47 protein-coding genes and 2 riboswitches (2 of these 49 cut by a window edge) are annotated in these 57,671 nt (G+C 61.3%); of the genes, 25 read left to right on the forward strand and 22 right to left on the reverse strand.

Annotation, left to right across the window (positions count from 1 at the left end; translation table 11 throughout):
- The 3 genes from moaB to DKW65_RS01065 all read left to right on the forward strand — a co-directional run.
- Positions 1-271, forward strand: partial view of a molybdenum cofactor biosynthesis protein B gene (gene moaB, locus DKW65_RS01055; RefSeq protein ID WP_111655509.1) — the 3' portion only. Its footprint begins 245 nt before the window's first position; only the last 271 of its 516 coding nucleotides appear in the window; its start codon lies beyond the left edge, outside the window; it ends in the stop codon at positions 269-271.
- Positions 268-1,470, forward strand: a complete 1,203-nt coding sequence (locus tag DKW65_RS01060; protein ID WP_111655510.1) for a molybdopterin molybdotransferase MoeA — start codon at positions 268-270, stop codon at positions 1,468-1,470. Before moaB ends, DKW65_RS01060 begins: the two co-directional genes overlap by 4 nt.
- 157 nt (positions 1,471-1,627) lie before the next feature.
- Entirely contained in the window at positions 1,628-3,226 is a 1,599-nt protein-coding gene (locus tag DKW65_RS01065) for an isocitrate lyase (RefSeq protein WP_111655511.1), read from the forward strand.
- Positions 3,227-3,293: 67 nt separating this feature from the next.
- Here DKW65_RS01065 and DKW65_RS01070 read toward each other — a convergent pair whose 3' ends face one another.
- Positions 3,294-3,626 carry a DUF2834 domain-containing protein gene (locus DKW65_RS01070; RefSeq protein WP_111655512.1) on the reverse strand — a complete coding sequence of 111 codons (333 nt, stop codon included), beginning with the start codon at positions 3,624-3,626 and terminating at the stop codon, positions 3,294-3,296.
- Positions 3,627-3,694: 68 nt separating this feature from the next.
- Between DKW65_RS01070 and DKW65_RS01075 the strand changes: the two genes are divergently transcribed.
- Entirely contained in the window at positions 3,695-4,483 is a 789-nt protein-coding gene (locus DKW65_RS01075) for an SDR family oxidoreductase (RefSeq protein ID WP_111655513.1), read from the forward strand.
- 8 nt (positions 4,484-4,491) lie between these two features.
- Here DKW65_RS01075 and DKW65_RS01080 read toward each other — a convergent pair whose 3' ends face one another.
- Complete coding sequence (locus DKW65_RS01080) at positions 4,492-5,055, reverse strand: gamma-glutamylcyclotransferase (RefSeq protein ID WP_111655514.1); 564 nt, start codon at positions 5,053-5,055, stop codon at positions 4,492-4,494.
- On the reverse strand, positions 5,036-6,361 hold the full coding sequence (locus tag DKW65_RS01085) for an amidohydrolase family protein (protein WP_111655515.1): 1,326 nt from the start codon (positions 6,359-6,361) through the stop codon (positions 5,036-5,038). Before DKW65_RS01085 ends, DKW65_RS01080 begins: the two co-directional genes overlap by 20 nt.
- Before the next feature lie 121 nt (positions 6,362-6,482).
- On the opposite strand from DKW65_RS01085, the gene cobU reads away from it, so the two are divergent.
- The gene (gene cobU / locus DKW65_RS01090) at positions 6,483-7,004 is read left to right on the forward strand and encodes a bifunctional adenosylcobinamide kinase/adenosylcobinamide-phosphate guanylyltransferase (RefSeq protein ID WP_111655516.1); all 522 of its coding nucleotides are present in this window, start codon (positions 6,483-6,485) and stop codon (positions 7,002-7,004) included.
- Between the two features lie 19 nt (positions 7,005-7,023).
- Here cobU and DKW65_RS01095 read toward each other — a convergent pair whose 3' ends face one another.
- Positions 7,024-7,782, reverse strand: coding sequence for an adenosylcobinamide-GDP ribazoletransferase (locus tag DKW65_RS01095; RefSeq protein WP_111655517.1), 759 nt, complete (start codon positions 7,780-7,782; stop codon positions 7,024-7,026).
- Complete coding sequence (locus DKW65_RS01100; protein ID WP_245932363.1) at positions 7,782-8,402, reverse strand: histidine phosphatase family protein; 621 nt, start codon at positions 8,400-8,402, stop codon at positions 7,782-7,784. The genes DKW65_RS01095 and DKW65_RS01100 overlap by 1 nt, the downstream gene beginning before the upstream one ends.
- Positions 8,403-8,598: 196 nt before the next feature.
- Between DKW65_RS01100 and DKW65_RS01105 the strand changes: the two genes are divergently transcribed.
- Positions 8,599-9,705, forward strand: coding sequence for a helix-turn-helix domain-containing protein (locus DKW65_RS01105; RefSeq protein ID WP_111655519.1), 1,107 nt, complete (start codon positions 8,599-8,601; stop codon positions 9,703-9,705).
- A 200-nt stretch (positions 9,706-9,905) separates the two neighbouring features.
- The gene (locus DKW65_RS15775; protein WP_162925634.1) at positions 9,906-10,052 is read left to right on the forward strand and encodes a hypothetical protein; all 147 of its coding nucleotides are present in this window, start codon (positions 9,906-9,908) and stop codon (positions 10,050-10,052) included.
- A gap of 74 nt (positions 10,053-10,126) precedes the next feature.
- Here DKW65_RS15775 and cobT read toward each other — a convergent pair whose 3' ends face one another.
- Genes cobT through DKW65_RS01120 form a run of 3 tightly spaced genes read right to left on the reverse strand, consistent with a single transcriptional unit; the run spans position 10,127 to position 14,405 of the window.
- On the reverse strand, positions 10,127-11,161 hold the full coding sequence (gene cobT, locus DKW65_RS01110; protein WP_111655520.1) for a nicotinate-nucleotide--dimethylbenzimidazole phosphoribosyltransferase: 1,035 nt from the start codon (positions 11,159-11,161) through the stop codon (positions 10,127-10,129).
- Positions 11,158-12,408, reverse strand: coding sequence for an NHL repeat-containing protein (locus tag DKW65_RS01115; protein ID WP_111655521.1), 1,251 nt, complete (start codon positions 12,406-12,408; stop codon positions 11,158-11,160). The genes cobT and DKW65_RS01115 overlap by 4 nt, the downstream gene beginning before the upstream one ends.
- Before the next feature lie 20 nt (positions 12,409-12,428).
- Positions 12,429-14,405, reverse strand: a complete 1,977-nt coding sequence (locus tag DKW65_RS01120) for a TonB-dependent receptor (RefSeq protein ID WP_162925635.1) — start codon at positions 14,403-14,405, stop codon at positions 12,429-12,431.
- Between the two features lie 110 nt (positions 14,406-14,515).
- Positions 14,516-14,750, reverse strand: a riboswitch (cobalamin riboswitch).
- 122 nt (positions 14,751-14,872) lie between these two features.
- Here DKW65_RS01120 and cbiB point away from each other — a divergent pair.
- From cbiB to DKW65_RS01155, 7 genes are all read left to right on the forward strand, one after another.
- Entirely contained in the window at positions 14,873-15,802 is a 930-nt protein-coding gene (gene cbiB / locus DKW65_RS01125) for an adenosylcobinamide-phosphate synthase CbiB (protein WP_111655523.1), read from the forward strand.
- Positions 15,799-16,818: a threonine-phosphate decarboxylase gene (locus DKW65_RS01130; protein WP_111655524.1), complete on the forward strand. Its 1,020-nt coding sequence runs from the start codon at positions 15,799-15,801 to the stop codon at positions 16,816-16,818. The genes cbiB and DKW65_RS01130 overlap by 4 nt, the downstream gene beginning before the upstream one ends.
- 32 nt (positions 16,819-16,850) lie before the next feature.
- Positions 16,851-17,067, forward strand: a riboswitch (cobalamin riboswitch).
- A gap of 165 nt (positions 17,068-17,232) precedes the next feature.
- Complete coding sequence (locus DKW65_RS01135) at positions 17,233-18,099, forward strand: cobalamin-binding protein (protein ID WP_245932364.1); 867 nt, start codon at positions 17,233-17,235, stop codon at positions 18,097-18,099.
- Positions 18,086-19,069, forward strand: a complete 984-nt coding sequence (locus DKW65_RS01140) for a FecCD family ABC transporter permease (protein WP_111655525.1) — start codon at positions 18,086-18,088, stop codon at positions 19,067-19,069. The genes DKW65_RS01135 and DKW65_RS01140 overlap by 14 nt, the downstream gene beginning before the upstream one ends.
- Positions 19,066-19,827 carry an ABC transporter ATP-binding protein gene (locus tag DKW65_RS01145; RefSeq protein ID WP_111655526.1) on the forward strand — a complete coding sequence of 254 codons (762 nt, stop codon included), beginning with the start codon at positions 19,066-19,068 and terminating at the stop codon, positions 19,825-19,827. Before DKW65_RS01140 ends, DKW65_RS01145 begins: the two co-directional genes overlap by 4 nt.
- A 21-nt stretch (positions 19,828-19,848) precedes the next feature.
- Positions 19,849-20,460 (forward strand): cob(I)yrinic acid a,c-diamide adenosyltransferase, encoded by a 612-nt coding sequence (gene cobO, locus DKW65_RS01150; RefSeq protein ID WP_111655527.1) that lies wholly within the window; start codon positions 19,849-19,851, stop codon positions 20,458-20,460.
- 7 nt (positions 20,461-20,467) lie between these two features.
- Complete coding sequence (locus tag DKW65_RS01155) at positions 20,468-22,012, forward strand: cobyric acid synthase (RefSeq protein ID WP_111655528.1); 1,545 nt, start codon at positions 20,468-20,470, stop codon at positions 22,010-22,012.
- Between the two features lie 96 nt (positions 22,013-22,108).
- Here the strand turns inward: DKW65_RS01155 and secD are convergent, their stop codons facing one another.
- Together secD and DKW65_RS01165 are read right to left on the reverse strand one after the other, a co-directional pair.
- Positions 22,109-24,589, reverse strand: coding sequence for a protein translocase subunit SecD (gene secD / locus DKW65_RS01160; protein WP_111655529.1), 2,481 nt, complete (start codon positions 24,587-24,589; stop codon positions 22,109-22,111).
- A gap of 109 nt (positions 24,590-24,698) precedes the next feature.
- Positions 24,699-25,076: a hypothetical protein gene (locus DKW65_RS01165; protein ID WP_162925636.1), complete on the reverse strand. Its 378-nt coding sequence runs from the start codon at positions 25,074-25,076 to the stop codon at positions 24,699-24,701.
- A gap of 133 nt (positions 25,077-25,209) precedes the next feature.
- Between DKW65_RS01165 and DKW65_RS01170 the strand changes: the two genes are divergently transcribed.
- From DKW65_RS01170 to DKW65_RS01185, 4 genes are all read left to right on the forward strand, one after another.
- A complete protein-coding gene (locus DKW65_RS01170) occupies positions 25,210-26,127 on the forward strand; it encodes a cation diffusion facilitator family transporter (protein ID WP_111655531.1) in 918 nt (305 codons plus the stop codon).
- Between the two features lie 158 nt (positions 26,128-26,285).
- The gene (ybiO, locus tag DKW65_RS01175; RefSeq protein ID WP_111655532.1) at positions 26,286-28,592 is read left to right on the forward strand and encodes a mechanosensitive channel protein; all 2,307 of its coding nucleotides are present in this window, start codon (positions 26,286-26,288) and stop codon (positions 28,590-28,592) included.
- Between the two features lie 12 nt (positions 28,593-28,604).
- Positions 28,605-30,257 (forward strand): L,D-transpeptidase family protein, encoded by a 1,653-nt coding sequence (locus tag DKW65_RS01180; protein ID WP_111655533.1) that lies wholly within the window; start codon positions 28,605-28,607, stop codon positions 30,255-30,257.
- A 62-nt stretch (positions 30,258-30,319) separates the two neighbouring features.
- Entirely contained in the window at positions 30,320-31,276 is a 957-nt protein-coding gene (locus tag DKW65_RS01185) for a D-Ala-D-Ala carboxypeptidase family metallohydrolase (RefSeq protein ID WP_111655534.1), read from the forward strand.
- A 10-nt stretch (positions 31,277-31,286) separates the two neighbouring features.
- On the opposite strand, the gene DKW65_RS01190 is transcribed toward DKW65_RS01185, so the two are convergent.
- Complete coding sequence (locus DKW65_RS01190; protein ID WP_111655535.1) at positions 31,287-36,131, reverse strand: NAD-glutamate dehydrogenase; 4,845 nt, start codon at positions 36,129-36,131, stop codon at positions 31,287-31,289.
- A gap of 97 nt (positions 36,132-36,228) precedes the next feature.
- On the reverse strand, positions 36,229-36,714 hold the full coding sequence (locus tag DKW65_RS01195) for an FKBP-type peptidyl-prolyl cis-trans isomerase (protein ID WP_111655536.1): 486 nt from the start codon (positions 36,712-36,714) through the stop codon (positions 36,229-36,231).
- A 157-nt stretch (positions 36,715-36,871) separates the two neighbouring features.
- Here DKW65_RS01195 and moaA point away from each other — a divergent pair, with 157 nt between their 5' ends.
- A complete protein-coding gene (moaA, locus tag DKW65_RS01200) occupies positions 36,872-37,858 on the forward strand; it encodes a GTP 3',8-cyclase MoaA (RefSeq protein WP_111655537.1) in 987 nt (328 codons plus the stop codon).
- An 8-nt stretch (positions 37,859-37,866) separates the two neighbouring features.
- Here moaA and DKW65_RS01205 read toward each other — a convergent pair whose 3' ends face one another.
- From DKW65_RS01205 to ubiD, 3 genes are all read right to left on the reverse strand, one after another.
- Positions 37,867-39,168 carry a hypothetical protein gene (locus tag DKW65_RS01205; RefSeq protein WP_111655538.1) on the reverse strand — a complete coding sequence of 434 codons (1,302 nt, stop codon included), beginning with the start codon at positions 39,166-39,168 and terminating at the stop codon, positions 37,867-37,869.
- A gap of 78 nt (positions 39,169-39,246) precedes the next feature.
- Positions 39,247-40,167, reverse strand: coding sequence for an oxidoreductase (locus tag DKW65_RS01210; RefSeq protein ID WP_111655539.1), 921 nt, complete (start codon positions 40,165-40,167; stop codon positions 39,247-39,249).
- Positions 40,168-40,182: 15 nt separating this feature from the next.
- Positions 40,183-41,664 (reverse strand): 4-hydroxy-3-polyprenylbenzoate decarboxylase, encoded by a 1,482-nt coding sequence (ubiD, locus tag DKW65_RS01215; protein WP_111655540.1) that lies wholly within the window; start codon positions 41,662-41,664, stop codon positions 40,183-40,185.
- 199 nt (positions 41,665-41,863) lie between these two features.
- Here ubiD and DKW65_RS01220 point away from each other — a divergent pair, with 199 nt between their 5' ends.
- The 3 genes from DKW65_RS01220 to DKW65_RS01230 all read left to right on the forward strand — a co-directional run bounded on the left by DKW65_RS01220 (position 41,864) and on the right by DKW65_RS01230 (position 48,055).
- On the forward strand, positions 41,864-43,903 hold the full coding sequence (locus DKW65_RS01220; RefSeq protein WP_245932365.1) for a PhoX family protein: 2,040 nt from the start codon (positions 41,864-41,866) through the stop codon (positions 43,901-43,903).
- 1,135 nt (positions 43,904-45,038) lie between these two features.
- Positions 45,039-45,773, forward strand: coding sequence for a hypothetical protein (locus DKW65_RS01225; protein ID WP_111655541.1), 735 nt, complete (start codon positions 45,039-45,041; stop codon positions 45,771-45,773).
- The gene (locus DKW65_RS01230; protein ID WP_111655542.1) at positions 45,770-48,055 is read left to right on the forward strand and encodes a DEAD/DEAH box helicase; all 2,286 of its coding nucleotides are present in this window, start codon (positions 45,770-45,772) and stop codon (positions 48,053-48,055) included. The genes DKW65_RS01225 and DKW65_RS01230 overlap by 4 nt, the downstream gene beginning before the upstream one ends.
- Before the next feature lie 223 nt (positions 48,056-48,278).
- Here the strand turns inward: DKW65_RS01230 and DKW65_RS01235 are convergent, their stop codons facing one another.
- The 5 genes from DKW65_RS01235 to DKW65_RS01255 all read right to left on the reverse strand — a co-directional run bounded on the left by DKW65_RS01235 (position 48,279) and on the right by DKW65_RS01255 (position 53,408).
- Positions 48,279-49,274, reverse strand: a complete 996-nt coding sequence (locus DKW65_RS01235) for an alpha/beta hydrolase family protein (protein ID WP_111655543.1) — start codon at positions 49,272-49,274, stop codon at positions 48,279-48,281.
- 2 nt (positions 49,275-49,276) lie between these two features.
- Positions 49,277-50,152: a hypothetical protein gene (locus tag DKW65_RS01240; RefSeq protein WP_111655544.1), complete on the reverse strand. Its 876-nt coding sequence runs from the start codon at positions 50,150-50,152 to the stop codon at positions 49,277-49,279.
- Between the two features lie 21 nt (positions 50,153-50,173).
- The gene (locus DKW65_RS01245) at positions 50,174-51,421 is read right to left on the reverse strand and encodes a saccharopine dehydrogenase family protein (protein WP_111655545.1); all 1,248 of its coding nucleotides are present in this window, start codon (positions 51,419-51,421) and stop codon (positions 50,174-50,176) included.
- 165 nt (positions 51,422-51,586) lie between these two features.
- Positions 51,587-52,222 (reverse strand): TetR/AcrR family transcriptional regulator, encoded by a 636-nt coding sequence (locus DKW65_RS01250; protein WP_162925637.1) that lies wholly within the window; start codon positions 52,220-52,222, stop codon positions 51,587-51,589.
- Positions 52,223-52,472: 250 nt separating this feature from the next.
- The gene (locus DKW65_RS01255) at positions 52,473-53,408 is read right to left on the reverse strand and encodes a GlxA family transcriptional regulator (protein ID WP_111655547.1); all 936 of its coding nucleotides are present in this window, start codon (positions 53,406-53,408) and stop codon (positions 52,473-52,475) included.
- A gap of 93 nt (positions 53,409-53,501) precedes the next feature.
- Between DKW65_RS01255 and DKW65_RS01260 the strand changes: the two genes are divergently transcribed.
- Together DKW65_RS01260 and DKW65_RS01265 are read left to right on the forward strand one after the other, a co-directional pair.
- The gene (locus tag DKW65_RS01260; protein ID WP_111655548.1) at positions 53,502-54,287 is read left to right on the forward strand and encodes an MBL fold metallo-hydrolase; all 786 of its coding nucleotides are present in this window, start codon (positions 53,502-53,504) and stop codon (positions 54,285-54,287) included.
- A 187-nt stretch (positions 54,288-54,474) separates the two neighbouring features.
- Entirely contained in the window at positions 54,475-55,032 is a 558-nt protein-coding gene (locus DKW65_RS01265; RefSeq protein ID WP_111655549.1) for a hypothetical protein, read from the forward strand.
- Between the two features lie 63 nt (positions 55,033-55,095).
- Here DKW65_RS01265 and rho read toward each other — a convergent pair whose 3' ends face one another.
- Positions 55,096-56,355 (reverse strand): transcription termination factor Rho, encoded by a 1,260-nt coding sequence (gene rho, locus DKW65_RS01270; RefSeq protein ID WP_111655550.1) that lies wholly within the window; start codon positions 56,353-56,355, stop codon positions 55,096-55,098.
- Positions 56,356-56,590: 235 nt separating this feature from the next.
- Positions 56,591-56,917 (reverse strand): thioredoxin TrxA, encoded by a 327-nt coding sequence (gene trxA / locus DKW65_RS01275; RefSeq protein WP_111655551.1) that lies wholly within the window; start codon positions 56,915-56,917, stop codon positions 56,591-56,593.
- Between the two features lie 183 nt (positions 56,918-57,100).
- On the opposite strand from trxA, the gene ppx reads away from it, so the two are divergent.
- Positions 57,101-57,671: the beginning of an exopolyphosphatase gene (gene ppx, locus DKW65_RS01280; RefSeq protein WP_281271645.1), read on the forward strand. It continues 938 nt past the right edge of the window; the window shows 571 of its 1,509 coding nt (coding positions 1-571); the start codon lies at positions 57,101-57,103; its stop codon lies off the right edge, out of view.

Raw genomic sequence — 57,671 nt, forward strand, 5'->3', positions numbered from 1 at the left:
CGGCCGTGATGTCACGCCCGAAGCGCTGGCGCCGCTGTTCGACAAGCCCATCGAGGGTTTTGGCGAGCTGTTCCGCCAGGTGTCCCTGCAAGAGATTGGCACCTCGACAATCCAGTCGCGGGCGCTGGCAGGCGTGGCCAACCGTACGGTGATCTTCTGCCTGCCGGGTTCTACCAATGCCTGTGCCACCGGCTGGGATCGCATCCTGGTCGAGCAGCTCGACAGCCGCCACCGGCCGTGCAACTTCGTTGGCCTGGTGACCCGCCGATGATGACGGTGAGCGACGCCATCGAGCGTCTGCTGGCGACGGTTCCCGCGCCGCCGGTTAGCGAGCAGGTGCCGCTGGCCATGGCCCTGCATCGGGTGCTGGCCGAAGACGTGCACAGCACCGTGGCGGTGCCCCCCAGGGACAACAGTGCGGTGGACGGCTATGCCGTGCGTTACGCAGAGCTGATGGCGACGGCGGGGCCGCTGCCGGTCAGCCAGCGCGTGCCCGCAGGCAGCCGGCCGCCGCCGCTGACGCCGGGCACCGCCGCGCGCATCTTTACCGGGGCCACAGTGCCAGAGGGCGCCGACACGGTGATCATGCAGGAAGATAGCGTGGTCGATGATGACGGCATCAGGGTGTCGTCGCCGGAGGCGATCACGGCAGGCGCCCATATCCGCCGCCGTGGCCAGGATGTGGCCCTGGGGTCGCGGGTGCTGGCCGCTGGTACGCGCCTGTCGCCACGCCATATCGGGCTGCTCGGCTCGGTGGGGCTGGCGCAGTTGCCGGTATTCCGGCGTCTGCGCGTGGCGGTCCTCAGCACCGGTGATGAACTGGTCGAACCGGGCGAGCCGACCCACGACGGGCAGATCTATAACAGCAACCGCTATCTGTTATGTGCCCTGCTCAGCCAGGCGGGCTTCGAGCCCGTGGACATGGGCCGGGTCGAGGACCGTCTGGATGTGACGCATGCTGCGCTGTGCCGTGCGGCCGACGCGGCTGACCTGGTGCTGACCACGGGCGGCGTGTCAGTGGGCGAGGAGGATCACGTGCGCGCCGCTGTCACGCTGTCGGGGACGCTGGATCTCTGGCGTGTGGCGATCAAACCGGGCAAGCCGTTCGCCCTGGGTGAGGTGGCGGGGACGCCCTTCATGGGGTTACCGGGAAATCCCAGTGCGGTGCTGGTGACCTTCATGATCATGGTGCTGCCCTGGTTGAGGGCGGCTCAGGGGGTGGCGCCGCCCTGGCATCTCGGCGAGAGCCGACTGCGGGCCGGGTTTGCCCTGGACCGGCCGGGTCGCCGGCAGGAGTATCTGCGGGTACAGGTGGAGCGGGACGCCGACGGGGAATACCTGCGGCTGCACCCCAACCAGAGCTCCGGCATGCTCAGTTCGGCCTGCTGGGCCCATGGTCTGGCCGTGGTGCCGGCGGGCGCAACGGTGGTTGAGGGTGAGCCCCTGACCTTCCTGCGCTTCGAAGATTGATGCTAACTGACTGATCTGTTGCATTATTCATTTCGTGAATGCCGAGTATATCCCATATCGATTGTATTTATGGTTTGGCCCGGGCGTAGAATGCGCGTCCCGGGTGGCCCTGCGCTGAGCGGCCACAGTTTCCAATGCCAACCGTAAGGATCGGACCATGTCATACACCAAGGACATCGAAGCCGTCGCATCTGTGGTCAAGAGCAACAAGACCTGGAGCGCGATCAATCCTGAGTCTGCTGTGCGTATGCGCCTCCAGAACCGTTTCAACACGCATCTGGACATCGCCAAGTACAACGCCAAGATCATGCGTGAAGACATGGCGGCCTACGACAAGGACTCTTCCCAGTACACCCAGTCCCTGGGCTGCTGGCACGGGTTCATTGGTCAGCAGAAGCTGATTTCCATCAAGAAGCACTTCGGCAGCACCAAGCGTCGTTACCTGTACCTGTCCGGCTGGATGGTGGCTGCGCTGCGCAGCGAGTTCGGCCCGCTGCCCGATCAGTCCATGCACGAGAAGACCACCGTTGCTGACCTGATCCGCGAGCTGTACACCTTCCTGAAGCAGGCTGATGCCTGGGAACTGAACCACCTGTTCCGTGCGCTGGACGAAGCCCGCGCCAAGGGTGACAGCAAGGAAGAAGCAGCGATCATCAACAAGATCGACAACTTCGAAACTCATGTTGTGCCGATCATTGCCGACATCGACGCTGGCTTTGGTAACGCGGAAGCGACCTACCTGATGGCCAAGCAGATGATCGAAGCCGGTGCCTGCTGTATCCAGATCGAAAACCAGGTGTCTGACGAGAAGCAGTGTGGCCACCAGGACGGTAAAGTGACCGTTCCTCACGCTGACTTCCTGGCCAAGATCAACGCGGTCCGTTACGCGTTCCTGGAGCTGGGTGTGGACGACGGCGTGATCGTTGCCCGTACCGACTCCCTGGGCGCTGGCCTGACCAAGCAGATCGCCGTGACCAACGAGCCGGGCGACCTGGGCGACCAGTACAACAGCTTCCTGGACGGCGACTACATCACCAGCGCTGACGAAATCCAGAACGGCGACGTGGTCATCAAGTCCAACGGCAAGCTGCTCAAGCCGAAGCGTCTGGCCTCTGGCCTGTTCTGCTTCAAGGAAGGCAGCGGTATCGACCGTGTGGTCCTGGATTGCATCACCAGCCTGCAGAACGGCGCTGACCTGCTGTGGATCGAAACCGAGAAGCCCCACGTCGGCCAGATCGCAGAAATGGTTAACCGCATCCGCGAAGTGGTGCCGGACGCCAAGCTGGTTTACAACAACAGCCCGTCCTTCAACTGGACCCTGAACTTCCGTCAGCAGGTGTTCGATGCATGGCAGGCTGAAGGCAAAGACGTTTCTGCCTACGACCGCGCCAAGCTGATGAGCGCTGATTACGACAACACCGATCTGGCCAAGCTGGCTGACGAGTGGACCCGTAACTTCCAGCGTGACGCGGCCCGTGAAGCAGGTATCTTCCACCACCTGATCACGCTGCCGACGTACCACACTGCAGCACTGTCCACCGACAACCTGGCCAAAGGCTACTTCGGCGACGAAGGCATGCTGGCTTACGTTGCAGGCGTTCAGCGCAAGGAAATCCGTCAGGGCATCGCGACCGTGAAGCACCAGGACATGGCCGGTTCCAACATCGGTGATGACCACAAAGAGTACTTCGCTGGTGAAGCAGCACTGAAGGCTGGCGGTAAAGACAACACCATGGGCCAGTTCGAGAACATCTGATCTCGACAACCGGTTGTGTTGACTGAAAAAGGCGGGCGAAAGCCCGCCTTTTTTTTATCCCTTTTTTTCAGCCGCGTGTTGCCGGTAACTGTCGACGTCTCAGGACGAGATACAACGGAAAGCCTACGGCAACCCCGGGCACCAGCCCCGTCAGCAGGCAAATCCAGCCATGACGAATGCCAAGCTGGCGCCGTTCGTAAAGCACCCAGATCAGCAGCACGAACCAGCAGAGAATGACATCCGTGGAATAGCCCGCCGCGAAGGGGTTCACGAAGCCCGCCAGAACAGCCCCGACAATGTCACCGCTTTCCAGCAGGGCCGGCACGATGGTCACGGCAAAGAAGACGGTGAATACGGCGGCCACCAGAATCAGTAGTCCCTCGAAGATCCGATCGGTCATTGTGTTATTCCTTTGTGGGCTGCAACCTTGCTGGCATTCCGATAAACCGCAGCAAGCAGGAGAAGCTCATGGTGGATCTGTTTTCCATCCACGGCAAGATTGCCCTGGTCACGGGCGGCACCAGCGGCATTGGCTACATGATTGCCGAGGGGCTGGTGAAACACGGCGCCACGGTCTATGTGGCATCGCGCAAGGCCGAGGCCTGCGCCGAGACCGCGAAAGCCCTGTCGGCCCATGGCACCTGCATTGGCATCGCGGCTGATCTGTCCACCGAAGCCGGCTGCCAGGCGCTGGTGGAGGCATTGAAGGCCCGCGAAGAAAAACTCCATGTGCTGGTGAACAACGCCGGTGTGACCTGGGGGGCCTCCTTCGAGGATTACCCCGGTGAGGCCTGGGACAAGATCCAGAACCTGAATGTGAAAGCCGCGTTTGTCATGACGCAGCGATGCATGCCTCTTCTGGCCGCCGCAGGCAGTGCCGATGATCCGGCGCGGGTCATCAATGTCACCTCCATCGCCGGGCAAACCACCGCCAGCATGCAGGCCTATGCCTACGGGCCGAGCAAGGCGGCACTGAATCATCTGACCCGCATTCTGGCCAATGAACTGGCCGCGCAGCACATCACGGTCAACGCCATTGCTCCGGGCGTTTTCCCCAGCAAGATGACCCGTTTCATCATGAAGGACGAGGCCGTGGCGAATGCCCAGGCGGCGCAGGTGCCGCTTCAGCGTCTGGGCGAGCCGCGTGATATGGAGGGGCTGGCGGTTTTCCTGGCGTCACCGGCGGCGGCGTATATCACGGGCAATGTGATTGCGCTGGATGGCGGTACGGCGGTAAAGCCCGCGCCGTTCATCTGAGTGGGCCGCTACCGGAGATAGCGCTCGATGGCAAACACATGCTCGTCGTCGGCGCCCAGCGTGCGCAGGGCGTCGGCCAGATTGAGCAGGTAATCGCGATTGGGGCCGCTCGGCCCCTGGGCCCGGGCAATGTGGCGGGCAATATCCTCTTCGGCGGCCGGGCCGAGAAACGCGGCGTTGTCCTCGGTGGCGATATAGACAAGGCCGTCTTCCTGATCCGGGGCGCGGTCATCGGTGAACGTCAGCGGTGTGCTGAAACGCAGGTAGCCATTTTTCTCGCGCATATCCAGATGCTCGAACACCGCCGGGGTAATCAGATACGCCATACCGACGCAGCAGGCGCCGGGTTCCCGGATCAGGGTGGCAACACGCCCCGGGGCTTCCGGCGTACCGCGATGGTCATGTGATCCCTGCCAGAAACGCCGCGACCAGTCACGGATATACGCCGGTCGGCAATCCCGGAACGGAAAATCCACCTTGAAGATCAGCGAGCCGTAGCCGAACAGCCACAGCTGCTCGCGGTCGCTGAAGTGGCCGCGCTGGCGATTGATGTCAACGGTGTTCAGCGGCATAGGGCACGTCGTCAAAGTGTTGCAGATGGCCGGCCAGCACGATGCCTGCCAGTCGGCGGAGATGCCGCACATCCTGCATCGGATCGGCGCCCAGCAGCAAGAAGTCGGCCCATTTTCCGGGGGCCAGTGTACCGAGGTGCTCGCCGACACCGGTGCAGTCGGCGGCATCACGGGTGGCGGCGATCAGCACTTCCAGTGGTGTCATGCCCGCGTCCTGCATCATCGCCATTTCCATGTGCTCGAAGTAACCCTGAAAGCGCGCCGGGGGGCCGCTGTCGGTGCCCATGGCCACGCGCACACCCGCTTCGTGCAAGGTCAACATGTTGGCCTTGGCCAGTGGCAGCGCGGCGCGGTAATAGTCGGCGGCCCGGCCGGTGAAGCGTGCCTGCATGTCTGGTGCCTGCAGCGCATCCAGCACGTCGGGGTCGGCGGCTTTCAGGAAGAAGGGGTCGTCAAAGAAATCCGGGCGCTCGGCGTACACAAACACCGACACCTCCCGGGTCAGTGTCGGGGTGATGCAGATGTCACGCTCGCGCATCAATTCAATCAGTTCGTTGTCCACCGGCGCATCGCGCACGCTGTGCGCAATCAGATGCGTGCCGGCGCGCAGCAGTCCCTTGGCGTCCTCCAGCGTGACCATGTGCGAAGCCAGTGGCCGGCCGAATTCGTTGCTGGCATCAATCACGGCGCCATACACATCGGGCGGCATCTTGTCTGCCGTGCCCAGGTGATCGTCCACGCGGATCTTGATCCAGTCCGGGTTCATGCGCATCAGTGCCTCGACCTTGCCGCGCGCGCTGGCCGCATCCGGCGGATGCAGCACGTCGCCAGCCAGGAACAGGCGCGCCATGCGTGGATCAGCGGCATTCTGCTCGTCGCGTGCCTCGAACGCCTGGGGCGGCTCGTCGCCCAGGCTGATCACCGTGGTGATGCCGTAGCGGGCATACAACTGCAACTGCGCTTCCACATTGGCGCGGCTGTGGATGGCCGGGCCGGTGTCCAGTCCGCGCGCCATGCCGACATGCCCGTGCGCATTGATCAGTCCGGGGATCAGGTAATGGCCGCTGACATCCTGCACCTTGACGTCATGGGGCAGGTCGCCGCGATGCACGGCCAGCACCTTGCCATCCCGGACGATCAGCGCGGCGTCTTCCAGGTAGCCTTCATCTTCACCGGTCCAGATGCGCGCCCCGGTCCAGGCGGTGGCGCCCGCAAACGGCGATGGCGCCGGGTTGCCGCAACCGACCAGCAGCAGGGCCATGCACAGCAGCGGCAGGCAACGACGGGTACCAGGGGGCAGAATCATGACAGTGTCCTTTGCAAACAAATGCCTCACGAGTTTTTACACTAGCCGGGCGGGAGGGGGCGGGCAAATCCGATATCATCGACACCAATGTGGTGATACTGACAAAGCGAGTAAGGCGAGCATGCAGAAAACGCTGATTCTGGGCGGTATACGCAGCGGCAAGAGTGGCCGTGCCGAGGCGCTGGCCCGCGCCCATGCGCAGGTGGTGTATGTGGCCACGGCCACCGCAGGCGACGAGGAAATGGCAGCTCGTATTGATCGGCATCGGGCCCGGCGTCCGGCGCACTGGCGCCTGGTGGAGGCGCCGCTGGCATTGGGTGCCGTGTTGCGCGAGGCCGCTGCGGCGCCCACGCCCCCCTGCCTGCTGGTGGACTGCATGAGCCTGTGGGTCAGCAACCTGTTGCATGCGGGCGAGGCCACCTTCGGGCGTGAGCGCGATGCATTCTTGCAGGCCCTGGTGGCGTACCCGGCCGATGTGGTGATTGTCAGCAACGAGACCGGCCTGGGTACCATCGGCATGGACCCGCTGACCCGTCGCTTCTGTGATGAGCTGGGATGGCTGAATCAGGCGCTGGCGGCGCGCTGCCAGCGCGTGGAGCTGGTGATGGCCGGGCTGTCGATGCCGCTCAAGGCGCCCCTCTGACACGGCGTGGCCGAGGCGATCAACTGCGGCCCAGCCACAGTGCCGCGCCCAGCAACACCAGTGTTTCTGTTATTTCCACCAGCGCACCTGCGGTGTCGCCGGTAAAGCCCCCCAGGCGCTGCTGCATCTGCTGGCGCGCCAGCAGGAACGCCAGCAGGGCGATCCCCAGCATCAGCGCGCCGACCCCGCCGCCCACCGCCACAGTACCCAGCAGTGCCACGGCAATGGCCAGGCCAACCCGTTTGCGTGGCAGCGTTTCTGCGGCGTCGTGCCCCAGACCGCCAGCACGCACGTAGGGCAGACTCAGGAAGAGCGCCGCGCAGGCGCTGCGCCCGAGTAGCGGCGCCAGCAGCAGTGGCAACAGGGCGGTCGCGGTGCCGAGCGCCAGCAATGTCGCCAGCGCCGCGCCGCGCCCCAGCAACACCAGCAGCAGCGCGCATACCCCCGCCGGACCGCAGGCCGGGTCCTTCATGATGCGCAGCGTGCGGGCGCGGTCGCCTTGTCCGCCAAGCCACGCGTCCGCGCTGTCCGCCAGGCCATCCAGATGCAATGCGCCAGTCAGCACGACCTGCAGGGTGAGCAGGGCGATGGCCGTGGGCCAGACGGGCAAGCCGTTGTGCACGGCCAGCCCGGCGAGGGCCATCAGTAACCCTCCCAGCAAGGCGCCCACCAGCGGATACGCCGACACCGCGCGACCGTGGTCTGCGGCGGTCACCGGAGTGGCCAGGCGCACGGGAATGCGGGTCAGCAGAGCCAGGGCCAGACGCAGCGATTGCATTACAGCGCGTCCGCCAGCCCGTGGCTGGTCAGGCTGACCAGGCGGCCATGGGGGGTCAGGTCCATGCGGACCCGCGTGCGGCAGGCGAACGGCACCTGGAAGCCGGCCATGGCTCGTGCCGGCGACAGGCCCAGCACCTCCGCCAGAATCATGCGAATGACACCGCCATGGGCGACGATCAGCAGGTGTTCGGCGGGCGGTGTGTCGAGCAGGGCATGCCAGGCGGCGGCCACGCGCTGATGGAACAGGCTGATGGGCTCACCGCCCGGCGGCGGGTGCCGTTCGGCGTCGGCCCAGAAGGCGGCCAGGCGGCCGCCATCCCGCGCCTCGACCTGCTCGGGGGTCAGCCCCTCCCAGTCACCGAAACTGATTTCACGCAGGGCGGGGTTCACGCTCAGCGGCAGGCCGCGCTCGTCGGCGAGTTGCCGGGCAAAGGCCTGGCAGCGCTGCAGGGGTGAACTGATCACATGCTGCCAGTGGCGGATGCCCGCCGCCGCCTGACGCATTTGCGCCCAGCCGGTCTCGCTCAAGGGATCGTCGCGCTGGCCACGGTACATGACACCGCCTTCAGGCTCACCGTGGCGAAGCAGATCAATGATGCAGGGGGCAGTGCAGGTCACGGGCGAGGGTCCATTGGCGGGCAGGAGGCACGAAGGTAGTGGCGGTGGGCGCAAAGGGCAAGTGTGGTGGGCTGGGGTCAGGTGAGGGCAGGTGAGGTCAGGGGTGACCAGAAAAGGCGCAAATTGACAAAGTGTGACATGGTTCACATAACGCCCGGTATCACGGTAAGATCGAGCGGTACGGGGGATACACGGCATGTTGAACAATAATCACAATACGGCGCCTCCGGGGTTGCCCTTTGATGTGCTGGACACGACGGCGCTTCCTGCTGAAGAGGGCTATGCCCTCTGGCGTGAGAGCCTGTCGCCGCTGTTTCATGCTCGCGCGGCCGACGAGACGGCCGACGCCTTCAACGCGCGCATCGACACCTGTGATCTGCAGCAATTGATGCTGGCCGAAAGCCTGTTTCCTGCGAGCCATTATGAGCGAGGCCTGCGTCACCGTATGGACGACGGCGCCGAGCCGTTGCTGGTGCAGTTGTACATGACGGGCGGGTATCGGGGGCACTCGGGCCATCGCGAGATGATCGTGCAGCCTGGCGATATCGGGCTGCTGGATATGGCCGATCCGATGACGACGCGCGCGGAGGCTTCCCGTGTGCTGTCGCTGGTTATTCCGCGGGAGCAGGTGCGGCGGGCTGGTGCGTTGCCGCGCGCGACCGTGCTGCGTGCCGGGTCGCCGCTGGCCGAGATTCTCGGTTGCCATCTGCTGACGGTGTGGCGGCAACTGGCGCTGGCGGGGCCGGAGGTGCTGCCCGCCATCAATGAAACACTCGTGGCCACGACCGTGGCGGCGTTTCGGGGTCTGCATCAGGACCGGGACCAGGCCATGGGGGCTCTGCCTGAGCAGGCCCGGCTGGATGCGGTGTGCGCGTATATCCTGCAGTGCCTGGGTCAGGATGACCTGACGCCGGAGCACTTGTGTCGGCGTTTCGGTTTTTCGCGGGCGGGCCTGTATCGACTGTTTGCGCCGCTGGGCGGCGTGGCCGGGTTCATCCGTGATGCGCGCCTGCGGCGTTGCTACGAAGAACTGGCGCATGCGGGCGCGCAGGGGCGTCCGAAGCGTGTCATCGACGTTGCCGTGCGCTGGGGCTTTACCAGCCAGAGTCATTTTACCCGGCTGTTCCGCCGGACCTTTGATGTGTTGCCGGGGGATCTTCTGGCGGCCCGCGATGCCGTGCCGGTGACGGCGGTGGGTGCAGATGACAGTGCGCAGGCGGCGTATCCGGTGTTGCGCCAATGGCTGGACAGGATGTGCCGGGACAGCGCAGCCACCGAGGTCCTGAGACAAACAGACCAGTAATCTGAGACGACTGGACAAGCCCGTCCGTCGGACGGGTCACAGAATGGCTTCTGTTCACGATGCGGTCTTCACACATAACAACATCGCACGTGAGCGTAGTACGACGTTGGGTAGGTGCGGCGTGGGGAAGCGTCGAACTGTCATGTTGCATGGACGGGCCGATAAGGGAAGGCCGGCGTCCGCCGTGCAGGGGGGAAACAATGCAGATCTCGCGTACGGGATGGTCCGCCATCGTCTATCGACTGCAGGTCACAGACTGGCTGTCCATGCGTTCCTGGGCGATCAGAGTCATCGGAGTGGGTGTGTTCTGTGGTGCGCTGGCGATTCTGATTGCCGACAAACTCTGAGCCGCCGATTCCGTGGCAGCCTTTCCAGTAAACAGCCTCGCCGGCATGCATGACCTGTGCATGCCGGCTTTTTTTTACCCGGGCGGCTGATCCACCCCCGCCTGATCAAAGCTGGCCATCTCGTTATGCAGCGCGCAGGCGGCGCGCATCAGCGGCACGGCCACGGCCGCGCCGCTGCCTTCTCCCAGCCGCATACCCAGATCCAGCAACGGTTCGGCGTGCAGTGCGGTCAGCACATGCGTGTGTCCGGGTTCGCCCGAACGGTGTGCGAAATGCAGCCAGTCGCGCAGCGCCGGGTCATGGCGCACCGCCGCCAGTGCGGCGACGGAAACGATAAAACCATCCACCAGCACCGGCAGGCGTCGCGCCGCGCAGCCGAGCAAGGCGCCCGCCAGGGCAGCGATTTCGAAACCGCCCAGGGACGCGAGCGCGACCAGAGGTTGCCGGGCCTGCGCGCCGTGGGTGTTGGCATGGCGCTGCAAGGCGCGCTCGATCACCCGCGTCTTGTGCGCCACTCCGTGTGTGTCGAGCCCGGTGCCCGGGCCGACCAGCCGGGTCGCTGGCGCATCGAGCAACGCGCAGGCCAGCGCGCTGGCGCTGGTGGTATTGCCGATGCCCATTTCACCGCCAATGAACAACTCGGCGCCGGCTTCGGCAGCGCGCGCTGCGACCGCATCACCCGCGGCCAGTGCCTGATCCCGTTGTGCCGGCGTCATGGCGTCGGTCCGTGCCAGATTCGCAGTGCCGGGGCCGACCCGCACATCCTGCGCAGCGGGGTGCAGGGCGCCGAGCGTGCCGGTATCGATGATCTCGAAGGTGGCGCCGAGCTGCCGCGCCAGCACACTGATCGCGGCACCGCCCCCGGCAAAGTTGGCGATCATCTGCGCGGTAACGGCCTGCGGGAAGGCAGAAACACCTTCCTCACATACACCATGATCGCCGGCAAACAGCGCGATATGCACCCGTTCAACGGAAGGCTGCTCGCGACCCTGTTGAGCCGCAAGCGTGATCGCCAGTTGCTCAAGCCGACCGAGGGAGCCGGCCGGTTTGGTCAGGCGCGCCTGGCGCGCTCGGGCGTGCTCTGCAAAGGTGGCGTCCGGTGCCGTCACGGCGTGACCTCGTCGTCGCTGTCCTCGTCGATGCCCGGTGCCTGCATGAAGCTGACGCCAATCGGATTGCCGGAGGTGTTGATGCGGCGCAGCGTCGTATCGGCATCAGGATCCATGACGTAAAGACCGGGCGCCAGAATATCATCGCGGTTGTTGTCGACGATGAGGCCGAGGCCGACCCAGAGCTGCTGTTGGGGGCTGACGGCGAGGCTGGTGACATGTTGTGCCTCAATGTTCGCCACCACATCACCGACAGTGCCGGAAACCGGGTTGAAGCGGCGCAGGGTATTGTTCATCCAGCCGCCGTAGGTCACCAGGAAGCCGGTCTCTGCGTCTATCAGGGCAACACCGGAAATAGCGCCGAGTTCAGCACTGCCTTCGACCAGGCGGGTGGCCTCGTAGGTGTCGGCGTCAATGCGATCAATGCCACTGAGATCATTGCTGCCATAATTGCCGATACTCTGCACCAGCAGACCGATATCGGGATGATGGGTGATGTGTTCCGGATTGCGGGTAAACAGCGGAATGCCCGGCAGGCCTTCTTCGCCGTGTCCGGTAACGATTTCTTCATCGGTGTTGATATCGAAGACGGCGACATAGCTGGTGTTGGCGGGATCGAAGGGGCGCGGGTTGTCGTCGGCGCCGAAACCGCCCAGGCGCTGCAGCGTGATGAACAGCCTGTCATCGACGATCACTGCGCTGGACATGCGCGGCACATCGAAGCCATCCGGCGTGTAGTGGGACAGGTCCAGCGAACCGATATGGAAATCGTCCTCATGGGTAGCCGTCGGATCGACGATCCAGGCATGGGTGCTGCCGTAGCGCAGCAAGTAGGCTTTGTCATCGCTGGCAAAGATCATCGTGTAAGGATTGCTGGAGGCTTCGTCGCCAGCTTCGAGCGCGCTGTAGCGCCAGGTGAACAGGGCCGGTTGGTCGATATCCACTTTATTGATGCGATCCGTCTGGAAACGTTCGATCAGGTAATAGTCACGCCCATGGGTGACGACGGAAATATCGGATGCGGTGCTGTGGTAGGGGCCATAGGCGCGCCCCGGAGCCTGATCCAGATCTATGAGATCAATGCCGCCTGATGAAAAATCCGACGCCGCAGTGGTGACCACCGCAACGTTGCCGTCGAAGTTGGGGCGGCGATCGCTGCTGCCGGAACTGCCGCCGCAGGCGGCCAGCAGCAGTGTCAGCAAAGGCAACAGGATCAGGCGCGAGAACAATGCATATTGATGGCGCATGGGGTGCTCCAGGTTGAGGGTTACAAGGCGATATCCAGTGTCACGAAGGCGGCACGCCCGACACCGGGAAAACGGTTGAAGTCCTGATAGCGGCGGTCGCTGATATTGCGTACCTCCAGATCCAGCCGCAGGCGTGATGTGTGTTGCCAGCGTGGCAGCCAGCCGAGTCGTGCATCCATCAGCACACGGCTGTCGGCGCGCAAGGCGTTGACCGAGTCGTAATAGAGTTCGTCGTCGTAGCGGCCCAGCCAGGTCAGTTCGAAAGCGCCGATCTGCCAGTGGCTGCCAACACGGGCGCTACGGTGATACAGGCCCGGCAGTTTCCGCCCGTCCCGGTCGGCAATATTCGGTGAGCGGCTTTCGGAATCCAGCCAGGTGCCATGGGCATCCAGAGACCAGCGGCGGGTCACCTCCAGTCGTGCTTCGGCTTCAATGCCGATCAGTCGGCCTTCGCTGTTGATATAGCGTCCCACGCCGCGGGCGTCATAGATGGTCACGATGGCGGGGGAGAGGTCGCGGTGAAAGCCCGTCAACGCGAGGTGATAACGCGTCTGTGAAAAAGTGAGGCCAAGCTCGGTGTTGAGGGCTTCTTCAGCTTCCAGGTTCGGGTTGCCGACAAAGGCGCCCTGCTGACCGAATCGTTCCACCAGGGTTGGCAGGCGTGCTTGCCGGGACACGTTGGCCTGCATGCTCCATGCCTGTGTCAGGGCATAACGACTGCCCAGGTGCCAGCCGTGATACGTGCCGGTGACTCGCTCGCGCGACACGCTGTCGTCAGTGCCCACATCATCGGCATCGTCCCGCAGCGCGGTGTGGCGCAGCACGGCCTGGGTCTGCCAGCGTGCGTCATCACTATGCCATTCGTGACTGATGGCACTGGCCAGCACGCGCCGTTCGCGCTGCCCCGAGCGCTCCGGTTGCAAACGATTGTCCTGACACTGATCGTAGTGCTGCAGATCCAGCGCGACGCTGAAAATATGCCCGCCTTGCAACCAGCTCAGCGCATTGTGCAGTCCGATCTGGTCGGTATCCGTGGCGACGTCATACGTGCCCGTGCCGACGCGCCCGGTGCGATCGGCGTAATGCTCATCGAAGTGCGCCACCAGCAGCCGATGACTGTGATGCAAACGACCGGCAAACGGCTGCTGGCCGCGATATTGCAGTTGTGCGCGCTGCTGGGTGCGGGTCAGCCGGGCGCGGTTGTTGGCCCAGTTCTGGATGCTGGGAATGCCCTGATCCTTGTCGCTCCATTGCCACAGCAGGTCGATGTGGTCGCCGTTGTCGCGGGCCAGGTTCAGGCGCGCGCTGGCGTCGTCCTGGCGCACGTCGGCATTGCGCCGCCGCGTGCGTGCCCCGTCGTTGGGGTTGAACCAGTCTGCATGGTTGTCGAAGGGAAAATCGTTATCCGCCGCCTGATGGTTCAACGACAGCCAGTAGCCCAGCCGGTGTTGCTGGCCCCCGGTAAAAAGCCCGGCCCGGCGCGTGCCGAAGCTGCCGCCACCCAGCCGCACGCGCAGCCGCTCGGCGTCGGCGGTATCCAGCGATTCCAGGGCGATGGCGCCGCCAATCCCGGCTTGCGGATAACGTGCCGGGGCCTGGCCAGCATAAATATGAATGCGCCCGATATCGTGCAGGGAAATTTGCGTGGCATCGAAACCGCCATAGAGCGGATCGTTGAGCAGCATGCCGTCCAGAAACACCGGCAACTGCCGACCACTGGCGCCGCGCAACGTCAGGGTGCTGGCGCTGCCCAGGCCGCCGCTCTCGCGCAACTGCATGCCGGGCTGGTCGCGCAGGGTGTCGGCCAGTGTGGTAATGCGATGGGCAAAGGTCTCGCGTTCGATCACGCGCACCGTGCCCGTGCTGCCGACATGATCGTCGGCCGCGTTCAGGGCGCGGGCATGCACCGGCACCGGCTCCAGCGTGGCCGGTGGCCGGGCCTGCACAGGCCATGCACAGACCACCAGCAGGGCTGGCAGCAGGCGAAGTGCGCTCATGATCATCCCCCGTGCGGGCACAGGCGTGCCCCACAGTCTGCGGTGTTGGTTCTGGCAGCTATCAGGGGGGTGGAACGAAGAAACCCCACGCAACAGCCCACCGCAGTTGCGTCGATAGCCGGTGGCAGGCCGGTATCCGGGCTCTCGGTCGAAGGGGGTTCCGGTTGAGGAAACGCCTTCGGCATGACGCCTTCCCGCGCGTTGCGCAGTGGCTGGCGTGATCAAACGCCGGTCATGCCTGTCACCGATCACCGTTGCGGGGGCAGCGCTGGTCTTGGATCAGAGATCCGCACCAGACTTCCCGTTTAACGTCCTCGCGGACGCACCTGCCACGGTCGTGAAATCTCCGCGCATCCTAGACCGGCGCGAAGAAAAGTCAACCGGATGGCATCGCGCAGACTGGTCAGCGGCAGGCACGTCACGCACACTGTCGCTCCGTTTTCTGATGGCCCCTGCCGCCCCGAGACATGTCTGACGTGATGCCCGTACTGGTGTCCCTGCCGCTTGTGATGGTCAGTGCGCTGCTCCTGGATGCGCTCCTGGGTGAGCCGCGCCGCTGGCATCCGCTGGTCGGCTTCGGGCGCCTGGCCGCTGCGCTGGAGGCGCGTTTCAATCGCGCCCCCGGCTCGGTGTTTGCCGGTATGTTCGCGGCAGGCCTGCTGGTGTTGCCCCCCGTCGTGCTGGTGTTCTGGCTGAGTCGATGGCTGGACGGCCTGATGCTGTTCGTGTTGCAGGTACTGGGGCTGTGGTGGGCACTGGGCTGGCGCAGCCTGGCCGAACATGCCCGGGCGGTGGCGCTGCCACTGGCGGCGAGCGACCTGCCGCAAGCACGACACCAGGTGGCGCGTCTGGTCAGCCGCGACACGGCGCAACTGGATGCAGAAGGTGTGGCCGCTGCGGCGACGGAATCGGTACTGGAAAATGGCGCCGATGCCGTCTTTGCCAGCCTGTTCTGGTTTGCGCTGGCCGGGTTGCCGGGCGTGGTGTTGCATCGCCTGGTGAATACGCTGGATGCCATGTGGGGCTATCGCACGCCGCGCTTTCTTTACTTCGGCCGCGCGGCGGCGCGGCTGGACGACCTGCTGGGCTGGGTGCCCGCACGTCTGGTGGCACTGACCTATGCACTGGTGGGGCATGGCCGGGGCGCGCTGCGCTGCTGGCGGCGTCAGGCCTCGCAGTGGGACAGCCCTAATGCCGGGCCGGTGATGGCGGCGGGCGCCGGTGCCTTGCAGATCCGGCTGGGCGGCCCGGCGCCTTACCATGGCGGTTGGCGCCGACGGCCCGTGCTGGGCGAAGGCGAGACGGCGTCGGCGGATTCGATTTCGGCCGCGCTGCGTTTGCTGCGGCGGGGCGTCGCGGTTTGGGTGATTGTGATGATGGGAATCGCTGCCACATGACCGATGACCTTTCCCTTGAACACGGCGGCCGCCTGCACCGCGCGGCCCTGCAATGGAACCGCCCTGCGGGCCAGTGGCTGGACCTGTCCACCGGCATCAGCCCCTGGGCGTTTCCCCTGCCGCCTGTGCCGCGCGCAGTCTGGCAGCGCTTGCCGGACCCGGACGACGGTCTGTTGCCGCAGGCGCAGCGCTGGCTGGGGGCGCCGGACCACAGTGGTTGCGTGCTGGTGCCGGGCACGCAGAGCGCTATCCAGTGCCTGCCCTGGTTGTGGCGCACGCAGTACGGCGTGGCCCGGGTGGGTGTGCCTGCCGTGGGCTATGCCGAGCACGCCCGCTGCTGGGCGGCGGCGGGGCATCAGGTGCAGCCCCTGCATCCGGGTCAGGTCGACATGGCGCTGCCAACGCTGGACGTGTTGGTCTGGCTGAACCCGAACAATCCCACCGGGGAACTCACGGGCGACGCCGTCTTGCGCCGTTGGCAGGCGTCACTGGCGCAGCGCGGAGGCTGGCTGATTCTCGACGAAGCCTTTGTGGAAGCCGCGCCGGTGGCATCGCTGGGGTCGCTGTGCGGCGCACCGGGTTTCTGGGTGCTGCGCTCCCTGGGCAAGTTCCATGGCCTGGCGGGCGTGCGCGCCGGGGTGGTGGGTGGCCCGGCAGAGGCCTGTGGGCAACTGGCGGAGCAACTGGGTCCCTGGGCGTTGAGCGGCCCGGCGCGTTTTGCGCTGAATGCAGCCGTTCGTAATTCTGATTGGCCGATTCATCAGGCCCGCAGGCTGGCGACCATGGCCCGGGCGCTGGATCGTGTCCTGCAAGCCCGGGGGCTGGCACCTCAGGGGGAGTGCGATCTGTTCCGCTACTGTCTCACCACAGCGGCCGGGCCGTTGTTCGAGGCACTGGCCCGTCAGGGGGTTCTCGTTCGGCTGCTGACGTCGCCGTCCGCACTGCGTATCGGGTTGCCCGCCGACGATGACGGGTTGCTGCGGCTGGATCGGGCGCTGGCTCAGGCTATGCGCTGAGGCTGAAGTTGGCGCTCCGCGGGCGCTGTGCTACTGTCGCCGCGCATTCAGGTGTCCCGCAAGGGAGAAACGGGAAGACCGGTGAGGCCGCAGGCCAAACCCGGCGCTGCCCCCGCAACGGTGATCGGCAACAGGTATGACAGGGCACGCTTCAGGGCCCGGCCACTGCGCAACGCGTGGGAAGGCGTCGTACCGGGGATGAAGATTCCTGCCGTCAGCCCGGAGACCGGCCTGAGTGAGATCGAAAACGCCGGAGATTGCGGTGGGCAATCACGGGGCGCCGACAGGCCTGTCCGCCGGACAGCCGTGCCTGCCGTTCCCCGCCTTGATACCCCCGCCGCAATGCCTGATACGCTGCTCTGACCCGGGTGCTGCGGAATGCCCATGTGTCTGCACTGGATGACAAGGCTGTTGATGACTGGCCTGCTGACCACCGCCTCGCTGGCGTTGGCGGATACGCCTGCGCGCTGTGTGCTGGATGATGATGGCCATCGGGTGTGTCTGAATCACCCTGCGCAGCGGGTGGTGGCCCTGTCCCCCGGGGCGACCGAGCTGGTCTACGCTGCCGGGGGTGGCGCCCGTATGGTGGCCGCAGTGAACTACAGTGACTACCCGCCGGAAGCGGCCAGGCTGCCGCAACTGGGCAGTAACCGGCGACTGGATCTGGAAGCCCTGCTGGCGCTGGACCCGGACCTGATTCTGGTGATGCCGTCCGGTAATCCGCCGGAGCAGGTGGCGACGCTCAGGCGGCTCGGCCGCACGCTGTTTATTTCCGAACCGCAGACGTTTGAAGAGGTGGCCAGTTCGCTGGAGCGGCTGTCGATCCTGCTGGGCAGTGAATCGGAAGGGCATCAGGCGGCGGCGGATTTCCGCCAGGGCATCGAGGCATTGCGCCTGCGTTACCGCGATGCCGCCCCGGTGCCGCTGTTCTACCAGGTCTGGGACGAGCCCTTGATGACGGTGAACGACAGCCATTTCATTCATCAGGTCATCGATCTGTGTCGAGGCGAGAATATCTTTGCGGCGCTGCCACGGCAGATTCCACGCATCAGTCTTGAGTCGGTGCTGCAACGCAACCCCGAAGCCATCGTGGCGGGGGGCATGGGCGAAGAAAATGCGGACTGGCTGGATCATTGGCGGGCCTGGCCGGATCTCACGGCGGTGCAGCGCGACAATCTGTTCTTTGTGGCGCCCTCGCTGATCCAGCGCCCCACGCCGCGCTTACTGTACGGCGCCCGCGATCTGTGTGCGCATCTGGATACGGCCCGTGCGCGGCGTTAATCGAACGATTTTCGTGTTTGCGCTGCTGGTGCTGGCCGCGCTGCTGGCGTTGCTGGGTGCGGTGGCGTTTGGCAGTGAGCCGATTTCCCGCCAGCAACTGATTGCGGTTTTCGGCGGCGGTGGTGAGCCGCTGCACCGGATTCTGGTGCTGGAGTTGCGTGCTCCTCGTGCGCTGGCAGCGTTTGCTGTGGGCGGCTTGCTGGCCGTGGCCGGGGCCCTGATGCAGGTGCTGTTGCGCAATCCGTTGGCGGACCCCTATGTGCTGGGTTTGTCGGGTGGCGCGGCGGTGGGGGCGCTGGGCGCGATGTTCCTGGGGCTGGGTCTGCTGCTGGTGCCGACAGCCGCTTTCGGCGGCGCGCTGATTTCGGCGCTGCTGGTATTCGGTCTGGCGCATGGTACCGGCAGCTGGACACCCACCCGTTTGCTGCTCACCGGTGTCGTGGTTGCGGCGGGCTGGGGCGCGCTGATTACCTTGATGCTGGCGTTGAGTCCGGCGGAGCGTTTGCCGGGCATGCTGTACTGGCTGATGGGCGACCTGAGCTATGCGCGCAGTCCCTGGCCTGCTGTCACGGTGTTGCTGCTCGCCTGCCTGGTGCTGTTGCCGGCGGGCCGCACGCTGAACGTATTGGCCCGTGGCCCCTTGCAGGCGGCGGCACTCGGCGTCGCGGTACGGCCGGTGGAGTGGGGCATCTACGTGCTGGCAAGCCTGCTGACGGCGGTGGCGGTGACCACGGCGGGCAGCATCGGTTTTGTCGGCTTGATCGTGCCGCATATGCTGCGTCTGGTGCTGGGTAATGATCAGCGCGTGATCCTGCCTGCGGCGGCGCTGGCGGGTGGGGTGTTGCTGACCGTAGCCGATACCGTGGCGCGCACGACGCTGGCGCCGGAGCAGTTGCCGGTGGGGGTGATTACCGCCTTGTTGGGCGTGCCGACGTTCCTGTTCCTGCTGCACAGGAGTCGCGCTTCATGATGCAGATTGCAGATCTGGTGCTGGATATTCCCGGCCGTGCCGATGGCCGCGCGCTGACCCTGGAACTGGCCGCCGGGCAGGTATGGGGGGTGCTGGGGCCCAATGGCGTCGGCAAGACCACCTTGTTGCACACGCTGGCCGGATTGCGCACGCCGCGCTCGGGTGTTGTGTGTCTGGCAGATCAGCCACTGGCCCGTTTGTCACGCCGCAAAGTGGCGCAACGGCTGGCGGTGGTATTCCAGGAACGGCAGGACGGGTTTCCGTCCACGGTGATGGAAACCGTGTTGATCGGTCGCCACCCGTTCCTGTCGCCCTGGCAGATGGAGGGCGGTGACGATCTGGCCCGGGCGCGGACGGCGCTGGAGCGCCTGGACCTGTGGCCGTTGCGCGACCGCCTGTTGTCCACCTTGTCCGGCGGCGAACGTCAGCGCGTGGCGCTGGCCATGGCGCTGACCCAGGCGCCGGAGATCTGGTTGGCGGACGAGCCGACCAATCATCTCGACCTGCATCATCAGGTCAGCGTGATGCAGATGCTGCGCGCCGAAGCGGATGCCGGTCGCGCGGTCTGCCTGTGCCTGCACGACCTGAATCTGGCGGCGCGCTGGTGCGATCATGTGCTGTTGCTTTATCCCGACGGCGAAGCCTGCTGGGGCCCGGCCAGCACCATGCTGGTGCCCCACGCGCTGGAAAAACTCTACGGCCAGCCGCTGGCCGTGGCCCACATCGACGGCGCGCCGGTTTTTGTGCCGCGCGTCTGAAGTGACTGACGAGGATTCACCATGCGAGAAGACGCCAAAGACCCGAAACGCCATGCCGAGCGCATGGCGCGCAAACAGAAAATGATGCAGGCCCGCATCAAGGAAGCCGACAAGGCCCAGGGCATCCTGCTGGTCCTCACGGGCCCGGGCAAAGGCAAAAGCAGCTCCGGCTTCGGCATGGTGGCGCGTGCCCTCGGGCACAAGATGAAAGTCGGCGTCGTGCAATTCATCAAGGGCAGCTTCAGCACCGGCGAAGAGCGTTTTTTCCGGGCCCAGGACAATGTGGATTATCACGTCATGGGTGAGGGCTACACCTGGGATACGCAGGACCGCGAGCGCGACAGCCGCAAGGCGGAAGAAGCCTGGGAGATCGTCAAGCGCATGCTTTCAGACGACAGCTACAGCCTGATTGTGCTGGATGAGTTGAATATTGCCCTGCACTACGAGTATCTGGATCTGGATCGCGTGCTGGACGATTTGCAGAACCGGCCGCCGATGCAGCATGTGGTGGTTACCGGCCGCAACGCGCCGAAGGAGCTGATCGATCTGGCCGACACGGTGACGGAAATGAAGGAAGTCAAACACGCCTTCCGCGATCAGGGCGTGCGCGCCCAGAAAGGCGTTGAACTCTAACGCCCTGATGATCCAGGGCACCACCTCCGATGCGGGCAAGAGCACGGTGGTGGCCGCCCTGTGTCGTTCGCTGGCCCGGCGCGGCGTATCGGTGGCGCCGTTCAAACCGCAGAACATGGCGCTGAACAGCGCCGTCACGGTGGACGGCGGTGAGATCGGCCGTTCCACCGCCTTGCAGGCCGAGGCCTGCGGCATTGCCGCGCACAGCGACATGAACCCGGTGCTGCTGAAGCCGCAATCCGACACCGGCGCTCAGGTGATCCTGCGCGGTCGCGTGGCCGCCGTGCTGGAAGCCGGTGCTTACCAGGACTACAAGAAAAACGCCCGCGAGGCGGTGATGGACGCCTGGCAGGCGCTGACCGCGCGCCATGATCTGGTGATTGTCGAAGGCGCAGGCAGCCCGGCGGAAATCAATCTGCGCGCCAACGACATTGCTAATATGGGCTTTGCCGAAGCGGTGGACTGCCCGGTGTGGCTGGTGGCGGATATTGATCGCGGTGGCGTGTTCGCGCATCTGGTGGGCACGCTGGCCTTGCTGTCAGTGAGCGAGCAGCGCCGTGTCAGTGGCCTGCTGATCAACCGTTTTCGGGGTGATATCCGCCTGCTGCAGAACGGCCTCGACTGGCTGACCCAGCGCACCGGCAAGCCGCTGCTGGGTGTGTTGCCTTACCTGCAAGGCCTGTTGCTGGATGCCGAGGACAGTCTCGGCGACGTGGCGGTGCCTGCCCGTGAGGGCAGCCTGCGGGTGGTGGTGCCGGTGCTGCCGCGCATCAGCAATCACACCGATCTGGATGCCCTGCGGCTGCACCCGCAGGTGGAGTTGATTCTGGTGGGCCCGGATCAGCCCGTGCCGCCCGCCGATCTGATCATCCTGCCCGGCAGCAAAAGCACCCGCGCGGACCTGGCCTGGCTGCGTGCCCAGGGCTGGCCTGCGGTCTTGCAACGGCACCTGCGTTACGGCGGTCGTGTGTTGGGCATCTGCGGCGGCTTCCAGATGCTGGGTGACACCCTCGCTGACCCGGAGGGTCTGGAAGGGCCGCCCGGCGAGAGCCCCGGGCTGGGTCTGTTGCGCCTGAGCACCCGCATGGTGCCGGGCAAGCAGTTGCGCCAGGTGCGCGGGGTGTTCGCCGACCGAACCTTCGCAGACCGGGTCATCACCGATGACGCCGCGCAGGTGGAAGGCTACGAAATCCACAACGGCGTCAGCGATGGCCCGGCCCTGGCGCGGCCCCTGTTGGCACTGCATGACGCCGCAGGCCCCCGCCCCGACGGGGCTCGCAGCGATGACGACCAGATCGCTGGCACCTATGTCCACGGCCTGTTCGACCACCCCGACGCCTGCACCGCCCTGCTGCGCTGGGCGGGTCTCGCCGACGCTACGCCCGTGGACTACCGCGCCCACCGCAACACCCAGCTCGACCGCCTGGCCGACATGCTGGACGCCCACCTGGACCCGGCCACTCTGGACCGTCTGTGCGAAGGCCGCACCTGCGGTCGCACCTGCGGCCGCACCTGCGGCCGCACCTGCGGTCGCACCTGCGGTCGCACCTGAACACCAAACAGCCGGGCGCTTCGGAAAATTGCCGGAAAGCGCCCGATTCGTCTGAAAATCGCCGCAGCACACGTAGGCCGGGTGCCATGACAAATGTCAGGGCATGTCCATCAGTGCATTGGCGGCCTCGCGGTCCTGTTTCAGGCGGTGTTTGCCCAGGCGCAGCACCAGCGGGGCGGCGATAAAGATCGACGAGCCGGTGCCCACGACAATGCCGAACAGCATCGGCAAGGCAAAGCTGGACACCGCATCGCCGCCGGCGATGGCCATGGGCAGCAAGGCCAGGAAGGTCGTGGCCGAGGTGAACAGGGTGCGTGTCAGCGTGCCGGTCAGGCAGCGGTTGATCAGTTCGCCGAGCGGCATGTCCGGGGTCTGTGCCAGTTGCTCGCGCATACGGTCGAACACCACCACCTTGTCATTCACCGAATAACCGATCAGCGCCAGCAGGGCGGCGATGGCGGTCAGGTTGAACTCGATGCCGGTGAGCGCCAGAAAGCCGAACGTCTTGGTCAGGTCCAGCGCCAGGGTGGCCATGGCGGCGGTGGCAAAGGGCGCGGCAAAACGCAGCCGCAGGTAGGCGAACATGCCGCCGCCTGCGAGCAGCACGGCCAGCAGGCTGGTTTCCAGAAACTGGCCGCTGACGCTGGGGCCGACGTTATCCACTTTCGGAAAATCAGCATCGGGCGCGACGCCGCGCAGGGCGGTCTGCACCGTGTCGATACGGCTGTTGTCGCTGCCTGCGGGCAGGCGCACGCGGTACTGCCCTGGGTCACCGAACTGTTGCAGGCTGGCCTCGGTGACACCGGCCTGCAGCAGCGCGGCGCGCAGCGGTTCGATCGTCGTATCAGCGCCCGCATTGACCTCGATGGCGGTGCCGCCCCGGAAGTCGATGCCCTGATTCAGTCCGGGCGAGAACCATAGCCCGATGGAGGCCAGTGACAACAGGATCGACAGCAACAGCCCGGCGCTGCGCACGCGCATAAAGCCCAGCGGCCTGTCCTCATGGAAGCATGTCAGCCAGCCCCGTTCCGGCAAGGCCAGTGCCGCGCCCGGGCGGCGGCGCACGGTGGCGGTCATCAGCAGGCGCGTCACGCCCACGGCGGTGAACATGGACACCAGCAGCCCGGCGCCCATGGTGACGGCAAACCCGCGAATGGGTCCGCTGCCGAACATGAACAACAGACTGACCGCGATCAGCGTGGTGACGCTGGCATCCACAATGGTGCCGAAGGCGCGATCAAAACCGGCATTGAGCGCGCTCATGGCGCGGCGGCCGCGGCGGGTTTCCTCGCGGATGCGCTCATTGATCAGGATATTGGCGTCCACCGCCATGCCGATGCTGAGAATCAGCCCGGCGATACCTGGCAGGGTCAGGGTGGCCCCGAGCAGCCCCAGCAGGCCCAGGGTCAGCAGCACATTGAGCACCAGTGCGGTGTTGGCGATCAGCCCCCAGCGACCGTAGATCACCAGCATGAAGCCCAGTACCAGCGCGGCGCCGAGCAGCCCGGTGGTGACGCCCATCTGGATGGCATCGCTGCCCAGATCCGGGCCCACGGTGCGTTCTTCCACTACCGTCAGCGGCGCGGGCAGGGCGCCGCTGCGCAGCAGCAGGGCCAGTTCGCTGGCGTCGCCGCTGGTAAAGCCGCCGCTGATCTGGCCGTGGCCACCGGTGATGGCGGTGCGGATCACCGGCGCCGTAATCACCTGGCCATCCAGTACCACGGCAAAGGCCCGGCCCACGTTGGCGCGGGTGATGTCGGCAAAGCGTTGTGCGCCCACCTTGTTCAGGTGAAAGGTGACCAGCGGCTCGCCGGTGCGGTCGTCAAAGCCGAGGCGGGCGTCCTCCAGATGTTCGCCTTTCAACAGTGCGGTGCGTTGCACCGGGTAAAGGTGCTGGCCTTGCCGGTCCGGCAATTCCTGAACCCCGGGGCCGCTCTGGTCGGCCACCAGATGAAAGGTCATGACCGCCGTGCGACCGAGCAGGCGCTTGATCTCGCCCGGGTCGGTGACGCCGGGCATCTGCACCAGCACACTGTGGCTGCCCTGGCGCGTGATCAGGGGTTCCACCACGCCGGTGTCATCCAGGCGTCGGCGCACCACTTCCAGGCTGCGTTCCACGGCGTCGCGGGTCAGGGCTTCGCGCCAGGCATAGGTGGCAACCAGCGTCAGACGTTGGCCGTCCTGCGTGACATTGAAGGCGGTGGGGCGCTGTTCGCGCGCCAGCCGCTGGGCCAGTTCCAGTGCGGCGTTCTGGTCAGCGGGCAGGCCCAGCCGCAGGCTGACGCTGCCATCCTCGTTCAGGACCGGGCGGCTGTGTCGCAGCCCGGCGTCGTCCAGGTGCTGGCCCAGGGCCAGGGCCTGTTGCAGCAGGTGTTCGCCGGCCAGGCGGTCGGTGTCCACGTCCAGCAGCAGGTGTGAGCCACCGCGCAGATCCAGACCCAGGTTGATGTGTCGTTCGGCCCAGATATCGGGCAGGGCATGACGGGCGTGTTCCGGCAGCAGCGAAGGCAATACGGCGCCGAGCCCGAGCAGGATCACCAGCCCGTAGGCGATGACCCGGGAATAGAAGGATTGCATGAGTTGTCCTGTCTGATCGTGTTGTCGGACCGGAAGGCGAGCACGCACGAGGCATCAGCCGCGCGGCGTGTGGCGTCCGGCGTCGGGCTGTCGCAAGGACAGCGGCGGATCAGATCAGAGCGGGTGGGGCGCGGGGATGGCCAGGATGCCGTTCAAGGTGACGGGCCAGCGTCGGGGCGGCAGGCAGGGGCACCGCGCCGCGTTGTGGCAGGGTGTGGCGGGCCGCAGGTGCGGTCGCTATGGCCGGGGTGTCGTCGGCCTCGTGAGGCGGTGACGTCAGAAGATGACCGGGCAGATCGCGGACCACGGCCAGCGTGGGAATGTCCACGCTGTGCTGACCTGCGGGGCCATCCAGATCCAGCGCACGCGCTGTGCCCGCCGACAGCAGGCCGGGCAGGATCAGCAGCAACCAGAGACTGCGCCAGGCACGCGGCCACGACGCCGGGGCGGCGTGCTGGCGAGGCGTATCCTGTGAAACAGGCTGCAAGGGGAGGGTCACTGTGCGAATCCGTTGGCGCCTGGTCGGGCGTGCTGGGCCATTATGCTATGCCTCTATGACGGGCACGGCAATCTGAAGTTCGGCTTGCTATCATCGCGTCGTCAACCCGGTGGAGACGCACATGAAGACCGAACGCGGAGCGCTGATGCTGTCAGCGGCGATGGCGTTGTTGCTGGGTGTGGTGGGCGTCACCGCCGCCCTGGGTTCGGGATCGCGGGCTATCCTGCTGGACGGCCTGTTCAACCTGACCTACTTCCTGGTGGCGGTGATTACGGTGCGCGTGGGGGCGCTGGCGGCCGGGCCGGACAACGAGCGCTTCCCATACGGTTATGCCTACTTCGAGTCGCTGGTGAATGCCGGCAAGGGCTTGCTGATTCTGGGCATCTCCGGTGTCGCCCTGGTGGACGCGGTGATGACGCTGCTGACCGGCGGCCGCGAGATTGCCGCCGGCCTGGCCATTGTCTACGCCTCCTTTGCGACGCTGGCCTGTTCCGCTACGGCCTGGATGATGCATCGCACACGTCGGCATGTGCGCAGCCCGCTGGTGCGTGCCGATTTTGAAAACTGGCTGGTGAACAGCCTGATTTCCGCCGCTGTGCTGGGGGCGTTCTGTCTGGTGCCGTTGTTCCGTTGGCTGGGCTGGACGTCGCTGGTGCCGTATGTGGATGCGGTGCTGGTGCTTGGTGTGGTGCTGTTGTGCCTGAGCGTACCGATCCGCATGGCGTCGCGTGCGGTCATGGAACTGCTCAATCGTACACCGCCTGCCTCACTGGCCGTGCCGGTGCGTCATGCCATCGAAGAGGCGCTGTCGAACCTGCCGGTGCAAGCCTTGTATGTGCGCATGGTGCGTCCGGGTCGCATGCTGTATGTCACGGTGCATGTGGTGTTGCCGCAGGATTATGCGGTGCACACGCTGGCAGAACTTGATGACGCTTATCGGCAGGTCTACGCGGCGGTGCGGCGGGTGCATGCCGTTACCGTGGCCGATGTGGTGTTCACGGCCGATGAAACGCTGGCGGCGCCGATGCGACTTTCATGAGCTGGTGATAATGCAGCCGTTTTTCACGCAAGCCTCACGCCGAGGCGTCTGATTTTTCGCTTTTTTTCGTTCTGTGACGAACAGAAACCGTTGCCGGGTGGTATCCCCTTCTCCCAGTTCCTATGCTGTGGCTTTGCTATGTGCTGTGGAGATTTTCTATGCCCGCTTCCCGACGCGCGTCCGCGCTGTTGACGGCGCTATCGACGCTGTTTTTCGGTGTGCTACTGCTTCTCTCTCCGGGAAGTGTGGCGCACGCTCAGGAGGATTCCGCCTATCGTGTGTTGGCCGATATTCTTGCTGATGATGCGCGACGCGCTGATCTGATTGCCGAGCTGGAGCGGCTGGCGGAGGGCGATGTGGCGTTGCCGGAGGTGGCAGTGGCCGATGTCGATATGGCGTTGGCGCCCAGCGGCCAGACGCTGGAACAGGTGTCGCTGGCGCGTCGTATTGCCAACAGCACACAGGATTTTGCTCAAGGCATTGTCAGCGAGTTCTCGGGCGGCGTCGATGCGGTGACGGCACTGGGCAGTGCGCGCGATGCGCTGAACATGCCGGAGATTGCGCGCGCCCTGGGCAATCTGGGGTTGGTGATTCTGGCCACCCTCATTCTGTTCTTCGTGTTTCGGCGCCTGGCCAGGCCCCTGTTCGGTCGAGCCAATCGCTGGGTCAAGACGAAGCCCTCACTGATGCGCCGTGGTGTCGGCATCATCGGGGCGTCTGCGCTGGATCTGATGGTGGTGCTGCTGGCCTGGATCAGTGGTTATCTGGTGGCGCTGTTTGTCATCGGTGAGCCCGGCGAGATGGATGCGCGGGAATCCCTGTTCCTGAATGCCTTCCTGTTGATCGAGGTGTTCAAGGTGGCCTTGCGGACCGTCTTTGCATCCCGTGATGACAGCCTGCGCCTGCTGCCCATTCCGGCGGAAGATGCGGCCTACTGGAACGCCTGGCTGGCGCGGTTGAGCGGCTTTATCGGTTACGGTGTGCTGCTGATCGTGCCGATGATCAACTTCAATATCTCGCCAGCGCTGGGTCGCATGGTCACGCTGGTCATCATGGGGCTGGCCTTCGTGTATGCGCTGGCCGTCATCATGCAGAATCGCGACAGCGTATCCCATGCCTTGCAGCAGCGTGCCAATCGCGCCGATATGGCGATCTCGCGAGTGGCGATCGGTATGCTGGCGCGCAGCTGGCATGTGCTGGCAATCGGCTATTTTGCCGCGCTGGGCATTGTCACCCTGCTGCGCCCGGAAACGGCGCTGCCCGCCATGCTGTCGGCCACGGTGCAGTCGCTGGCGGCGATCGGTATCGGCGTGTTCGTGTCGCTGGTGCTGACGCGGGTGATCAGTCATCAACTGGTGCTGCCGGAAGAAACCCGGCAGCGCTTCCCGATGCTGGAAACACGGCTTAATGGCTTCGTGCCGCGCGCGTTGCGCACCATGCGGTTGCTGATTATTGCGGTGGTGTCACTGGTGGTGATCAATGCCTGGGGCGTCTTCAATGTCGGGGACTGGCTGGTATCGGATGCGGGCACGCACACGGTGGGCGCGCTGATCAGTGTGTTGCTGATTGTGCTGGTGGCATCGGTGTTGTGGATCGGACTGGCCAGCTGGATCGAGCAGCGCCTCAACCCGGAAACGGGAAGCGGCGAGCCGAGTGCGCGGGAGCGCACCCTGCTGACCATCTTCCGCAATGCCGTGGCGGTGGTGCTGGTGGTTATGACAGCGATGATCATCCTGTCCGAAATCGGGATCAATATCGGGCCGCTGATTGCCGGTGCCGGGGTACTGGGTCTGGCCATCGGTTTTGGTGCCCAGAAGCTGGTGCAGGATGTGATTACCGGGGTCTTCATTCAGCTGGAAAATGCCATCAATGCGGGCGACATCGTGACCGCAGGCGGTGTCACCGGTACGGCGGAAAAGCTGACCATCCGTTCCCTGGGGATTCGCGATCTGTCCGGCACCTATCATCTGATTCCTTTCTCGTCGGTGGACACGGTCGCCAACTACATGCGTGAGTTCGCCTATCACGTCGGTGTGTACGGCGTGGCGTATCGTGAAGATACCGATGAGGTGATCGGCCTGCTGCGTGATGCCTTTGACGAGTTGGTCAGCGATGAGGAGCAGCGCGCGAAGATTCTGGGCGAGCTGGAAGTGCACGGGGTGACGGCGCTGGGGGACAGCTCCGTCGACATCCGTGTGCGCATCAAGACGTTGCCAGGTGTGCAGTGGGCGGTGGGTCGCGCCTACAATCGACTGGTGAAACGACATCTGGACGCGGCGGGTGTCGAGATTCCGTTCCCGCACATGACGTTGTACTTTGGTCAGGACAAGGATGGCAGCGCGCCGCCGGCGCCGGTGCAGATCCAGCAGCCGAAAGCGTTGCCGTCGGCGCGTGGCCAGGATTCGTCGGCGCGCAGCGAGACCAATGCGGTGGAGCGCGGCGACTACGACGATGCGGATGATTGAAGGAGAGAAAAGATGAAATCGGTGCCAGCGCTGGTCGTGCTGCTGGGGTTGTGGCTGATCCCGACCCTGGCGCCTGCGGAGGTGACCGAGCGAATCCGTCATCGCCTTGAGGTGTTGCAGGCGCCGGGTGAACTGGAAGCCGGGGGCGAGCGGCTCTATACGGCCGCGGTGCTGCAGGACTTTTATGAAGCGCGCGGTTATCGGCCGATCTGGTTTGATGAGGCCACGCCGCGTCGCGCACTGACCGGGTTGCCCGCGGCCATTGCTGCGGCTCACCACGAGGGCCTGTTGCCCGAGCACTATCACCTGGCAGCGCTGGAGTCGGTACTGGCACAGCTGGCTTCACAACCGGCGGGGCAGCGCGACAGTCGGGTGATTACCGATGCGGAGTTACTGGCCTCCGATGCTTTCCTGCTGCTGGCGAAGCATTACGCCGACGGCAAGGTGGACCCCGCGCGGGTTGATCCCGGCTGGTTCCTGGGGCGCGAGGATACGGTGCTGATCCCCGCTCTGGAGCAGGCCGCCCGTGGTGACGTGGGGACACCGGCCAGTGTGCTGGCGGACAGGCTGCCGCCACAGCCGGCCTATGCAGCCCTGCGCGAGCGGCTGGCCTTGCAGCGCAGTCTGAGCGGGGAATGGACCCGGGTGGCGGAGGGGCCGACCCTGCGCGAGGGGGAACATGCCGAGCGGGTCGAGGCACTGCGTCGGCGCTTGATCGAACTGGCGGACCTGACGGACGAGGCGGTGCCCGACCCGAGGCACTTCGACGCGCCGTTGGCGGCGGCGGTGCGCCGCTTCCAGCGTCGCCATGGCCTGGAGGCGGATGCCGTGGTCGGGGCGCGCACCCTGGAGGCGCTGAACGTGTCGCCCGAGGCGCGCATCGAGCAATTGCGGGTCAACATGGAGCGCTGGCGGTGGCTGCCTGCCGATCTGGGCAACGAACATATTCTGGTGAATATCGCGGGGTTCTTCATGACCGTGATGGCCGACGGTGAGGAGGTGATGCGCCAGCGCGTGGTGGTGGGGCGTCCCTACCGACGCACGCCGGTGTTCACCGGCCGGATGACCTATCTGGTGCTGAACCCGTCCTGGGAGGTGCCCCATTCGCTGGCGGTGCAGGATCAACTGCCGCAGATACGCCGCGACCCGAATTACCTGCATGACATGGGTTTTCAGGTGCTCAGGGGTTGGGGGGCCCAGGAGGAGCGGGTGGACCCGGCCAGCGTGGATTGGCAGGCTCTGGGGCCGCGCCAGTTCCCGTATCGGCTGCGCCAGTCGCCTGGGCCGCGCAACGCGCTGGGGCAGGCCAAGTTCATGTTTCCCAATCAACATAATGTCTACCTGCATGACACCCCGGCGCGAGGCCTGTTTGCACGCGAGGACCGGGCGGCCAGCTCCGGGTGTATTCGCGTGAGTGACCCGGTGGGGCTGGCGGAATGGCTGCTGGACGGCCCCGGGCGGCCCCAGGTGATGTCACGGGAACGAATTCGCCGGACGCTGGACCAAGGGGCTGAGACCACCGTGCGTCTGGGGCGTGCGGTGCCGGTACACCTGCTCTACTGGACAGCGTGGGTGGAAGCCGACGGGCAGGTATATTATGTCCGGGATGTTTACGACCGTGATCCGGCCGTGCGCACGGCGCTGAATGAGGCGCCGCCCCGCTGAGGGACAGCGGGGTGTGCCGGGGGGCTCACTCCCTTATTCTTCTTTCTGGAGTTCCGTGCGCCATGTGGGTGATGCGGTGCGTACTGGTGTGGTGTCTGGCCATGCCGTTCTGGGCGGTGGCGGCGTCGGAGTTCGATGCGGGCCATGCGCCTTTTTCCATCACGGTATCCGGCAAGGATATTGCCTACCGTGATTTTGCGCGGCTGGCGATGCCGGGCGAGCAGGTCACCGTCCGGGTGCCCGCGGCAGAAAGCGGGCGCGGCGGCTTTACGCTGTTGCTCGACGGTCAGCCGCAGCCTGCCCGCTCTGCCGGTATGTGGCGCTGGCGTGTGCCCGATCAGCCCGGCGTGCAACAGGTGCGGGTGCGGCGCGCTGATGGTCAGCAGGTTCAGGTGCATGTGTTTATCGTGCGGCCACTGGACGACGTCAAGGGGCAGTACCTGAACGGTTACCGGATCGGTAGCTATCCTGCATCGCCACTGCAGGGAAACCCCGTTTATCTGCCACCCCCCGGGTTTATCGAGGTGACAGAGGATATGCTGGATATCCGGTTGTCGCCGCATTTCACGCTGGGTCAGTTTCTGTGCAAGCAGCAACCGGATGTCTGGCCGAAATACATGGCGCTGCGCGAACCGCTGCTGGTCAAGCTCGAACTGTTGCTGGAGGAGGTCAACCGGCGTGGCATTCGCACGGATTCGTTCGTGGTCATGAGCGGTTTCCGCACGCCCTGGTACAACGCCAATATTGGTAACGGCGCCTACTCCCGGCATATCTGGGGTGGCGCGGCGGACATTTACATTGATACGAATGGCAGCGGGCGCATGGATGATCTGAACGGAGACGGCAAGCTGGATATGGCCGATGCGCGCGTCCTGCACGACATTGCCGAGTCCCTGTTTGCCGAACCGTTGTTCAGTCGTTTGCAGGGCGGGCTCGGTCTGTACGGCGCGCGCGCACACCGTGGCGCCTTTCTGCATGTGGATGCACGCGGCCACGAGGCGCGCTGGGCCATTCCCTGACGTACCAGGTTCAGGACAGGTTGCGCAACGTGCGCAGGGCGCGCACACCCACCGCCAGAGTCATGAAGTCGGGCTGGCCATGTGCTTGCAGTGCATCCAGCCGGCGAATGCTGAAATGAATGCTGTCACGGTGCGCGGCTTCCCAGTTGGCAAAGCGTGCCTCGGCGCTGTCGCCGGGCCGGGCCAGCACCCGCGCGGTGACTTGCCGCTGTAGCCGGTAGCTGTCTTCGCGCAGGTTGGCGCGCGCCAGGGCCTGCCATTTGTCCTGCACGCCAAGGTGAATGATCGAGGACAGCAGCCACAGCATGTTCAATCGGTCGCCCACCAGAAAATAACAGGCGGCAGCCAGATTGGTGTCGCAGCCCGCTGCCTCGGCGAGTTCGATGATGTCCGGCGCGCTGCCCAGGACCAGTGTGTTGGCCAGCGCGCGGGCGGTGTGGTCGGGCACAGCGTCCTGCACCAGGGCAGAACAGGCGTCGTCCCACTCCTCGCGGTAGGAGGGCGTGAGCACGTCCGGCAAGGTATTTTCCAGATGCCGCAACGGATCGCGGAAACGTGCCCGGGCATCATTGATCTGGCCGCCGCTGTGCGGGCTGCGCAACAGCCATTGGGTAAGATGCCGCAGCAGGCCGGTGACGCGGGTGTACAGCCGCCGTTGCAGATCGGCATCGACCTGGCTGTCCAGCGTATCAATCATATGCCAGTAGGCATCGCCGTCGCAGATCGCCCAGGCCATGGCGAAGGCCTTGACGGTGTCCGCCGGGGCAATGCCGTGATCATCCAGCAGCCGGTACACAAAGGTACTGCCCATATGATTGACGACACGGTTGGCCAACTGGGTAGAAATGATCTCGCGGCGCAAGCGGTGTGACAGCAGGCTGTCGCGAAAACGGGTGTGCATCTGCGCCGGGAAATAGTGCAGCAGGCTGTCGGCAAAACTCGGATCATCCGGAACGGGCGATGCCAGCACCGCATCGAACAATGTGATCTTGCTGTAGGCCATCAGCACGGCCAGTTCCGGGCGCGTCAACCCGGCGCCGTCCGTGCGGCGCTCCGCCAGCGTGTCGTCATCCGGCAGGTCTTCCTGCTCACGCACCAGTAATCCTTCGCGTTCCAGGGCGCGCATCAGGTGACTGTGTTCATCCAGGCGCTCGGCGGCGTCCTGCTCCTGCAGGCTCAGCGCCAGACTTTGCAGGCTGTTGTCGCGCAGCACCTGCGATGCCAGGGTATCGGTCATCTCCGCCAGTAACGGATCACGCGCACTGCGCGCCAGTTGGCCAGTCTGCATCAGGCTGTTCAGTGGAATCTTGATATTCACTTCGCGGTCGGAGCTGTGCACCCCACCGGCATTGTCGATGGCATCGGTATTGATGCAGCCACCGTTGAGGGCATATTCCACCCGGCCCGCCTGAGTGAAGCCCAGGTTGCCGCCTTCGCCCACCACCTTGCAGCGCAAGGTGCGGGCATTGACCCGCAGGGCATCATTGGCGCGATCACCCACATCCTGATGGCTTTCGTGGCTGGCTTTGACATAGGTGCCGATGCCGCCATTGAACAGCAATTCCACCGGCGCCGTCAGGATGGCGCGGATCAGTTCATTGGGCGTCAGCACGCGGGCATCAATATCCAGCGCAGCGCGTGCCTGATCGCTCAGGGTGATGCTCTTTGCGCTGCGCGGCCAGATACCACCGCCTTCGGATATCAGCGCGCTGTCATAGTCGGGCCAGCCGGATCGTGGCAGCGCAAAGAGCCGTTGCCGTTCAGCAACGCTACTGGCGGCATCCGGCGCTGGATCAATAAAGATATGCTGGTGATTGAAGGCGGCCACCAGGCGAATATGTGGCGACAACAGCATGCCATTGCCGAACACATCGCCGCCCATGTCGCCGATGCCGACCACGGTGAAATCTTCGCGCTGGATATCCTTGCCTTGCTCACGAAAATGCCGCTTCACACTTTCCCAGGCGCCGCGCGCGGTAATGCCCATCTTCTTGTGGTCGTATCCGGCGGAGCCGCCCGAGGCGAAGGCGTCGCCCAGCCAGAAGCCATACTCGGCGGCGATCTCGTTGGCGATATCCGAAAACGTGGCTGTGCCCTTGTCAGCGGCCACCACCAGATAGGGGTCGTCATCATCGTAGCGCACCACATCGGGCGGGGGCACCACGGTATCGCCGTCGCGGTTGTCGGTGATGTCCAGCAGACCGCGCAAGAACGTGCGATAGCACGCCTTGCCCTGGGCCTGCCAGGCATCCCGGTCTGATGGATCACCGCGCTTCACCACAAAGCCACCCTTGGCGCCCACCGGCACGATGATGGCGTTCTTCACCATCTGCGCTTTCACCAGGCCAAGCACTTCGGTGCGAAAATCCTCGCGCCGATCCGACCAGCGCAGGCCACCGCGGGCGACCTTGCCGCCGCGCAGGTGTATCGCTTCCATATCTGGCGAGTAGACAAAGGTTTCAAAGACCGGCCGAGGGTGTGGCAACTCGGGCAGCTTCTGCGGATCGAGCTTCAGACTGATCCAGGTGCGTGCATGGCCCTTGTCATCGGTCTGGAAAAAGTTGGTGCGCAGGGTGGCGCGCACCACATCCAGATAGCCGCGCAGCACACGGTCTGCATCCAGGGTGGCGACGTTGTCCAGCGCATCATCCAGCGCCTGCGCCAGGGCCAGGCCTTGCTGCTGGCGCTTGCTGGCGTCGCGCTGCGGATCGAAGCGCGCCTCGAACAGGCTGACGATCCGGTGGGCGTAGCCGTTGTGCTCGGACAACAGTTGCGCCATGTAATGCTGCGAATACGGCAGGCCGGTTTGCAACAGATAGCGCGTCAGCACACGCAGGCACACGATCTGGCGCCAGTTCAGCCCGGCGGCCATGACCAGTTGATGCAGACTGTCGTTCTCGCTCTCGCCATGCCAGCATTTGAGAAAGGCGGTCTCGAAGGTGTCTTTCAACGCTTCCTGGGACAGGGCGCAATCCCCCTGCACACGAACCTCGAACGCCTGTATCCATAACGTCTCGCCATCGCGGGGCGTGATGCGTGTCGGGTCCTGGCGCACGACCCGCAGGCCGAAATTCTCCAGGGTGGGTAACACATCAGACAGGGCAATCGGCTGTTGCCAGCTATACAGCTTGAGGGCGGTGGGGCAGGCGCGTCCCGCCGCTCCCTGGTCCACCAGCAGCCGAGGCAGGATCGGTGTGTCGGCACTGATGCGCGCCAGATAGTGAATGTCTGTGGCGGCTTCGGTGATGTCCGTGTGGCTGCTGTAGGCCAGCGGAAAGGCATCAATAAAACGGTTGGCCAACAGGCGGCCGCCTGCGCCGGGTTGTTGCAGCAGTTGATCCCGCAGCCGGTCGCGCCAGCTGCGGGTGGCCTGGATCAGGCGCTCTTCCACTTCGTCGGTACGCAGGCCAATCCGGGTGCCCGGCGGCGTGCGCACGATGAAATGCATGCGCGCCAGATCACCACGCAGAAAATCCACATTGCGATCAATGGACAGGCCACCGCAGATGCGCATCAGTTCCTCGGCCATGCGATCACGTATTTCCCGCGCATAGCGATCCCGTGGCAGGTACACCATGCAGGAATAGAAACGGCCATACCGGTCGCGACGCATGAACAGGCGCAACTGATGGCGATCGCGCAATGCGCGTATGCCCATGCAGGTGTCGTAGAGCTCCTCGGCAGAAGACTGGAACAGTTCATCCCGGGGGAGCTGGTGCAGGATATCCTGGAGGTTCTTGCCTGAATGCGAGCGCGCGGGCAGCCGCGAGCGGGTCATCACATGATCCGCCTTGCGCCGTATCAACGGAATGTCCCAGGGTTTGCTGATATAGACATCCAGTGAAAAGAGGCCGACAAAACGGTGCGTGCCGATCAGGGTGCCGTCGTTGGCGAACTGCTTCACCGAGATGATATCCATGTACTGCGGATGATGGATGGGGGAACGGGCATTGGCCTTGGTGACCACCAGCAGGTGGTTGGATTGTGCGTGACGACGCAACTCATCCATCGGTGCAATGAATTCATCGGTGTTGGCAAAGCGTTCTCCGGCGCGGGTCAGGCCCAGGCCGTGCTCATCCAGCGTCTGCAGCAGGAATTCGCCTTCATCATCCGTGCCCGCCTGCGAGCGCGAATAACCGAGAAAGGTGAAATGATCGTCAGTCAGCCAGCGTAAAAACGCAGCGGCTTCATCGCAATTTGCCTGGTCCTGATTTGCCGGGGCCTGGGTCAGGGCATCCGCCTGATCCAGCATGGCCTGACGCATGGCCGGGAAATCCGCGACCACCTGGCGCACGTCATGCAGCACCCCATGCAGTGTGTCTTCCAGCTGAGGATAGGCGTCATCGCTGCCTTCCAGCGGTTCAAATTCGATATGAATCAGGGATTCTGCCGCGTCGTCGCCAGCGGCCGTGCCCAGCACCTCAAGCAGGTGCCCATTGGCATCGCGGCGCATGCGCAGCAGCGGGTGCACGGTCCAGTCAATGGCGCTGCCGGTATCGCGGATCGCCATGCTCAGCGAATCCATCAGAAAGGGCATGTCATCCGTGATCGTGGTCAGTTGTGCAAACCAGGGCAGGCTTTCATCGCGCGGCGGGGTCAGGGTGAGCAGCGCTTCATCGGCACGGCGTTGTGCGGCCAGCTTCCAGTGTTGCCAGGCGATACGAAACAGATGCTCTGGTGGGCGGGCGGTGAGGGCGCCGGGGGAGGCGAGTTCAAAATAATGATGCAGGAAGGTATGAAAGCGCTGGCGTAGCGCATCGGGGTCATCGGCGTTCAGGGTATTGATGTGGGCCGTCGCCAGGCCGTCGAGCTGAGCCAGCAGTAAATCATGCTGACGATCAGAGTGATCAGGCATGCCACCTCCTCAGTGCTGACTTTCAGTATAGCGCTGGGGGAGGGGGCTACAAGGGACCGTAAAGCCGGACCGGCGTGCCAGCCCGGCAGGGGCGGGATCAGTGCTCGTGACCGCCTTCACCATGGACATGGCCATGGGACAGCTCTTCCGCGCTGGCTTCGCGCACTTCGGTGATTTCCACATCGAAATGCAGCGTGGCGCCCGCAAGTGGGTGATTGCCGTCTACCGTGACGGAGTCGCCTTCCACTTCGGTGATGGTGAACAGACGCGGGCCCGCATCGGTCTGTGCCTGAAACTGCATGCCGGGCAGCACTTCGTCCACACCCTCGAAGGCTTCACGCGGTACGGTCTGGATCAGGCCGTCGTGGCGCTCACCATAGCCTTCTTCCGGCGCCACGGTGACATTGAGCTTGTCGCCCACTTGCTTGCCGGACAGCGCGTTTTCGAGGCCGGGAATGATGTTGCCGTGACCGTGCAGGTAAGCCAGCGGCTCGTTACGCTCGCGGGAGGTGTCCAGCGTGGTGCCAGCATCATCGGTGAGGGTGTAGTGGATCGCCACTACGGCGTTGTCTGCGATCTGCATGAAAAATCCGGTTCTGACTGTAAGTGGAGCCCCCCATGCTAACGGTCCTCGGCGCTGCTGGCCACCGCAGGGCCTGCCGAACGACGAATATCCCCTGAAATCAGTGTCTTGTGATGCCGTCATCGCCCCGGCCGTCGATTCCCGCTACACTCAAGACATGCTTATCGACCGCTTCAATCGCCATGTGGACTATGTCCGGCTGTCTGTGACCGACCGCTGCGACTTCCGCTGCGTCTATTGTATGGCGGAGCAGATGACCTTTCTGCCCCGTGCGGAAATCCTGTCCCTGGAAGAGCTGCACCGGGTGGCACGCACCTTTGTGCAACTGGGCGTGCGGCGTATTCGCCTGACGGGTGGGGAGCCGCTGGTGCGCCCCGGCATCGAGCAACTGGCGGGCTGGATCGCCGCCGAGCCCGGTCTCGATGAGTTGACCCTGACCACCAATGCAGGCCGCCTGGCCGACAAGGCGCAAGCGCTCCGGCGTGCGGGTGTGCGGCGCATCAATATCAGCCTGGACAGTCTCGACCCGGAACGCTTCAGGGCCTTGACCCGTACCGGGGATCTGGATCAGGTGCTGGCCGGGATCGAAGCCGCGCGCCAGGCCGGGTTTGCTCGCATTCGCCTGAATAGCGTGATTCTGCGTGGTCGCAATGATGATGAGGTGCCCGCGCTGGTCGCCTTCGCGCTCGCACGCGATATCGATATCGCCTTTATCGAAGAGATGCCACTGGGCAGCATCAGTGAGCACAGCCGCGCTGAAGCGTTTGTGTCGTCGGTGGAACTCAGGGATATTCTGGCGCAGCACTATACGCTGGTGCCGGCCACGGACAGCACCGCCGGGCCGTCACGTTACTGGCATGTGCCCGGGGCGCGTTCGCGCATCGGCTTTATCTCGCCGCACTCACATAATTTCTGCCATCTGTGCAACCGCGTGCGCGTGACCGTGGAAGGGCGTTTGCTGTTATGTCTGGGTAACGAACACAGCGTGGACCTGAAACCGCTATTGCGCGACTACCCGAACGACGATGGCCCGCTTGCGCGGGCCATCGTGGCGGCCATGGATCTCAAGCCGGAGCAGCATCATTTCAGTCATGACGACAACGCCGAGCAACTGGTGCGCTTCATGAACATGACCGGCGGTTGAGCGGCTGATCAGAACTGTTGCCGCACACCAAGACGCCAGTGAGTGGTATCCACTTTGCTACCGGGCCCTCCCAGATTGGTGTCGTGGCGGGTGTCTTCATAGCCCAGCGTTACACCAAAGCCGTTCGCAAAGGGTGAGCTGCCCAGTTCAATGCCTGTAACCCGAGGTTTGACCCGGAACGCACTGCTGCCCAGGCGTGCTCTCGCGTGGGCATCGCCATAGTAGAGATGGGCGTCGATCAAATGTCCCCAGGCTGCCCGCGCGCCAATACGAAAGCCTTCGCCCTGCATCGTAATGCCATCCAGCAAGGTCATCCGGTTGTAGGTGATCTGGGCGTAGCCGCTATAGTGCAGATCACCCTGGACCAGAGTGTAATAGGCGCCCGGCCCTATGGAGAGCTGGTCAAGCGGGTTGATGGATTCCGGCCCGCCGCCGCCCGAGGCGTCGTAGTTGGTGCCGAGGAACGTGGCCGCCAGGAACATATTCGGTATGGGGGACACCATGCCGCTGATCAGGAAGCCTTCATTCAGGTCCCAGTTATCGCCACCACTCTCTTTCAGGTCGCCGCTGACGAGATAGCCGAGCTGTATCTGATTATAAGACAGGGGCAGTGGCGCCTCCGTGACGCGGCTACGGGGGCTGTCGAACAGATAGCGCAGACCCAGTTCGGTCGTGTTATTACTGAACGATGCTGAAGACCCGGACTCTTCCAGTGACAGACTGCCTCGGGTCATGGCCAGGTGCAGCGCGACATTCGGAGACAGGCTGTAGAGCAGATCAAAGCCCATGAGCCAGGGGTCCAGGTCGAGCGTACTGCCGCCAATCGGGGTGTCGGTGCGCGCCGTGCGATACCACAGGCCGAGTTCCAGCGGATCAAGCACCTGAGCGCGCAGACCCGCGCCGACGCCATAACCCGTGCCGGTGAGATTGAGCATCGAGTAGTGGTCTACGGATACATCACCCCATACCTGCATCGGCACCCCGGCAAGGTCGAACGGCAGATGGCCGCCGACCGCGATGCTGTGCCAGTCGTTATTACTGCCGTTCACGAAGCCGCCCCCGGGGCCGGGTGTCCGGGCATCCCAGCTGCGGCTGATGGCGCGCAGGTGTACGTGATCGTGGACGGAAAAAGCGGTGTCCAGCGTAAAGCCACTCAGATAAACACGGTCGTTTATGACCAGCGTGTGGGTTTTGCCATCCACAATGCGAGCCAGATCGACATAGTCCCAGCTCAGTGAGGCGTTGGCCGTACCGTACAGGCACGGCAGGACACACAGCGCGAGCCGTGCAAAACGTATAGGGAAAGGCATTGCGGTTCCTCCGCGTTGTTTTTGGACGTGCTACAACTGCTTTGGATACTAAGCCTATTGTTTGATTTGGGGAATCATTCAGAGATAGTGCATGTCGGTCAGCGCACAGGACATATGCCACAAACGTTCACCGACTTCTTCATCGCGGGCATAGCGTGTGGCGTAGGCACGGGTGGGGGGTCCCATGGTTTCTTTCAGGCGGGCAGGGCCGTAGTAGCCGCCGGGCTCGATGTCTTCGGTGGTGGCGGCATACAGGGTTGGCAAGGCCCCGTTTTTCGGGCTTTGGGTAAACAGCGGCATCAACAGCCGCACCACCGCGCCGATCTTCAGCGGGCTCTGGTCCACCAGCCCCGGTGTAACCAGATTGGTGCCTGATACGCCTGGATGACAGGCCACCGATATCGCCTGCGCCCCGGCAGCGGTCAGCCGACGTTGCAGCTCAATGGCAAAAATCAGATTGGCCACCTTGCTTTGCGCGTAGGCGCGCTGGCGCTGGTAGTTTCCGGCCAGCGACAGATCATCGAAATGCATGCGCCCGCCCCGATGAGCGATGCTGCTCACGGTGACGATGCGCGCCCCCGGCACATCGCGGATCATATCCAGCAGCAGCCCGGTCAATGTGAAATGACCGAAGTGATTCGTGGCCAACTGGCTTTCAAAGCCATCTTCGGTCAGTTCGCGCTGCACCCACATGATGCCGGCATTATTGATCAGCAGGTCGAGCCGGTCATGGCGCTGGCGCAGGATGGCGGCGCTTTCATGCACTGCCGCCTGGCGAGACAGATCCAGCGGCAGGAACTCCAGCGACGCCTTGGGATAATCCCTGCTGATATCGGCCATGGCAGCCTCGCCCTTGTCCTGGCTGCGGCAGGCCAGGATCACGTGGGCGCCCTTGCCCGCCAGCGCCCGGGCGGCTTCCAGGCCGATCCCGCTGTTGGCGCCGGTGATCAGCACGCGGCGGCCGTGTTGGTCGGGGATATCCTTGATGCTCCAGCTCATGATCCGGCTCCCGGGTCAGTCAGGTTGCGCTGCATCAATGCCAAGGCTGGACCAGATGTCGTCCACCCGCTGTTTTACCGCAGCATCCATGGTGATCGGCGTGCCCCACTCGCGGTCGGTCTCGCCCGGCCACTTGTTGGTGGCGTCCATGCCCATCTTCGAGCCCAGCCCGGACACCGGCGAGGCGAAATCGAGATAGTCGATGGGCGTGTTCTCCACCAGCGTGGTATCACGCGCGGGGTCCATGCGTGTGGTCATGGCCCAGATCACATCTTTCCAGTCGCGCGCGTTGATGTCATCGTCGCAAACGATCACAAACTTGGTGTACATGAACTGCCGCAGGAACGACCAGACCCCCATCATGACGCGCTTGGCATGACCAGGATACTGCTTCTTCATGGTCACCACCGCCACCCGGTAAGAGCAGCCCTCCGGCGGCAGATAGAAGTCGGTGATCTCCGGAAACTGTTTGCGCAGGATCGGCACAAACAGCTCGTTCATGGCCACACCCAGAATTGCCGGTTCATCCGGCGGGCGCCCGGTGTAGGTGCTGTGATAGATCGGGTCGCGGCGATGCGTGATGCGCTCCACCGTGAACACCGGGAAGCGGTCGACCTCGTTGTAGTAGCCGGTGTGGTCGCCGAACGGGCCTTCATCGGCATAATCATCCGGATAGATATGCCCCTCCAGCACAAACTCCGCACTGGCCGGGACCTGCAGATCACTGCCCAGGCAGTTGGCCACTTCCGTGCGGCCACCACGCAGCAACCCGGCAAAGGCATATTCGCTCAAGGTATCCGGCACGGGCGTGACGGCACCGAGGATGGTGGCCGGATCGGCACCCAGTGCCACCGCCACCGGGAAGGGTTCGCCCGGGTGTTGCTGCTGCCACGCCTGAAAATCCAGTGCCCCGCCACGATGGCTGAGCCAGCGCATGATCAGCCGATTGCGGCCGATCAACTGCTGCCGGTAAATGCCCAGATTCTGGCGCGTCTTGTCCGGCCCCCGGGTAATCACCAGCGGCCAGGTGACCAGCGGCCCGGCATCGCCCGGCCAGCAGGTCTGGATCGGAATCTGGTAGAGATCCACATCGTTGCCTTCAATAACGCGCTGCTGGCAATCCGGCGAACCCACCACCTTCGGGTTCATGGCCAGCACCTGCTTCAGGATTGGCAACTTGGACAGCGCATCACGAAACCCCTTGGGCGGCTCCGGCTCCTTCAGGAAGGCGAGCAACTCACCCAGCTCGCGCAGCGCGCCCACATCCTCCTGGCCCATGCCCAGCGCCACCCGGCGCGTGGTGCCAAACAGATTGCCCAGTACGGGAATCGTGCTGCCTTTCACATTCTCGAACAATAATGCCGGGCCGCCCGCGCGCAGAGTGCGGTCGCAGATCTCGGTCATTTCCAGATTCGGGTCCACTTCCACCCGGATGCGTTTCAACTCGCCAAGCTGTTCGAGCTGCTGGATAAAGTCCCGTAAATCCTTGTATTTCATCGCAAACCTCAATCTGTTCCGGTGGGGTGGCGCGGGCCGCGCGAGTGCGTGAGGAGTATAGCACTACACCATCGCAAGCCTGTGTCATGGCGCTGACAGATTCCTGTAGCCCGACTGTCATGCCGCGATAATCTGCTATTCACCCACCGGGATTACGGTCATTCGCAACGTTTCCTGACTACCCCCGAGGGATGCCATCGTGAACATCAAAGCCGTAGACCTGAATACCATCAAGGACAACCCGGAAGCGCCGGTGTGCAACACCAGCGACAATCGTTATTTCGCCGATATCATCCAGGCACGCTATTCGCGCAGAACCTTGCTCAAAGGGTCTCTGGGCGTCGCGGCCGTCAGCTTCCTCGGCGCCGGCCTGGCAGCCTGTGGTGGCAGCAGCTCAAGCTCCGGCTCGGGAAATGGCCCCCTCCCTGCGCCGCGCCTGGGCTTTGAATCCGTCCCCATCACCCGGGCGGATACCATCACCGTGCCTGCAGGCTACACGGCCAAAGCGTTCGTGCCCTGGGGCACGCCGATCACCGGCGCCATGCCGGCGTTCATGACGGATGGCTCCAACACCGGTATCGATCAGCTTCAGCAAGTCGGCTCCCATCATGACGGCATGCACTACTTCCCCATTGATGGCAGCTCCGACCACGGGCTGCTGGTGATCAATCATGAATATGTCGACAAAGCGGTTGTGCATGCCAACGGCGCGTCCTCCTTGCCCCGCCCGATTGATGAAGTGCGCAAGGAAATGGCCGCGCACGGCGTGTCAGTGATTGAAATCCAGAAAAACGCCTCGGGCGACTGGGAGGTAGTGACCTCCATGCTGAACCGCCGCATCACGGCTTTCACAGAGATGGAACTGAAAGGCCCGGTGCGGGGCGATGACCGTGTCAAGACCGCCTATTCCCCGGAAGGCACGCATACCCGTGGCACCCTGAACAACTGCGCCCACGGCTACACCCCCTGGGGTACCTACCTGACCTGTGAGGAAAACTGGCCGGGCTATTTCCATGTGGACATCGACCCGCTGCCCCGCGAGTTCGAGCGCTTTGGCATTTCAGGATGGCAGCAGAACCATTGGCACCAGGCTGAGGAAGCGAACGGTGAACTGACCACCGATACCGCCTTCACCCGCTTTGGTGTCGTGGAATCGGGCGCCGATGCCACCGAGGACTTCCGCAACGAACCCAACAATTTCGGCTGGATTGTCGAGATCGACCCCTTTGACCCGGACAGCACCCCCGTCAAACGCACCGCGCTGGGCCGCTTCTCCCACGAGGGCATCGTGTTTGCCGAGCCGAAAGTGGGCGAACCGATGGTGTTCTACTCCGGCGACGATGCCCGCTTCGAATACATCTACAAGTTCGTATCGAAAAACAACTATCAGGAAGGCCTGCGCGGCGATGACCTGCTGGATGAAGGCACGCTGTATGTTGCACGCTTCAACGACGATGGCACCGGCGAATGGCTGGCGCTGGATATTGACGACGTAGACTTCATGGCTGCCGTAGCGGAGTCTGAATATCACTACACCACCCAGGCCGAAGTGCTGCTCAATACACGCCGCGCCGCCGATATCGCGGGCGCCACCCGCATGGACCGCCCGGAATGGGGCGCCATCTGCCCGCGGACCGGCATGGTGTACTTCACCCTGACCAATAACACCGCGCGCAGCGCCGACGATACAAACCCCGCCAACCCCCGCGCCAACAGCCAAGTCGGCCATATCATCCGCTGGCAGGAAGACGGCAACGCCGCCGCCACAACCTTTGCATGGGATATCTTCGCCCTGGCCGGCAATACCCTGGAACATGGCTTCCAGACCGGCTACAGCTATCCCGCCGGCAAGAACCTGGATGACTCCAACATCTTCGCCGCCCCGGACGGTCTCTGGTTTGATGACAACGGCGTACTCTGGATTCAGACGGATACGTCGGGCGCCCTCATGGGTGGCACCGGCCCCGCCGGTGATTTTGGCAACAACGCCATGCTGGCCGCCGAGCCGGACACTGGTGTGATCAAGCGTTTCCTCGTCGGCCCGGTGGATTGCGAAGTGACGGGCGTGGTCATGACACCTGACAAGAAAACAATGTTCGTCAATATCCAGCACCCGGGCGACAGTTCCTCTCCGAACAACTTCTCCAGTCATTGGCCGGCAGAAGTGGCGGGGGCGCGTCCTCGCTCGGCGACCGTGGTTATTACTCGGGATGATGGTGGAGAAATCGGCATTGCTTGATCGAAATGCACCGCGATAACGGGTGCCCGCCAATAAAGGACACCTGCTAAACAAAGAAAGCCGGCGTAAGCCGGCTTTCTTGTGCGCCCCGATCCAGCGGGGTTGCCTTCACTTGCCCGGCGCGGCAGTATCGAACGCAGGGTTACTGGCAAGCCGGACAAGCACCCAGCAGAGGTGCTGCCTGCAATGCCTTCTTCAATACGCCGCAAACACAAGATGCTCGCCGCTGCATGGGATGATGCGCGGTATGTCGGGTAGGGCGGTAGCGTGTCTGGAATCCCTTTCCGTTTGGACAGTGTGATTGAAATGGGAAAAGAAGAAGGCGCTGTTATTGGGAAAGCAAAGCGCATGCGCGCCACAACCCATTGATGGGAAAGCATTATTCATCAATATGCGAAATTGTATATTGTGATAGGCCGCAGGCGTCGTTTTTGGATATATGAGCCGGCGTCTTAATACCTGTTAGGCAAAACAAAAGTCTTGGAAATGAGGGTGAGCTTTGAATTCGATGTGAGGATCTTGTTTGGGTTGGAAGTGAGCGTTAAGGCAATGATTCAATCGTTAGTGGAGGTGCTTATGAAAAACTCATTCGTCTTGTTTACATGCGTTTGGTGCGGAGTGGCGTTTCTGCGGGCCTGGCTTGGGACACTTCCAACCCAAACGAGAGATTAGCATCGGTGGATTTGCTTGCCTGTCCAAGAGAAACGAGAGGGGGTTCGATTCCTCCTCCCCGCACCAAATCGAAGGTAAACTTTTATGGCCATGCGAAGCACCTACCCAATGACCTGTGATTGTGGCCATAAGGGTGCTGTAAAGATGAGCGAGAATGACCAGCCTTATTCCAAAATGTATGAGAGTTATTCTCTCGAAAACCTTATTGGCGGCAGTTATAGAGTCGATGGGTTTGAAGAGTGGCCAGGGGTATTTGAGGCACTAAAACCGAAATGCCCACAGTGTGGAAAGCGATTGGGGCCGGAGCACTTTGATAGATCATCTGCCTAACCAAGCAAGTCACGGCGACGTTTACTACATTTCGGCTTCGCCTCCATTCCGTAACCGCGCGTGCTTAGCGGCGTTATGAGCTGTCTACCTCAAACATCGCCATTAACATACAACCATTTTGAAGTAACTTTCTATGGCAAATAAACCGAGATATGGAAGTCAGCATTCTGATACAGACTGGGGATGTGACTACTTTGAAGTAACTACTTCGTCCACAACTGAAAAAATAAAAGTATGTCATGTGGAAGTCAAAGATATAAAAATAATATCGGAAGCATTAGCAAAAACAGTACTTGATACTTCTTGGATGACAAGTTTAGATGTTGGCAGTAGAAGAGCTTATGACAGGACAGTTCGAGATACAGCATCTGCTTTAATAGAAATATTTGAATCCACAACATCACCATCAGACGTTGGGGTTGAATTCGGTGAAATTATGGTTTCAATCGGATCGACTAGAGCACTAGAGAAAATATTTAACCATGTAATTATACCTATAGCAGAACTCTGGAAACCACAGAAAAAACAAAATGAGGGATTCGATTTCCACACTGTATGTGGAGAGGAGTTAATTAATTTTGGAGAGGCAAAATATTCGGGAAATTCAAGCCCTCATGGCAATGCAATAAACCAGTCAAAAAGATTTATTGAAGAAGAAAAACATCTTAGAGATTATGTTCATTTGAAAGTGCTTGCTTCAGATCCAGCAATTGAAAATCTAAATAACGATAGCTTTGGAATCGTAGCGTCATTTTCAATTAATGCTAGGGACCCTCTGGAAGTTCTAAAAAATGCCATAGAGTCAGCTGAAGAAAAACTATCCTTAGATAGTATTAAGGCTGTATATCTTGTGGGAGTTAGCCAATGAACATAATTGATATTGCGAAAGAATCCGAACCAGCCAAGGGTCTTTCAGAATTATTAGACATCCTCCACAAAGAAGGTCCAGTAAGCTCTGAAATTTTAGAAAAAATATCTTATTATAAAAAGTTTCATCCTGATATATTCGAAACCGAAGAAGAAAAAATAATTGCGTCTCTCGGGCTTTTCTACAAAATACCTAGGCCGAGTAATTTATATTCGTTCTTATTATCTGGTATAGGAAGACAACATAAGGAGGATTTCGGGGAATATTTAACACCTGTGCAGGCAAGTGTTAGGAGAGCAGTCAATAATAATAAAATTATTTCAATTTCTGCCCCAACAAGTGCCGGAAAATCATATTCTATAAGAGATTTTATCGCTGAAAGTGATGGGGATGCTGTAGTAATTGTCCCGTCTAGGGCATTGATTGCTGAATACGTTAATACAATGAGGCAGAAATTCAAAGGTGATAAAAATGTAATGATATCATCATTTGTAGATAATGTTTTCAAGTCACGAAATCCAAGAAGGATTTTTATTCTTACTCCAGAGCGCGCCAGAGATCTATTCCTGGCCAATCTAAATTTAAATGTTAAAGTGTTTTTCTTTGACGAAGCGCAAGTCTCAGAAGAAAATGAAAGAGGAATTATTTTCGATGTTATTGTTCGGAGAGTTAAAAAATACTTTGATGCAGCAAAGTTAATATTTGCACACCCATTTGTTGAAAACCCAGATGCACAAATTAAAAAACATAACTTCTCTGAGAAAGATGGCTTCTCAAGGTCATATACACATGGTGCGGTTGGTAAGGTATTTATATACCAGCATAAAAATAAAAAGTTTTATTACTTCTCGCCATTTTCAGATCGTGGCCATCAAATTAAAAAATGTATAGAACATGATCAGAAATTTAGTGATTTTGCGTTCGATGGCACTCATTCCGTCCTAGTATATGTATCAAAGGCATCTATATACAATGGCAAGTATATTCAGCCATTTAAAAAATATATCGATAACTATGAAGAAATAGATTCAGTAGAAGCTGAAGAGATTATCAATACAATCGAACATCTCCTAGGGGCTGATAACGATGAGCATAATTCCGAGCTTGTATCACTGCTGCGTAAAGGTATTGTTATTCATCATGGTTCAGTACCATTAGAAGTTAGATTTCTCGTTGAAGATCTAATAAGACAAGGGCACGCAAAAATTTGCTTTGCCACAAGTACCCTCGCACAGGGCGTTAACATGCCATTCGATATAGTTTGGCTTAATAACATGAATATTATTGGCGAGAACGAACAAAGTAAGTCTTTATCATTTAAAAACCTTATAGGAAGGGCCGGCAGGCTTTCTAATACTCCCGAATTTGATTTTGGGTATGTGTTTACCAAGAGCCCTCAGCTTCTATCAAAGAGAGTAAATGAAAAATTCTCATTAGAGGAGGTGTCAATCATTGACACTCCGGATGTCAGTAATGATCCGGATACTTCAGAACTATTAAATTCAATAAAAGAAAACACCTTCGATGATGACAAGCAAGCTCCTCTATCGAAGATAGAACGACTAGGGCAGCCGGAAATTATCAAGTACTGCAAAGCAGTACTTGATATTATTTATAATGATGATTCGATAAAAGATAACCTATGCGGAGCCAAAAATGAATTTAATAGAGAATCTTTAAAGCAGCATTTTCAATTTATTTTTGAGGCTTCGATTAATAGGGTTTTACACGAAGGTGAATTGGCGGTCTTTAGGCAAGCAATATCAATCTTTATTCAGGTAATACAAGGGCGCTCCTTTAGGGAAATTGTTGGTATTCGCTATAGCTACATCTCTAAAAAGGATGAAGGGCATCAAGGTTACGCTGCTTTTGCGCAGCCTGCCGCAAAACTACCAAAGAGCACGTTGACTAATACATACTCAATTTTCAACCAAAACACCATGGCCAGAGATGTCAGCTACGATGCAGTGGTCTTCGATACTTATGACTATATGGATCAAGTCATCTCGTTTTCACTAACGGACTCTTTCATGACTTCATTCAAGGTGTATAAGGATAATACGTCGGATCAGCGAGCTGACAAAATGTTAGAGTTACTACGGTTTGGTACAAATAATTCAGTACATACGTTCCTAATGCGATACGGATTCCCTCCTGAAGATGTTGTAGAGTTATCAAAGTACATATTGTTCATTAATGAAGATACTATTACTTTTAAGCCTGAAATCTCTGATGCTCCCAAATATCTGCAAGAAATGGCTGATTGGTACTTACCAGAGTAGGCTCATAACAAGTGGCTCTAGGCGACCCGAGTTCCCCAAGAAAAGTAGGCACCTAATCCCCACTTAACGGAGGGTGTCATTATGACCACAATGTATATGGAGTTAGGTCTCCCATTCCCCACGAAAAGTGCTCCTTTGGGAAATGGTAGACCTGCCCCGGCGATTTGCGGAGCAAGCATGAAGTTGCCGGGCGGGGCCTCGATACTATGACTGGGTCAACTTTCTAGTCAGCGCAGCCTCTGTCGGCCAACCACTGATCCAATATCGGTTCAAGAAGCGGTGAAAGAGCTGAGTTGCCGAAAAGGTGAAGTTTGACGAGGAAAAGGAAGCCCGGGTTCTGAGTGTTAAAATGTCGGCTATTAAGTAATGAATGCGTTGCGTCAGGGAGTACTTCAGTCTGAAAGTTCCGGCGGCGCTGGCCTAGCGAAGACAAGAACTCCTGTGTGTTGGCAATATCGACATTCAGGTCGTCCTTCCCAAGCAGCATAAGCAAAGGCTGTTCTATGTAGGGGTACTCAGAAGACGCATCCGCCTGAAAATTATTCAATGCAAAAGTGAATCTGTCTGGCGACATGGCTTTCTTCTGGTCTGGAATCGAATTCAGGTAGGCCTCATAGGTGGGGTTGCCGGAAAGAAAGGCGATGTGGTCCAGGTGCTTCTCTCTGGCTAGCTGTATGGCCTCGGGGCTTGCGCCTTCTTTTTGCAGGCGTGTCTTCGTCAGATACCACCCCTGGTCGGCCCAGTTGATGGCAAAGCCAATGCCGATTAAAAACGCCACGCTTTGGCTCTGATTGGCGACGGCAGGGATCACCCATCCTGCCTGGCTGAAGCCCAGCAAGCCGATAGCAGGCCGCTGTGGCCCAAAGCGGTGCTCCAGATAGTGAATGGCCGCCAATACTTCCTGTTGCCGATCTTCCATGGTTTGATGCAGCCAGTTGCCAGAGGAGTCACCGATCCCGGGTTTGTCCCAGGACATTACTGCATAGCCACGTGAACGAAGAAGTTTCCAGATAAGGGGGTAATAGCCATACGCCTCCCGGTCAAGGGGGCCATCCCCATGTACGGTGACTACCACACCGCACATTTTCTGCCCCGGATATGGAGGAAGGTAGATCCCGCTGATGGTATTTTCATTGCTTTGGAAACGGATCTCTTCGGTGTGAAGCGTTGTGCAATGCAACAGTGACAACATTGCAGTGAATAGCAGTATGATTCGCACAGTCAGCTCTCCTTGCCCTGCGGCTGGTCGTCATCATTTGGTTGATGTCGGGGCAGGAGCCGGAATTCAACAGTATTACCAAAGGTAGAGCGCCGGATCAGGGAAAAATGTGGCGGCCCACTGTCTTCCTGGCTCAGGCACAATGTCAGTGTTTCCCGGCCGGCAGGCTCCAGGCGGTAGCAATCGCCGGAGTGATCCGGATCGATGAAAGGGGTTATCTTTGCGGTCTCGGGTTGTTGGCGGGCTAGATCAAAGATATCGAGTTGGTCGGGAAGGGTTTTTCCCGCATTCAGCCAGTGCATGGGTAGGAACTGCAGGGTGGTGTGATAGTCGGTATCGGGAAACCGTGCATTTGCTTCAGCGGCTTTGCTATCCCCAAATAAAAGGGAGGAAAGGGCGAGTATTTCGCCAGCGCCTGAGGAAGTGCCTCCAAGAGCGGCCAGCACCAGATTGATGAATTGCGCATCCTCTTTCTCGGCAGCAGAGGTAATGGGCGAGGCCATAGACCAGATTTCTCCGTCCACGGACTCCGTTCGCGACCAGTAAATTGCCTTTCCCTTGTTATGTTTTATATCGGCAGACAACAAACGCCCGGTTGATGTGTACTGCTCAATCCGTGAAAGGGTTATTGGCGTTCTCTCCAGGATGCCCGGTTTGCTGTATGTGACGGTTTCCCGTATTTCCGTGCCTGTTTCATGAATGTTGACTTGCCTGGATGCCGCTCCGGCCACCTTGCCATTGATGTAGATGTCATACTCATACCGGCTTCCATTGGTATCCGGGTTGCCGTTGGCAATGGTTGCCAACAGAATAAATGACAGAGTAAACAGCGATTTAAGGAGCCATTTTCTTGTTGTCAGGCTTTCAGTGGCGCACATGGATTGTCTTCCTGTCCGAGGCTAGTCAATGCATAGCGGGCTATAAGGTCTGCCCGTATGACGGATTACGCATTCCACGTAACTGGTAGGGTCAAAGCCTTCCTCGATGATCATATGACTTGCCAGTTGGTGGAAGAATTCGTCTGGGTTAACGCAGGCCTCGGGGGCCATCACGCCGTGTCGAGTAATCTTCCCGTTGATTAGCATCTTGAGGATGATGGCTGTCGGTATGCAGGTAAGGTGCGCCATATCGTCCACTTGTAGCCTGGAGCGCATATGCACTCCGGCCGTGCTGGTTTTGCCATGGTGGTCTGGTCCTCTGGCAACCGCGCCGAGAGGCGAGAAGAAATGCCTGAACGAATCTGTCGCAGCATGTATCAGGTAGTGGGCAATATCTTCTGGATTTCTTGTGGTGTCAGACAGGATCAAAGCCAGCCTTTCAGCGGCTTTCTGAACAGACTGCGGCGTATCGTGCGCCACCATTCTGGCCGCTTTGTTAAGCGCATAAATGATGTAGCCAGGCAGGTTCATCAGGTTGAGGGACTGTTTGATATGAGGGTAGCTTCGCGGCAGCGTAATCGGTTCCGGGTGGCCAATAATATGGCATTGATCTGATCCTCTTCCCGGGAATGCAAGCTTTACAGGCGTCAGCGGCGTCACCTTGGTGATGGCGCCGTGCTGGAATGCCTCGATCTGGCCTGATGCTTGCTGAATCCAGTGCCGGGTGGCGGCTGTGGGCCTGCCTGCCTCATCAATCAGGTCCGGATCATCACCGTGCTGTAAGGGGCCGCCGGTCCCCCAGAAAGTATAGATTTCCTCGGCCTTGGGGAGAGCCTCCAGCGCTTTTGCGGCAAGGAGGTTGGAAATACCCGGGCTCGCGCCTGCCCCGATTATGGCGGTAACGCCGCAGTCTCTGGCCTGTGAGTCCAGTGCCAGCATTTCCTGCGTTGGCTCAGGATCGTCACAGATATCAATGTAGTGAACCCCGGCCCTGATGGCAGCGGACAGTACGCGACAACCGAACAGGTAGTAGGGGCCTACGGTAGAAATCACCACATCACAGCCTTGCAGGGCCATTTGGAGGGAGCTGTCACACTGCGCATCGACTTGCGCCGCGCTGGCCTTCCTTCCCAGTGAGTCCGCAAAACAGGCGGCTTTCCCCGGGTCCTTGTCTGCAATGACGACCTCTGTCACCGCCGGGTCGTCAAGTATCTCGCGCACGGCCACTCTGCCCATTTCTCCGCAGCCACCCAGGGCCAGAATCTTCATCGGTTTGTCTCACGCAGCCGGCATATCGGACAGATTACGAGTGATAAACGCCAAAATCAAGTAATTGCTTGGTTTGGCGGGCATAGGTGACCGCCCAGGTGCGGTATGGGCAAGAGTCGGGGGAATTAGGGTGGGTGTCAGAAAAGGTTAAAGAAAGCGTGCTTGTTATCTTGCAGAGCCACGAACCAGTGCCACTATCATCTCGGCACAATGCTCTGCGATGGCGCCATAGTCTGATTCTTCCATATCTGCGGCGATACTGATCGCCCCCCAAAAGCTGACCAGCATGAAGGCGGAAGGTACGGTTAGCTGTGATGGGTTGGCGTCGGGCTGCTGGGCAAGAATGTCCTCGGCGCAGGCGGTGATTGATTGCTCGACGATCCTGTTGTCCACGGGAAGAAGATTCTTTCTCGTCTTTATCGCACGCTCAAGCTCCACGGCAGCTCGCGGAGAAAAGCCGTCAATGTTCAACAAGTCCAGCACATAAGACGTGTAGGCGGACTTTAACGTGCTTGGTGCCTGGGGGGTGCCGAGGTGCTTGTCAGCTACGATGCTGAGCCGATCAAACCAGCGTGTATAGAGGGCGTGGAGTATGGAATCCTTGTTGGGGAAATAGTGATATAGCGTGGAAATATTGATGCCGCACTCAGCGGCGATGCGATTGGTATTGAGCGACTCAACCCCTTCATGCTCAATGATTTCCAGTGAGATGGTAAGAATCTTGTTGAAGGTATTTAACGCTCTGCCTTTTTCCGGCTGATAATACTCAACCGTCCCAGCCTTATGCGACTCTGCTCCCACCAGCTGCCTCCTTCAACAGGTCTGTCGTGCCATGTATCGACCGGCCGATTGTAGCACGCCCCCTGGCTAGCCATCCCGGCAAGGACTCGGCTCCTGCGTTCGCAGATGCGGTGGCGCCCAGAAGTCTCTGGGGTCAGGTCTCCCAATTACCACTGAAAACGTTCCTTTGGGAAATGAGAGACCTGACCCCAATGATGCTTGTTGGCGGGTTGCTCCAGCTGCTCGTTGCGGCAGGCATCCGGTTCCTGGATCACCCCCGCTTCCGATACTGCCCCGGCGTCATCCCGGCAACCTGCCGAAAAGACCGCCTCAGACTCGCCTCGTCAGCAAAGCCAAGCCCATGGGCAATCACCGCCACCGGTCGCTCTGTGCTGATCAGCTGCTCACCGACCTGATTCATTTTCACCAGCCGCATCAGCTTGCCGCAGGAATAGCCGCTTTTCTCGAGCACACGCCGCTGCAGGGTGCGCGGTGATGTGTTCATGGCGGTGGCCAGCTTAGCGGTATCCAGCTCGGTCGCGGGCATGGCCTCGATATGCTGAATCAGGGTGCGCAACCAGCCCCCGCGCTGGATCAATATGGGCACATTCTGCAACGGGGTCTGCTTGCCTTCCGGGCGAGGCAGCACCATATGCCGTCGAATATCCGCCACCATCGGCGCCCCGCACTCGGCCTCCAGAATGGCCAGCGCGAGGGGCAGGTAGCCGCTCACGCCTGAGGCGGTCGCATGGGCGCTCGCATACACGAGGGTTTCATGGGGCCGCCATTGCACGGCGGGAAACGCCTGCCCTGCCAGTTCGCGAAGCCACCAGGTCGTGGTGGCGGGTGCGTTATCCAGGCGCCCGGTGCTGGCCACCAGCATGACGCCGGTGCAGTAGCTCCAGAAGCGTGTGCTTCGTGGCAGCGCTTTAAGGGCCTGCACCAGTCCCTTGTCCGTGGCGGCGATCGCGGTGCTGCGGTCCCGCCAGGCGCCGGGCACCAGTACGGCGTCGACGGTGGCATCAGCCAGCGGTTCGGTAGGCAGCGTCAGCCCGTTGGCCGTGGGTATGTCACCGCCCGGTTCGCTCAGCCAGCAAAAGGAGAAGCGGCGGCGCCCCAGGCGCAGATTGGCCGCCAGGAGCAAGTCCGAGAATGCGAACAGCCCCGCAGGCAGGCAGTCGGGGTAAATCACCAGGCCGATCTTCATGTTGGCATGATTCGCACTAATTATGTCGATTAATGCCAGCGTAGCGGCAGGCGAAGGTCCGCACAATAGCTACCTCAACAAGAAGAGGTTGCTATGAAAATCACCCAACTGCGCAACGCCACAATACTGATCTCCACCGGAGGCTATCGCATCCTGGTCGACCCCATGCTGGCCCCCAAGGGCAGTATCCCGGCCTTGAAGTACGCCACCCGAAGCCGCAGGCGCAACCCGCTGGTTGATCTGCCCGCTGATGCCGAGGCCCTGCTCTCAACGGTGACCCACGCCCTGATTACCCATTGTCAGAAGGGCCATTTTGACCACCTTGATCGCGCTGGCAGCAAGTGGCTCCGGGAGCGGCAGATCCCCGTGTTTTGCATGCCGGAGGATGCTGATTTTTTGCGCAAGAAAGGGCTGGTGGTGCAGCCGCTGGAGTCGGGGCGTCAGGCCTTTCTCTCAGGAGAGGTCACGCCCGTTCCCTGCACGCACGGTACCGGCCTGGTCGGCTCTTTCATGGCCCATGGGCATGGGTACTTTCTGACGTTTCCAAGGGAGCCGTCGCTCTATCTCGCCGGGGATACCATCCTGACGGCGCAAATCAGGGATTTCATTACCTGGGAGCAACCGGATATCTGCCTGCTTCCGGCAGGCGGTGCACGCTTTGATCTGGGTGGCGAGATCATCATGGGCGCTGAGGATATACTGGCGGTCAGCGGCATCACAAAAGGCGTGATTATCGCCAATCATCTTGAAGCGCTGGATCACTGCCCGGTGACGCGCGAGCAGCTGACAACGCTGAGAGACAAGCAGGGTCTCGGGGAGCGGTTGCGGGTGCCGGATGATGGGGAGACGGTGGTGCTACAGGCTGCGCCGCCTGACTGAAGCAAACCTTATGTTTTTTGCGCAGTCCCTGGGGTCAGGTCTCCCATTTCTCACTAAAAGTTTTTCTTTGGGAAATGAGAGGCCTGATCCTAATGACGTTTCTAATGATAATGACGCTTGGGAATTGGTTGCCCGTACAGAATGTGGATTGGGGCACCCATCGGGTGTCAGACATAGAGGAAGGAAGATGAAATCAGAAAGTGAACTGATCAGAGTTGCGGTTAACAGGCTTGTCATAGCTATCTGGGTGGCTGTGGTTGCTTTGCTCATTAATGCAGTCGTGTCAATTATCCCCTGGATGTTTGTTCCGCCCTACATTAGCCAGTTCAATCAATCCTGGTCTGTGGAGTCCGGCGAATATCAGGAAAATTTTCCGATGCCGGTTTCGACTGAGCGCAGTGAGCCTGCCAGACCCTTCTACGAACTGCCGCTTGAAGAAAAGATCGAGCAAGCCAGCGTGATTGCGGTGGCGGAATATAGAGAGGGCAGCGATGGCAGGATGCAGGCCATCATAACGGATATTCTCAAGAAAGAGCCGGGCACAGTGTCATATTATGATGTGGGTGATGAGCATCCGGGGTCCAGTTACTATCCGATGGAAGGCCGTAGTCATGGGGATGGCGTGATACTGTTCTTCACCGGATCGCCGGCACGGATGAGTGTGTCAATGACTTACCGAGGGGAGAGGATATCCAGCCTGGGCGATATGCCGCTTTCGCTATTCAGAGAAAAGTGTGGAGAGTAACCAAGGGCCGGGGATACAAGGGCCGACGCTAATGCGTCGGCCCTTTTTTGTTGCTTCCGTTATTTACTTCCGCTTCATCGAATCAAAAAACTCATTATTCGTCTTGGTCTGCTTCAGCCGATCAATCAGAAACTCGATGGCGCCGATCTCGTCCATGGGGTGCAGCACCTTGCGCAGTACCCACATGTTCTTCAGTTCATCCTCGCTCACCAGTCGTTCTTCACGACGGGTGCCGGATTTCTTGATGTGGATCGCCGGGAACACGCGCTTCTCGGACACTTTGCGGTCCAGATGCAGTTCCATGTTGCCGGTGCCTTTGAATTCTTCGTAGATCACTTCGTCCATCTTCGAACCGGTTTCCACCAGGGCCGTGGCCAGGATGGTCAGGCTGCCGCCTTCCTCGATATTCCGGGCGGCACCGAAGAAGCGCTTCGGTTTTTCCAGGGCGTGGGCGTCCACACCACCGGTGAGCACTTTGCCGGAGCTGGGCTGTACGGTGTTGTAGGCGCGGGCCAGACGGGTGATGGAATCCAGCAGGATGATGACGTCCTGTTTATGCTCGACCAGGCGCTTGGCCTTTTCGATGACCATTTCGGCAACCTGCACGTGGCGGGCCGGGGGCTCGTCGAAGGTCGAGGCAACCACTTCGCCGCGCACGGTGCGCGACATTTCGGTCACTTCCTCGGGCCGCTCGTCGATCAGCAGCACGATCATGTGGGATTCGGGGTTGTTGCGGGCGATGGAGTGGGCGATCTGTTGCAGGAGCATGGTCTTGCCGGCTTTCGGCGGGGCGACGATCAGGCCGCGCTGGCCTTTGCCGATCGGGGCCACCAGGTCGATCACGCGGCTGGTGATGTCCTCGGTGGAGCCGTTGCCCAGTTCCATCACCAGCCGTTCTGTGGGGAACAGCGGTGTCAGGTTTTCAAACAGGATCTTGTTTTTGGCGTTTTCCGGCTTGTCGAAGTTGATCTCGCTGACTTTCAGCAGGGCGAAGTAGCGTTCGCCTTCCTTCGGGGGCCGGATCTTGCCGGAAACCGTGTCGCCGGTGCGCAGGTTGAAGCGGCGGATCTGGCTGGGGGAGACGTAGATGTCATCCGGGCCGGCCAGATAGGAGCCTTCCGAGCTGCGCAGGAAGCCGAAGCCGTCCTGGAGGATCTCGAGGACACCGTCACCGTAGATGTCGGAGCCATTTTTGGCGGCTTTCTTGAGGATGGAGAAGATGACGTCTTGCTTGCGGGTGCGGGCGAGGTTTTCCAGACCCATTTCCCGGGCAATATCCAGCAGCTCTCCAATCGGCTTCTGCTTTAATTCAGACAGGTTCATCGGCGTGATTTGATTCCAGAAAGATTAGTGGTCATGTCCGGGCAGGGTGCCGGCAGGTATATGGTGTTTTCAGGAAATACTGCCCCGGCAAGGTGCCGCAAGGCATAGGGAAGTGCGAAACTGACCCGGAATGTACCACCCCTGGATCAGGGCTGTCCACCCCCTGCGCATGATGTCACGGCGACCCTGCCATGGGGCAGGGTCGCCGTCAGTGCCTGAGTGCGCGGGCTGCGCCTCAGAGGGTGCTGTCGAGGAAGGCGGTCAGCTGTGACTTGGACAAGGCGCCGACTTTGGAGGCTTCCACATTGCCGTTCTTGAACACGGTCAGGGTCGGGATGCCGCGCACACCGTACTTGCGCGGGGTGTCCGGGTTGTCGTCGATATTGATCTTGACGACCTTGAGGCGGCCTTCGTACTCCTTGACCACCTCTTCCAGGATCGGGGCGATCATCTTGCACGGGCCGCACCAGGGGGCCCAGTAGTCCACCAGTACCGGCTCATCGGCCTTGAGGACGTCCGCCTCGAAGCTGCTGTCGGAGGCGTTGATAATCTCGCCGCTCATTGAAGTCTCCTGAATTGGGTTAGCGTCAGGGATGATATCAGATCACGCCGTGCAATATTCAAGCCTGTCTGAGGTAATAGCAGCGATAGCCCTGCCACATCGCGGTCATCCCCTTGTCGCCGGGTTGGGCTACAATCGGGCAAACGCTGCCTTCACCACCATCAGCCAGTCAGGGAGAAGACATTGCCCCGCGCTACCCGCCGCAGCACGCCAGAGCAGCTGGCCGCCATAGATCTGGGTTCCAACAGCTTCCACATGGTGGTCGCCCGTCTGGTTCAGGGTGAATTGCAGGTCCAGGAGGGGCTGTCGGAGAAGGTGCAGCTGGGGGCCGGGCTGGATGAGCAGAACCGCATTACCGATGACGCCCGGGCCCGGGCGCTGGACTGTCTGGGGCGGTTTGCCCAGCGTATCCGTGGGGTGCCGCCCGCCGGGGTGCGAATAGTGGGCACCAACGCACTGCGTATGGCACGCAATGCCCGGGAGTTCATCCGTGAGGCCGAAGCCGTGCTGGGCCACGATATCGAGATTGTGGCGGGTCGGGAGGAGGCGCGGCTGATCTATCTGGGGGTCAGCCATTCCCTGGCGGACCAGCCCGGGCGGCGTCTGGTGGTGGATATCGGCGGTGGCAGTACGGAGCTGATCATCGGTGAGCGCTTCGAGGCGCTGGAGACCGAATCACTGCATATGGGCTGCGTCAGCTTCACCCGGCGTTTCTTCCCCGAGGGGCAGTGCACGGACAAGGCGTTCGACAAGG

The sequence above is a fragment of the Isoalcanivorax indicus genome (assembly GCF_003259185.1).
GTDB classification, from domain to species: Bacteria; Pseudomonadota; Gammaproteobacteria; order Pseudomonadales; family Alcanivoracaceae; genus Isoalcanivorax; species Isoalcanivorax indicus.

Bases quoted from the DNA above. Each gene is read 5' to 3' on its own strand.
- cobO (WP_111655527.1), top strand. From the start codon at position 19,849: ATGCGAGAAGACGCCAAAGACCCGAAACGCCATGCCGAGCGCATGGCG.
- DKW65_RS01190 (WP_111655535.1), bottom strand. From the start codon at position 36,131: ATGCCTGATCACTCTGATCGTCAGCATGATTTACTGCTGGCTCAGCTC.
- ubiD (WP_111655540.1), bottom strand. From the start codon at position 41,664: ATGAAATACAAGGATTTACGGGACTTTATCCAGCAGCTCGAACAGCTT.
- DKW65_RS15775 (WP_162925634.1), top strand. From the start codon at position 9,906: ATGCAGATCTCGCGTACGGGATGGTCCGCCATCGTCTATCGACTGCAG.
- DKW65_RS01255 (WP_111655547.1), bottom strand. From the start codon at position 53,408: ATGAAGATCGGCCTGGTGATTTACCCCGACTGCCTGCCTGCGGGGCTG.
- DKW65_RS01245 (WP_111655545.1), bottom strand. From the start codon at position 51,421: ATGAAGATTCTGGCCCTGGGTGGCTGCGGAGAAATGGGCAGAGTGGCC.
- DKW65_RS01075 (WP_111655513.1), top strand. From the start codon at position 3,695: ATGGTGGATCTGTTTTCCATCCACGGCAAGATTGCCCTGGTCACGGGC.
- rho (WP_111655550.1), bottom strand. From the start codon at position 56,355: ATGAACCTGTCTGAATTAAAGCAGAAGCCGATTGGAGAGCTGCTGGAT.
- ybiO (WP_111655532.1), top strand. From the start codon at position 26,286: ATGCCCGCTTCCCGACGCGCGTCCGCGCTGTTGACGGCGCTATCGACG.
- DKW65_RS01210 (WP_111655539.1), bottom strand. From the start codon at position 40,167: ATGAGCTGGAGCATCAAGGATATCCCCGACCAACACGGCCGCCGCGTG.
- DKW65_RS01230 (WP_111655542.1), top strand. From the start codon at position 45,770: ATGAACATAATTGATATTGCGAAAGAATCCGAACCAGCCAAGGGTCTT.
- DKW65_RS01070 (WP_111655512.1), bottom strand. From the start codon at position 3,626: ATGACCGATCGGATCTTCGAGGGACTACTGATTCTGGTGGCCGCCGTA.
- DKW65_RS01195 (WP_111655536.1), bottom strand. From the start codon at position 36,714: ATGCAGATCGCAGACAACGCCGTAGTGGCGATCCACTACACCCTCACC.
- DKW65_RS01185 (WP_111655534.1), top strand. From the start codon at position 30,320: ATGTGGGTGATGCGGTGCGTACTGGTGTGGTGTCTGGCCATGCCGTTC.
- DKW65_RS01155 (WP_111655528.1), top strand. From the start codon at position 20,468: ATGATCCAGGGCACCACCTCCGATGCGGGCAAGAGCACGGTGGTGGCC.
- DKW65_RS01065 (WP_111655511.1), top strand. From the start codon at position 1,628: ATGTCATACACCAAGGACATCGAAGCCGTCGCATCTGTGGTCAAGAGC.
- DKW65_RS01080 (WP_111655514.1), bottom strand. From the start codon at position 5,055: ATGCCGCTGAACACCGTTGACATCAATCGCCAGCGCGGCCACTTCAGC.
- DKW65_RS01225 (WP_111655541.1), top strand. From the start codon at position 45,039: ATGGCAAATAAACCGAGATATGGAAGTCAGCATTCTGATACAGACTGG.
- DKW65_RS01105 (WP_111655519.1), top strand. From the start codon at position 8,599: ATGTTGAACAATAATCACAATACGGCGCCTCCGGGGTTGCCCTTTGAT.
- cbiB (WP_111655523.1), top strand. From the start codon at position 14,873: ATGTCTGACGTGATGCCCGTACTGGTGTCCCTGCCGCTTGTGATGGTC.
- DKW65_RS01085 (WP_111655515.1), bottom strand. From the start codon at position 6,361: ATGATTCTGCCCCCTGGTACCCGTCGTTGCCTGCCGCTGCTGTGCATG.
- cobU (WP_111655516.1), top strand. From the start codon at position 6,483: ATGCAGAAAACGCTGATTCTGGGCGGTATACGCAGCGGCAAGAGTGGC.
- DKW65_RS01170 (WP_111655531.1), top strand. From the start codon at position 25,210: ATGAAGACCGAACGCGGAGCGCTGATGCTGTCAGCGGCGATGGCGTTG.
- DKW65_RS01180 (WP_111655533.1), top strand. From the start codon at position 28,605: ATGAAATCGGTGCCAGCGCTGGTCGTGCTGCTGGGGTTGTGGCTGATC.
- DKW65_RS01240 (WP_111655544.1), bottom strand. From the start codon at position 50,152: ATGTGCGCCACTGAAAGCCTGACAACAAGAAAATGGCTCCTTAAATCG.
- moaA (WP_111655537.1), top strand. From the start codon at position 36,872: ATGCTTATCGACCGCTTCAATCGCCATGTGGACTATGTCCGGCTGTCT.
- DKW65_RS01265 (WP_111655549.1), top strand. From the start codon at position 54,475: ATGAAATCAGAAAGTGAACTGATCAGAGTTGCGGTTAACAGGCTTGTC.
- DKW65_RS01060 (WP_111655510.1), top strand. From the start codon at position 268: ATGATGACGGTGAGCGACGCCATCGAGCGTCTGCTGGCGACGGTTCCC.
- DKW65_RS01135 (WP_245932364.1), top strand. From the start codon at position 17,233: ATGACTGGCCTGCTGACCACCGCCTCGCTGGCGTTGGCGGATACGCCT.
- DKW65_RS01130 (WP_111655524.1), top strand. From the start codon at position 15,799: ATGACCGATGACCTTTCCCTTGAACACGGCGGCCGCCTGCACCGCGCG.
- DKW65_RS01120 (WP_162925635.1), bottom strand. From the start codon at position 14,405: ATGAGCGCACTTCGCCTGCTGCCAGCCCTGCTGGTGGTCTGTGCATGG.
- DKW65_RS01205 (WP_111655538.1), bottom strand. From the start codon at position 39,168: ATGCCTTTCCCTATACGTTTTGCACGGCTCGCGCTGTGTGTCCTGCCG.
- DKW65_RS01115 (WP_111655521.1), bottom strand. From the start codon at position 12,408: ATGCGCCATCAATATGCATTGTTCTCGCGCCTGATCCTGTTGCCTTTG.
- trxA (WP_111655551.1), bottom strand. From the start codon at position 56,917: ATGAGCGGCGAGATTATCAACGCCTCCGACAGCAGCTTCGAGGCGGAC.
- DKW65_RS01260 (WP_111655548.1), top strand. From the start codon at position 53,502: ATGAAAATCACCCAACTGCGCAACGCCACAATACTGATCTCCACCGGA.
- secD (WP_111655529.1), bottom strand. From the start codon at position 24,589: ATGCAATCCTTCTATTCCCGGGTCATCGCCTACGGGCTGGTGATCCTG.
- DKW65_RS01095 (WP_111655517.1), bottom strand. From the start codon at position 7,782: ATGCAATCGCTGCGTCTGGCCCTGGCTCTGCTGACCCGCATTCCCGTG.
- DKW65_RS01145 (WP_111655526.1), top strand. From the start codon at position 19,066: ATGATGCAGATTGCAGATCTGGTGCTGGATATTCCCGGCCGTGCCGAT.